This is a genomic window from Pseudomonas sp. CAU 1711 (assembly GCF_039888625.1).
Taxonomy (GTDB): Bacteria; Pseudomonadota; Gammaproteobacteria; order Pseudomonadales; family Pseudomonadaceae; genus Aquipseudomonas.
The window spans coordinates 1-53767 of sequence record NZ_JBDQQT010000008.1 but is presented as its reverse complement, the minus strand read 5'-3'; the positions used below and the strand labels follow the sequence as shown (position 1 = coordinate 53767).

Annotated in this window: 55 protein-coding genes and 1 pseudogene (1 of these 56 cut by a window edge); 22 read left to right on the top strand and 34 right to left on the bottom strand. The window is 66.6% G+C overall.

The features are described 5' to 3' along the window. The 4 genes from AAFN46_RS10685 to AAFN46_RS10670 form a co-directional block, all read left to right on the top strand. On the top strand, positions 1-110 hold the end of the coding sequence (locus tag AAFN46_RS10685) for a peptidoglycan DD-metalloendopeptidase family protein (protein ID WP_347808672.1). The gene continues 742 nt to the left of window position 1, outside the view; the window shows 110 of its 852 coding nt (coding positions 743-852); the start codon falls outside the window, past its left edge; it ends in the stop codon at positions 108-110. Between the two features lie 198 nt (positions 111-308). Beyond that, positions 309-1313, top strand: coding sequence for an RNA polymerase sigma factor RpoS (gene rpoS, locus AAFN46_RS10680; RefSeq protein ID WP_347808671.1), 1005 nt, complete (start codon positions 309-311; stop codon positions 1311-1313). Between the two features lie 238 nt (positions 1314-1551). Then, a complete protein-coding gene (locus AAFN46_RS10675) occupies positions 1552-2118 on the top strand; it encodes a DJ-1/PfpI family protein (protein WP_347808670.1) in 567 nt (188 codons plus the stop codon). A gap of 16 nt (positions 2119-2134) precedes the next feature. After that, complete coding sequence (locus AAFN46_RS10670) at positions 2135-2440, top strand: ribbon-helix-helix domain-containing protein (protein WP_347808669.1); 306 nt, start codon at positions 2135-2137, stop codon at positions 2438-2440. Between the two features lie 122 nt (positions 2441-2562). Here the strand turns inward: AAFN46_RS10670 and rhlB are convergent, their stop codons facing one another. From rhlB to AAFN46_RS10650, 4 genes are all read right to left on the bottom strand, one after another. Then, the gene (rhlB, locus tag AAFN46_RS10665) at positions 2563-3978 is read right to left on the bottom strand and encodes an ATP-dependent RNA helicase RhlB (RefSeq protein ID WP_347808668.1); all 1416 of its coding nucleotides are present in this window, start codon (positions 3976-3978) and stop codon (positions 2563-2565) included. Between the two features lie 86 nt (positions 3979-4064). Next, positions 4065-5228: a membrane dipeptidase gene (locus AAFN46_RS10660; RefSeq protein ID WP_347808667.1), complete on the bottom strand. Its 1164-nt coding sequence runs from the start codon at positions 5226-5228 to the stop codon at positions 4065-4067. An 82-nt stretch (positions 5229-5310) separates the two neighbouring features. Further along, complete coding sequence (locus AAFN46_RS10655; protein WP_347808666.1) at positions 5311-6249, bottom strand: GGDEF domain-containing protein; 939 nt, start codon at positions 6247-6249, stop codon at positions 5311-5313. A 230-nt stretch (positions 6250-6479) separates the two neighbouring features. Beyond that, entirely contained in the window at positions 6480-7139 is a 660-nt protein-coding gene (locus AAFN46_RS10650; RefSeq protein WP_347808665.1) for an alpha/beta hydrolase, read from the bottom strand. A gap of 391 nt (positions 7140-7530) precedes the next feature. On the opposite strand from AAFN46_RS10650, the gene AAFN46_RS10645 reads away from it, so the two are divergent. The 4 genes from AAFN46_RS10645 (at position 7531) to AAFN46_RS10630 (ending at position 11723) form a co-directional block, all read left to right on the top strand. After that, on the top strand, positions 7531-8559 hold the full coding sequence (locus AAFN46_RS10645) for an amino acid ABC transporter substrate-binding protein (protein WP_347808664.1): 1029 nt from the start codon (positions 7531-7533) through the stop codon (positions 8557-8559). A gap of 97 nt (positions 8560-8656) precedes the next feature. Then, on the top strand, positions 8657-9841 hold the full coding sequence (locus tag AAFN46_RS10640) for an amino acid ABC transporter permease (protein ID WP_347808663.1): 1185 nt from the start codon (positions 8657-8659) through the stop codon (positions 9839-9841). Between the two features lie 10 nt (positions 9842-9851). After that, complete coding sequence (locus AAFN46_RS10635) at positions 9852-10949, top strand: amino acid ABC transporter permease (RefSeq protein WP_347808662.1); 1098 nt, start codon at positions 9852-9854, stop codon at positions 10947-10949. 12 nt (positions 10950-10961) lie between these two features. Continuing rightward, a complete protein-coding gene (locus AAFN46_RS10630) occupies positions 10962-11723 on the top strand; it encodes an amino acid ABC transporter ATP-binding protein (RefSeq protein WP_347808661.1) in 762 nt (253 codons plus the stop codon). Positions 11724-11776: 53 nt separating this feature from the next. Here AAFN46_RS10630 and AAFN46_RS10625 read toward each other — a convergent pair whose 3' ends face one another. The 11 genes and pseudogenes from AAFN46_RS10625 to AAFN46_RS10575 form a co-directional block, all read right to left on the bottom strand. Continuing rightward, positions 11777-12289, bottom strand: coding sequence for a DUF2878 domain-containing protein (locus tag AAFN46_RS10625; RefSeq protein ID WP_347808660.1), 513 nt, complete (start codon positions 12287-12289; stop codon positions 11777-11779). 76 nt (positions 12290-12365) lie between these two features. Next, positions 12366-13640, bottom strand: coding sequence for a cyclopropane-fatty-acyl-phospholipid synthase family protein (locus AAFN46_RS10620; protein WP_347808659.1), 1275 nt, complete (start codon positions 13638-13640; stop codon positions 12366-12368). Then, positions 13627-14418: a DUF1365 domain-containing protein gene (locus AAFN46_RS10615; protein ID WP_347808658.1), complete on the bottom strand. Its 792-nt coding sequence runs from the start codon at positions 14416-14418 to the stop codon at positions 13627-13629. The genes AAFN46_RS10620 and AAFN46_RS10615 overlap by 14 nt, the downstream gene beginning before the upstream one ends. Further along, complete coding sequence (locus tag AAFN46_RS10610; protein ID WP_347808657.1) at positions 14415-15662, bottom strand: FAD-dependent oxidoreductase; 1248 nt, start codon at positions 15660-15662, stop codon at positions 14415-14417. The genes AAFN46_RS10615 and AAFN46_RS10610 overlap by 4 nt, the downstream gene beginning before the upstream one ends. After that, a complete protein-coding gene (locus tag AAFN46_RS10605; RefSeq protein ID WP_347808656.1) occupies positions 15659-16417 on the bottom strand; it encodes an SDR family NAD(P)-dependent oxidoreductase in 759 nt (252 codons plus the stop codon). The genes AAFN46_RS10610 and AAFN46_RS10605 overlap by 4 nt, the downstream gene beginning before the upstream one ends. Beyond that, the gene (locus AAFN46_RS10600) at positions 16414-16836 is read right to left on the bottom strand and encodes a nuclear transport factor 2 family protein (protein WP_347808655.1); all 423 of its coding nucleotides are present in this window, start codon (positions 16834-16836) and stop codon (positions 16414-16416) included. Before AAFN46_RS10600 ends, AAFN46_RS10605 begins: the two co-directional genes overlap by 4 nt. After that, positions 16829-18268: a deoxyribodipyrimidine photo-lyase gene (phrB, locus tag AAFN46_RS10595; RefSeq protein WP_347808654.1), complete on the bottom strand. Its 1440-nt coding sequence runs from the start codon at positions 18266-18268 to the stop codon at positions 16829-16831. Before phrB ends, AAFN46_RS10600 begins: the two co-directional genes overlap by 8 nt. Then, positions 18256-19191, bottom strand: a complete 936-nt coding sequence (locus tag AAFN46_RS10590; protein WP_347808653.1) for a MerR family transcriptional regulator — start codon at positions 19189-19191, stop codon at positions 18256-18258. The genes phrB and AAFN46_RS10590 overlap by 13 nt, the downstream gene beginning before the upstream one ends. Then, complete coding sequence (locus AAFN46_RS10585; protein ID WP_347808652.1) at positions 19188-20126, bottom strand: DUF523 and DUF1722 domain-containing protein; 939 nt, start codon at positions 20124-20126, stop codon at positions 19188-19190. The genes AAFN46_RS10590 and AAFN46_RS10585 overlap by 4 nt, the downstream gene beginning before the upstream one ends. A 104-nt stretch (positions 20127-20230) precedes the next feature. Next, positions 20231-20527: a winged helix-turn-helix domain-containing protein gene (locus AAFN46_RS10580; RefSeq protein WP_347808651.1), complete on the bottom strand. Its 297-nt coding sequence runs from the start codon at positions 20525-20527 to the stop codon at positions 20231-20233. Between the two features lie 108 nt (positions 20528-20635). Then, a pseudogene (locus AAFN46_RS10575) lies at positions 20636-20959 on the bottom strand (oxaloacetate decarboxylase); the annotation flags it as partial. Positions 20960-21253: 294 nt separating this feature from the next. Between AAFN46_RS10575 and AAFN46_RS10570 the strand changes: the two are divergent. The 4 genes from AAFN46_RS10570 (at position 21254) to AAFN46_RS10555 (ending at position 24598) form a co-directional block, all read left to right on the top strand. Further along, positions 21254-22594 carry a porin gene (locus AAFN46_RS10570; RefSeq protein WP_347808650.1) on the top strand — a complete coding sequence of 447 codons (1341 nt, stop codon included), beginning with the start codon at positions 21254-21256 and terminating at the stop codon, positions 22592-22594. Between the two features lie 83 nt (positions 22595-22677). Beyond that, a complete protein-coding gene (locus tag AAFN46_RS10565) occupies positions 22678-23811 on the top strand; it encodes a GNAT family N-acetyltransferase (protein ID WP_347808649.1) in 1134 nt (377 codons plus the stop codon). Then, a complete protein-coding gene (locus tag AAFN46_RS10560; RefSeq protein ID WP_347808648.1) occupies positions 23808-24131 on the top strand; it encodes a low molecular weight protein tyrosine phosphatase family protein in 324 nt (107 codons plus the stop codon). Before AAFN46_RS10565 ends, AAFN46_RS10560 begins: the two co-directional genes overlap by 4 nt. After that, the gene (locus tag AAFN46_RS10555) at positions 24128-24598 is read left to right on the top strand and encodes a hypothetical protein (RefSeq protein ID WP_347808647.1); all 471 of its coding nucleotides are present in this window, start codon (positions 24128-24130) and stop codon (positions 24596-24598) included. Before AAFN46_RS10560 ends, AAFN46_RS10555 begins: the two co-directional genes overlap by 4 nt. Here the strand turns inward: AAFN46_RS10555 and AAFN46_RS10550 are convergent. The 3 genes from AAFN46_RS10550 to AAFN46_RS10540 are packed head-to-tail and all read right to left on the bottom strand — an operon-like array spanning position 24579 to position 26890. Continuing rightward, entirely contained in the window at positions 24579-25133 is a 555-nt protein-coding gene (locus AAFN46_RS10550; RefSeq protein WP_347808646.1) for a peptidylprolyl isomerase, read from the bottom strand. The genes AAFN46_RS10555 and AAFN46_RS10550 overlap by 20 nt on opposite strands. A gap of 19 nt (positions 25134-25152) precedes the next feature. Next, positions 25153-25950, bottom strand: coding sequence for an alpha/beta hydrolase (locus AAFN46_RS10545; protein ID WP_347808645.1), 798 nt, complete (start codon positions 25948-25950; stop codon positions 25153-25155). 10 nt (positions 25951-25960) lie between these two features. Beyond that, a complete protein-coding gene (locus AAFN46_RS10540; protein WP_347808644.1) occupies positions 25961-26890 on the bottom strand; it encodes a LysR family transcriptional regulator in 930 nt (309 codons plus the stop codon). Between the two features lie 48 nt (positions 26891-26938). On the opposite strand from AAFN46_RS10540, the gene AAFN46_RS10535 reads away from it, so the two are divergent. Then, positions 26939-27253 (top strand): 3-phosphoglycerate kinase, encoded by a 315-nt coding sequence (locus AAFN46_RS10535; protein ID WP_347808643.1) that lies wholly within the window; start codon positions 26939-26941, stop codon positions 27251-27253. A gap of 106 nt (positions 27254-27359) precedes the next feature. After that, the gene (locus tag AAFN46_RS10530) at positions 27360-27959 is read left to right on the top strand and encodes an FMN-dependent NADH-azoreductase (protein WP_347808642.1); all 600 of its coding nucleotides are present in this window, start codon (positions 27360-27362) and stop codon (positions 27957-27959) included. A 207-nt stretch (positions 27960-28166) separates the two neighbouring features. Here AAFN46_RS10530 and AAFN46_RS10525 read toward each other — a convergent pair whose 3' ends face one another. Continuing rightward, complete coding sequence (locus AAFN46_RS10525; protein ID WP_347808641.1) at positions 28167-28460, bottom strand: hypothetical protein; 294 nt, start codon at positions 28458-28460, stop codon at positions 28167-28169. Positions 28461-28547: 87 nt separating this feature from the next. Then, entirely contained in the window at positions 28548-28850 is a 303-nt protein-coding gene (locus AAFN46_RS10520; RefSeq protein WP_347808640.1) for a hypothetical protein, read from the bottom strand. A 1275-nt stretch (positions 28851-30125) separates the two neighbouring features. On the opposite strand from AAFN46_RS10520, the gene pbpC reads away from it, so the two are divergent. Beyond that, on the top strand, positions 30126-32507 hold the full coding sequence (gene pbpC, locus AAFN46_RS10515; RefSeq protein ID WP_347808639.1) for a peptidoglycan glycosyltransferase PbpC: 2382 nt from the start codon (positions 30126-30128) through the stop codon (positions 32505-32507). A 6-nt stretch (positions 32508-32513) separates the two neighbouring features. Here the strand turns inward: pbpC and AAFN46_RS10510 are convergent, their stop codons facing one another. From AAFN46_RS10510 to AAFN46_RS10470, 9 genes are all read right to left on the bottom strand, one after another. Further along, complete coding sequence (locus AAFN46_RS10510) at positions 32514-33575, bottom strand: GGDEF domain-containing protein (RefSeq protein WP_347808638.1); 1062 nt, start codon at positions 33573-33575, stop codon at positions 32514-32516. A 158-nt stretch (positions 33576-33733) separates the two neighbouring features. After that, on the bottom strand, positions 33734-34177 hold the full coding sequence (locus AAFN46_RS10505) for a DMT family transporter (protein ID WP_347808637.1): 444 nt from the start codon (positions 34175-34177) through the stop codon (positions 33734-33736). A 56-nt stretch (positions 34178-34233) separates the two neighbouring features. After that, positions 34234-34722, bottom strand: a complete 489-nt coding sequence (locus AAFN46_RS10500; protein ID WP_347808636.1) for a GNAT family N-acetyltransferase — start codon at positions 34720-34722, stop codon at positions 34234-34236. A gap of 7 nt (positions 34723-34729) precedes the next feature. Beyond that, positions 34730-35290 (bottom strand): DUF4136 domain-containing protein, encoded by a 561-nt coding sequence (locus AAFN46_RS10495; protein ID WP_347808635.1) that lies wholly within the window; start codon positions 35288-35290, stop codon positions 34730-34732. Positions 35291-35355: 65 nt separating this feature from the next. After that, positions 35356-35949 (bottom strand): DUF4136 domain-containing protein, encoded by a 594-nt coding sequence (locus AAFN46_RS10490; protein ID WP_347808634.1) that lies wholly within the window; start codon positions 35947-35949, stop codon positions 35356-35358. A 252-nt stretch (positions 35950-36201) separates the two neighbouring features. Further along, positions 36202-37251: an alkene reductase gene (locus AAFN46_RS10485; protein ID WP_347808633.1), complete on the bottom strand. Its 1050-nt coding sequence runs from the start codon at positions 37249-37251 to the stop codon at positions 36202-36204. 144 nt (positions 37252-37395) lie between these two features. Then, on the bottom strand, positions 37396-37701 hold the full coding sequence (locus AAFN46_RS10480) for a helix-turn-helix transcriptional regulator (RefSeq protein WP_347808632.1): 306 nt from the start codon (positions 37699-37701) through the stop codon (positions 37396-37398). Positions 37702-37827: 126 nt separating this feature from the next. Then, positions 37828-37998 carry a rubredoxin gene (locus tag AAFN46_RS10475; RefSeq protein WP_347808631.1) on the bottom strand — a complete coding sequence of 57 codons (171 nt, stop codon included), beginning with the start codon at positions 37996-37998 and terminating at the stop codon, positions 37828-37830. After that, a complete protein-coding gene (locus tag AAFN46_RS10470) occupies positions 37995-39155 on the bottom strand; it encodes an alkane 1-monooxygenase (RefSeq protein ID WP_347808630.1) in 1161 nt (386 codons plus the stop codon). Before AAFN46_RS10470 ends, AAFN46_RS10475 begins: the two co-directional genes overlap by 4 nt. A 122-nt stretch (positions 39156-39277) precedes the next feature. On the opposite strand from AAFN46_RS10470, the gene AAFN46_RS10465 reads away from it, so the two are divergent. Together AAFN46_RS10465 and AAFN46_RS10460 are read left to right on the top strand one after the other, a co-directional pair. Further along, a complete protein-coding gene (locus tag AAFN46_RS10465) occupies positions 39278-40303 on the top strand; it encodes an AraC family transcriptional regulator (RefSeq protein WP_347808629.1) in 1026 nt (341 codons plus the stop codon). Further along, a complete protein-coding gene (locus AAFN46_RS10460; RefSeq protein WP_347808628.1) occupies positions 40300-40902 on the top strand; it encodes an ACP phosphodiesterase in 603 nt (200 codons plus the stop codon). The genes AAFN46_RS10465 and AAFN46_RS10460 overlap by 4 nt, the downstream gene beginning before the upstream one ends. On the opposite strand, the gene AAFN46_RS10455 is transcribed toward AAFN46_RS10460, so the two are convergent. Both AAFN46_RS10455 and AAFN46_RS10450 read right to left on the bottom strand, forming a co-directional pair. Then, complete coding sequence (locus AAFN46_RS10455) at positions 40861-41049, bottom strand: hypothetical protein (RefSeq protein WP_347808627.1); 189 nt, start codon at positions 41047-41049, stop codon at positions 40861-40863. The two genes, AAFN46_RS10460 and AAFN46_RS10455, sit on opposite strands and share 42 nt — an antisense overlap. A gap of 67 nt (positions 41050-41116) precedes the next feature. Continuing rightward, the gene (locus tag AAFN46_RS10450; protein WP_347808626.1) at positions 41117-45004 is read right to left on the bottom strand and encodes a PAS domain S-box protein; all 3888 of its coding nucleotides are present in this window, start codon (positions 45002-45004) and stop codon (positions 41117-41119) included. 229 nt (positions 45005-45233) lie between these two features. On the opposite strand from AAFN46_RS10450, the gene AAFN46_RS10445 reads away from it, so the two are divergent. Both AAFN46_RS10445 and AAFN46_RS10440 read left to right on the top strand, forming a co-directional pair. Next, a complete protein-coding gene (locus tag AAFN46_RS10445; RefSeq protein WP_347808625.1) occupies positions 45234-45500 on the top strand; it encodes a PepSY domain-containing protein in 267 nt (88 codons plus the stop codon). A 3-nt stretch (positions 45501-45503) separates the two neighbouring features. After that, the gene (locus AAFN46_RS10440; RefSeq protein ID WP_347808624.1) at positions 45504-46031 is read left to right on the top strand and encodes a cytochrome b/b6 domain-containing protein; all 528 of its coding nucleotides are present in this window, start codon (positions 45504-45506) and stop codon (positions 46029-46031) included. 18 nt (positions 46032-46049) lie between these two features. Here the strand turns inward: AAFN46_RS10440 and AAFN46_RS10435 are convergent, their stop codons facing one another. Then, positions 46050-46712 carry a TetR/AcrR family transcriptional regulator gene (locus AAFN46_RS10435; RefSeq protein ID WP_347808623.1) on the bottom strand — a complete coding sequence of 221 codons (663 nt, stop codon included), beginning with the start codon at positions 46710-46712 and terminating at the stop codon, positions 46050-46052. Between the two features lie 231 nt (positions 46713-46943). Continuing rightward, positions 46944-47864: a LysR family transcriptional regulator gene (locus AAFN46_RS10430; RefSeq protein ID WP_347808622.1), complete on the bottom strand. Its 921-nt coding sequence runs from the start codon at positions 47862-47864 to the stop codon at positions 46944-46946. A gap of 108 nt (positions 47865-47972) precedes the next feature. Between AAFN46_RS10430 and AAFN46_RS10425 the strand changes: the two genes are divergently transcribed. The 3 genes from AAFN46_RS10425 to AAFN46_RS10415 all read left to right on the top strand — a co-directional run bounded on the left by AAFN46_RS10425 (position 47973) and on the right by AAFN46_RS10415 (position 52044). Next, on the top strand, positions 47973-49319 hold the full coding sequence (locus AAFN46_RS10425) for an aspartate aminotransferase family protein (protein WP_347808621.1): 1347 nt from the start codon (positions 47973-47975) through the stop codon (positions 49317-49319). 112 nt (positions 49320-49431) lie between these two features. Then, positions 49432-50934 (top strand): CoA-acylating methylmalonate-semialdehyde dehydrogenase, encoded by a 1503-nt coding sequence (locus tag AAFN46_RS10420; RefSeq protein ID WP_347808620.1) that lies wholly within the window; start codon positions 49432-49434, stop codon positions 50932-50934. A 336-nt stretch (positions 50935-51270) separates the two neighbouring features. Beyond that, complete coding sequence (locus tag AAFN46_RS10415; RefSeq protein WP_347808619.1) at positions 51271-52044, top strand: gamma-glutamyl-gamma-aminobutyrate hydrolase family protein; 774 nt, start codon at positions 51271-51273, stop codon at positions 52042-52044. A 64-nt stretch (positions 52045-52108) separates the two neighbouring features. Here AAFN46_RS10415 and AAFN46_RS10410 read toward each other — a convergent pair whose 3' ends face one another. After that, positions 52109-53521: a hypothetical protein gene (locus AAFN46_RS10410; protein WP_347808618.1), complete on the bottom strand. Its 1413-nt coding sequence runs from the start codon at positions 53519-53521 to the stop codon at positions 52109-52111. Between the last annotated feature and the right edge of the window lie 246 nt (positions 53522-53767).

Here is a 53767-nt window from a genome sequence, read left to right as displayed (position 1 = left end):
AGCATATCGCCGAGATGGGTTCCACGGGAACCGACCGGGTGAAGCTCCATTTTGAGATTCGCCGCCAGGGCAAACCTGTAGACCCCCTGCAATATCTGCCACGTCGTTGACTCTGCCGCCAACCTGCTCCCAAACGTAGGAGGAGCGGGCTTTGGTGTTGCCAGGGAGTCATCCAGAGATTCGTCAGGTGCGCAATCGATCGGCGGCAGGTCACCGTGAGGCTGGCTTGGGGGGCCGGTTCTCCCTGATGCGGAACTGGATTGGGTGCCGCCGAGGCTTGTTGTCGAACTCAGCAAAGGACAACAACAATGGCACTCAGCAAAGAAGCGCCGGAGTTTGACGTCGACGATGAAGTGCTTCTGATGGAGCCCGGCATTGTCCTGGAAGAGCTGACAGAGGAAGCCGAGCTGTCGCGTTCCAGCGCCAAATCCAAAAACACGACCACTACTCTCAAGCAGCACAAATACATCGACTACACCCGGGCGCTCGATGCGACCCAGCTGTATCTCAACGAAATCGGTTTCTCCCCCTTGCTGACTCCGCAGGAGGAAGTGCACTTCGCGCGCCTGGCGCAGAAGGGCGACCCTGCCGGACGCAAGCGCATGATCGAGAGCAACCTGCGCCTGGTGGTGAAGATCGCCCGCCGCTACGTCAACCGTGGCCTGTCTCTGCTGGACCTGATCGAGGAGGGCAATCTCGGCCTGATTCGCGCGGTGGAGAAGTTCGACCCGGAGCGTGGCTTCCGCTTCTCCACCTATGCGACCTGGTGGATTCGTCAGACCATCGAGCGGGCGATCATGAATCAGACCCGCACCATTCGCCTGCCGATTCATGTGGTCAAGGAGCTCAACGTCTACCTGCGCGCGGCTCGCGAACTGACCCAGAAGCTCGACCACGAGCCCTCCGCCGAGGAAATCGCCAACCTGCTGGAGAAGCCGGTCGACGAGGTCAAGCGCATGCTCGGCCTGAACGAGCGGGTGACCTCGGTGGACGTCTCCCTCGGGCCGGACTCGGACAAGACGCTGCTCGACACCCTCACCGACGATCGTCCGAGCGATCCCTGCGATCTGCTGCAGGACGACGACCTCTCCGAAAGCATCGACCAGTGGCTGTCGGAACTGACCGACAAGCAGCGAGAGGTGGTGGTGCGCCGCTTCGGCCTGCGCGGTCACGAGAGCTGTACCCTGGAGGAAGTCGGCCAGGAAATCGGCCTGACCCGCGAGCGGGTGCGGCAGATCCAGGTCGAGGCACTCAAGCGCCTGCGCGAGATACTGGAGAAGAATGGCCTGTCCAGCGATGCGCTATTCCAGTAACGGGTAAACCCTGGCGAGTCAGGGCGTTGCCACAATGCTGTTCACTCAAGATAACGCCGCGCCTGCTGCACGCAGGTGCGGCGTTCTTCTTTCAAGGTGGTCCTTGGCAGAGCCGGGGCTGCCTTTGCCTTCCCGTGAGCCGCGTGCCGGCAATGACGGGCGTAGTAACCAGCTATTACCCTGACACTGGCGAGGCGGCGCAGACTGGCGCCACATCCACCCAGAGGAGGCCACAGCCATGACGGCGAAGAAGATCCTGATGTTGGTCGGCGACTACGCCGAAGACTACGAGACCATGGTGCCCTTCCAGGCGCTGCAGATGGTCGGCCACAGCGTGCATGCGGTGTGTCCCGGCAAGACTGCCGGGCAGACCGTGCGCACCGCCATCCACGATTTCGAGGGCGACCAGACCTACAGCGAGAAGCCGGGGCACAACTTCGCCCTCAATTTCGACTTCGCCAAGGTGCGCGCCGAGGACTACGACGGTCTGCTGATCCCCGGTGGTCGTGCCCCCGAGTACCTGCGCCTGAATGCCGAGGTGATCGCCCTGGTGCAGGCCTTCGCCAAGGCCGCCAAGCCGATCGCCGCGGTCTGCCACGGCGCCCAGCTGCTGGCCGCCGCCGCCGTGCTCGAGGGCCGTTCCTGCAGCGCCTATCCGGCCTGTGCCCCGGAAGTACGCCTGGCCGGTGGCGAATACGTGGAAGTGCCGATGGACGGTGTGCACGTCGACGGCAATCTGGTTACCGCCCCGGCCTGGCCGGCGCATCCAGCCTGGCTGGCGGCATTTTTGAAAGTTCTGGGCTGAGAGAGGAGAGCAGGGGATGTGCGAGCTCTACGTAAAGGCCGATCCGATTCTCTACGAATCGCGCTCGCGTTCCCTGCGCATTCGTGGGGTGGTCACCACTCTGCGCCTGGAGAACCAGTTCTGGGACATCCTGCGCGAGATCGCCGAGGTCGACGGCATGACCACCAACCAGCTGATCGCCAAGCTGTACGAGGAGGTCATGGACTACCGCGGCGAGGTGGTCAACTTCGCTTCCTTCCTGCGCGTCAGCTGCACCCGTTTCCTGGCACAGAAGGCCCAGCCCAGGGCCGCCGAGGTGTTGAGTCTGGTGCAGTCGCGCTAGCCTGGCTTGTAGGAGCGAGCTCTGCTCGCGAAGCTCTTGTGCCCAGTTGTTCGCGAGCAGAGCTCGCTCCTACAGGAGTCTGTCCAACGGCAGAAAAAAGCCCGCAGCTGCGGGCTTCTTCATCAGTGCTTGCGTGGCACCGGCTTGAGCAGTTCTTCCGGTGGCATCTCGCAGTTGATTTTGCGTCCGAGCAGTTCCTCGATCGGCGGCAGGGCGAAGGCGTCGTCCTCGCCGGCGAAGCTGATCGAGGTGCCGCTGGCACCGGCGCGGCCGGTGCGGCCGATGCGGTGCACGTAGTCGTCCGGCACTTCCGGCAGGGTGAAGTTGATCACGTGGCTGATGCCGTCGACGTGGATGCCGCGGCCGGCCACGTCGGTGGCCACCAGCACGCGGATCTTGCCTTCGCGGAAGCCTTCCAGGGTCTTGATCCGCTTGTGCTGCGGCACATCGCCGGACATCTGTGCGGCGCTGACGCCGTCCCTGACCAGCTTCTCCTCGATGCGGCGTACCTCGTCGCGGCGGTTGGCGAACACCATCACCCGCTGCCAGTCGTTCTGCGTCACCAGGTTGTACAGCAGCTTGTACTTGTCGCGGCTGGACACGGCGTAGACGTGCTGCTCGACGGTGTCGCTGGCGACGTGCTCCGGCTCGATCTCGACGATGGCCGGGTTGACCGTCCACTGGCGGGCCAGGTTCATCACGTCGTCGGTGAAGGTGGCGGAGAACAGCAGGGTCTGGCGCTCGCCCTTCATCGGGGTCTGGCGGATGATCTGGCGCACCTGCGGGATGAAGCCCATGTCGAGCATGCGGTCGGCCTCGTCCAGCACCATGACCTCGACCATGTCCAGGTGCACTTCGCCGCGCTGGTTGAAGTCCAGCAGGCGGCCCGGGGTGGCCACCAGGATGTCGCAGTAGCGCGATTCGAGCTGCTTGAGCTGCTTGTCGAAGTCCATGCCGCCGACGAAGCTCATCACGCTCAGGCCGGTGTACTTGGTCAGTGCCTGGGCGTCCTTGGCGATCTGCACCACCAGCTCGCGGGTCGGCGCGATGATCAGCGCGCGCGGCTCGCCCATGTAGCGTTCCTTGGGCGGCTCGGTCTGCAGCAGCTGGGTGATGGTGGAGACGAGGAAGGCGGCGGTCTTGCCGGTGCCGGTCTGGGCGCGGCCGATGGCGTCCTTGCCCTTGAGGGTATGGCCGAGGACCTGGGCCTGGATCGGCGTGCAGTAGGGGAAGCCAAGGTCGTGGATGGCGTGCATCAGCTCCGGGGCCAGGCGGAAGTCGTGGAAGCGGGTCTTGCCTTCGGCCGGCTCGACCACGAAGTCCTCCAGCTTCCAGGTGTCCACCGGCTTGGCCGGGCGCGCCTGGCGCGGCTTGTCGCTGCGCGCCTTCTTCTCGCGCGGGGCCTTGGCGGCGCTGGGCTGGCGTTCGGTACGCGAGTCTTCCTGGCGGGAGGGCGCACTGGGGAATGAGGCGGGGGTGGCGTTGACGGGCTGCTCGGCATCGCCCTTGTTGAAGATTTTCTTGAGTGCTTTGAGCACGGCCGGTCTCGTATTGGTCAAGGAATGAACGGCCGCCAGTGTAAAGCAAGAAGCCCGCGCGGCGAAGTGCCGCGCGGGGCGCAGCACTATTGCTGCGGCAGGCTGGCCAGCAGCAGACGGCGGACGTTGCCGCCCATGATGGCGGCGATCTCGGCGTCGGCGAAGCCGGCGCGCTGCAGGCCCTCGGTGATCTGCGCCAGGCCGGTGCTGTCGAAGGGCGTGTGCACCGTGCCGTTGAAGTCGGAGCCGAGGGCGACGTGTTCGACGCCGACCCTGTCCGCGGCATAGCGAATGGCGCGCACTATGGCGCCGACCGAGGTCTCGCAGACGGCGGCCTCCCAGTAGCCGATGCCGATCACCCCGCCGCTGGCGGCGATGCGTTCGAGGTGCTCGTCGCTGAGATTGCGCGGGCCTGGGCAGGTACCGGCCACGCCGGTGTGGGACACCAGCACGGGGCGCGTGGCCATGGCCAGTACATCGTCGATCAGCGGCTTGGAGGCGTGGGCCAGGTCGACCAGCATGCGTTTCTCCTCCAGGCGGGCGATCACCTGGCGGCCCAGCGCGGTCAGACCGCCCTTATCCAGGCCATGGGCGGAGCCGCCGACCTCGTTGTCGAAGAAGTGGGTCAGGCCGGCGATGCGAAAGCCTGCGTCGTACAGGCGGTCGATGTTTTCCAGCTTGCCCTCGATGGGCTGCAGGCCCTCGGTGGCGAGCAGGGCGGCGACCCGCTGCGGGTCGCGCTGCCAGGCTGCGAGGAAGGCCTGCAGTTCGCCGCGATTGCGCACCAGCACCAGGCGACCCTCGCTGGCGGCCGCGGCCCGTTCCAGCTTGCCGGCCTGGTACAGGGCGCGGGCGAGCAGGCTGTCCCAGGTCTCGCGCGGCCAGCGCTGGGCCATTGCCAGCAGGGTGATGTTGTCGCTGTCGCCGGGGTTGCTCTGGTAGTTGAGGCCGCGCGGGGTCTTGGTCACGGTGGAGAACACCTGCAGGCCGACGCGCCCCTCGAGCAGGCGCGGCAGGTCGGAGTGGCCATAGGCGTGGCGTTCGAGCAGGTCGCGCTGCCAGAGCAGGGCGTCGTCGTGCAGGTCGGCGACGAACAGGGTCTCATGCAGCTGCTCCGCGCTGTCGCTGGCACGATAGGGCGGCGCCCCGGCGACGCTGTTCATGAAGCGGTCGAGCAGGTTGGGAAGGGCGAAGAAGATGACCGCGCCGAGCGGCACCAGGATCAGCAGGGCGAGCGACAGCTTGCGCATGAGTGCTTCCATAGCGTTGTTGTTATGGCGGCGACTCTAGCAAGCCGGGTGGGGCGAGTGCGATGCGGCGGTGCTTCTGCGTTCAGCCGAACAGGCGATTGCGGCCCTGCTGCTTGGCCTTGTACAGGGCGGCGTCGGCGCGGGCGATCAGGCTCTCCAGGCCGTCCTTGGGCTGCAGCTGGGCCAGGCCTATGGAGGCGGTGACGCCCGGCAGAATGCCCATGGGCGAGTAGAAGGAGGATACCTGTTCCAGGCTCAGGCGCAGGCGTTCGCCGATGCTGCGGGCCTCGTCGACGCCGATCTCCGGCAGCAGGATGACGAACTCCTCGCCGCCATAGCGCACCATGCTGTCCTTCGGCCTGAGCTGGTTGCGCAGGGTGTGCGCGACCAGGCACAGGGCGTAGTCGCCGGCCAGGTGGCCGTGCTGGTCGTTGTAGGCCTTGAAGTGGTCGACGTCCAGCATGAGCATGCACAGCGGCTGGCCGTTGAAGGCGCAGCGGGTGCTCTCGCGCTGGTAGACGTGCTCCAGCCAGCGCCGGTTGAAGCAGCCGGTGAGGGTGTCGAGGTTGGCGCTCTGTTCGCTGTCGAGGATGATCCGGTTGCCCTGGCGCACCCGCTCGCAGAGCAGCTCCAGCAGGTTCTGCATCAGCTCCGGCGACTGCTCGAACAGCCTGACCAGCGAGGCGCGATGCAGGCGCAGGACCAACGAAGGCTGGGTGGCCACCACGTAGGCGGAGGGGTGGTCGTTGTCGATGAAGCTGATTTCGCCGGCGCAGTCGCCGCAGTGCAGGGTGCTCACCGGCTGGTTGTCCAGCGAGCCCAGGTAGACCTTCATCTCGCCTTCCAGCAGGACGTAGAGGTGCTGGTTGCGGTTGAAGGGGGAGAGCAGAATCTCGCCGGCCTCCAGCTCGAAGGCGCGGAACTCCTCCAGCAGCTGCTGCAGGCTGCCGGCCGTGACGTTGTGAAACAGCCGCGCGTGGCGCAGCTGTTGCAGATCCTGCTGCCAGTGGGCGTTTTTCATCGCGGCAACGCGTTGCATCGGGCTGCGGGCATCGCGTAACACTCCATGTTGTGGGGCGAACACCGACTTGACCATATTCCCAGGATTATTGCCTGGGCAATCCTCGGGCCCGCTCTGCCCGACCGGCGGTCGCAGGCGATGGACGGCGGGGCGATGGGCGCCATTCCCTTGACTGCGGTGGTTTCACTTAGCGCGCGCCCCGCCGCAGTCGACGTTGCCTTGACGCGCTCTCAGCGGGCCAGGCGGCGCTGCAACCAGGTCCCGATATCCTGGATTTCCTCCATCACCACTTCATGACCCATGGGGTATTCCCGCCAGTCGACCGGCACGCCCTGCTCGGCCAGCGCATCGTGGGCGGCGCGGCCCATGAAGCTCGGCACCACCTCGTCCTGGCTGCCGTGCAGGCAGAGCACCGGCAGGGAGCGGCGTGCGGCTTGCAGTTGCAGGTCCGCGGCGAAGGTCGGCGCATAGGTGGACAGTGCCAGCAGCCCGCCGAGCGGTCCCTGCCAGCGCAGGAAGGCGGTGTGGAAGACCACCGCGCCACCTTGGGAGAAGCCGGCCAGGACGATGCGCGCCGGGTCGATGCCGCTGTCGCGCTGTTGCTCGATCAGCTCGATCACCCTCTGCGCCGAGGCCTCCATTTGCTCCTGGTCGATGGCGCGCGCCGGGCTCATGGCCAGGATGTCGTACCAGCTGGGCATGGCCCAGCCGCCGTTGATGGTCACCGGCCGGGTCGGCGCCTGTGGCAGCAGGAAGCGGGTGCTCGGCAGCTGCTGCTGGAGCATTTTCGCCACCGGCTCGAAGTCGTAACGGTCGGCGCCCAGGCCGTGTAACCAGATGACGCAGGCGTCTGCCGCTTGGGTAGGTTCGAGTATCAGGCTTTCGTGCATGTCTGCTCCATTCTGGTGCGCGGGAGTTGCGCATGGCACACCGGTTTTATTCAAGTGGGATAAATACTTAAGAAGATGTCGCGCTGACGGAAGTTTGTCTCTTGACCTGCGGGCGAAACCGGTCAGTCAGAAAACTGGTACGGCCCTTGCTGTACTGGTCGGGTCCGGTGGGGGCCGTCTCGTTGCGGAAAGCCGGACAAATCTGCTGGGTCTCCTTTCCGTACGACCTACGGTGAGAAGTGTGACATTCGCCGGTCTGCGGAACGGCATCTAGACTCACTTCAGGTTCGCACCCCGGTCGGTCCTGCCATGGTGGCGGGATCGAACGTGCCCCACAAGGGTACGGCGGCTGGACCGAGACTCGACCAAACAAGAACACTTGGAGGTTTTGATGAAGATGGTGAAATCCACCCTGGCAGTACTGACCACTGCGGCGGCGCTCGGTGTGAGCGGCTTCGCTCAGGCCGGTGCGACTCTGGATGCGGTGCAGAAGAAGGGCTTCGTGCAGTGCGGTATCAGTGACGGTTTGCCGGGCTTCTCTTACGCCGATGCCAAGGGCAACTACATGGGCATCGACGTGGACGTCTGCCGCGCGGTGGCTGCCGCCGTGTTCGGCGATGCCTCCAAGGTGAAGTACAGCCCGCTGACCGCCAAGGAGCGCTTCACCGCGCTGCAGTCCGGCGAAGTCGACATGCTGTCGCGCAACACCACCTGGACCAGCTCGCGTGATGCGGCCATGGGTCTGAACTTCACCGGCGTGACCTACTACGACGGTCAGGGCTTCCTGGTGAACAAGAAGCTCGGCGTTTCCAGCGCCAAGGAACTGGACGGCGCCACCGTGTGCATCCAGGCCGGTACCACCACCGAGCTGAACCTGGCCGACTACTTCCGCGCCAATGGCCTGAAGTACACCCCCATCACTTACGACACCTCCGACGAGAGCGCCAAGTCGCTGGAGTCCGGCCGTTGCGACGTGCTGACCTCCGACCAGTCGCAGCTGTACGCTCAGCGCATCAAGCTGGCCGCGCCGAACGACTACGTGGTGCTGCCGGAAGTGATCTCCAAGGAGCCGCTCGGCCCGGCCGTGCGTCAGGGTGACGAGGAGTGGTTCGACATCGTGCGCTGGAGCCTGTACGCCCAGCTCAACGCCGAGGAACTGGGCGTGACTTCCGCCAACGTGGAAGAAATGGCCAAGTCCACCAAGAACCCGGACATCGCCCGCCTGCTGGGCGCCGAGGGTGATTACGGCAAGGACCTGAAGCTGCCGAAGGACTGGGCGGTCAAGGTCATCAAGCAAGTCGGCAACTACGGTGAAATCTTCGATCGCAACGTCGGTGCCGGCAGCGATCTGAAGATCGAGCGTGGTCTCAATGCCCTGTGGAACAAGGGTGGTCTGCAGTACGCACCGCCGGTGCGCTGACCGCCATGCCATCGCCCCCTTGGTGGGGCGATGGAGTTCCTGATTTCGTGAACTCCGCGCCGCCGATCCGGGGCGCGGAGCTTCCATGAGGGCCGCTATGCAAAATCCCCCCATTTCTCCGCGCCCGCGCGCATCGGTACTGACCGATCCGCAGGTGCGCGCCTGGGTTTTCCAGATCATCGCCGTGATCGCCGTGATAGGGCTCGGCTGGTATCTGTTCCACAACACCCAGAACAACCTGGCCCAGCGCGGCATCCTGTCCGGCTTCGGCTTTCTCGACAACAGTGCCGGCTTCGGCATCTCCCAGCACCTGATCGACTACACCGAGAGCGACACTTACGGCCGCGTCTTCGTCATCGGCCTGCTCAACACCCTGCTGGTGTCGGTCATCGGCATAGTGCTGGCGACCATTCTCGGTTTCATCCTCGGTGTGGCGCGGTTGTCGCACAACTGGCTGGTCAGCAAGCTGGCCACCGTCTATATCGAGACCTTCCGCAACATCCCGCCGTTGTTGCAGATATTCTTCTGGTACTTCGCCGTGTTCCTGCCGTTGCCCGGGCCGCGTGACAGCCTGAACATCGGCGATACCTTCTTCCTCAGCGTGCGCGGGCTGAACATGCCGGCGCCGAGCCTGGCCGAGGGCTTCTGGCCCTTCTTCATCGCCATCGTCCTGGCCCTGGCCATCATCGTCGCACTGGCGCGCTGGGCGCGTCTGCGTTTCGAGGCCACCGGACAGACCTTCCCGACCCTGATCAGCAGCCTGGTGCTGATCGTCGCCTTGCCGGGCCTGGCCCTGCTGGTGTTCGGCGATCCCTTCCACTGGACGGTGCCCGAACTCAGGGGCTTCAACTTCCGTGGTGGCTGGGTGCTGATTCCCGAGCTGATGGCGCTGACCCTGGCGCTGACCATCTACACCGCGGCCTTCATCGCCGAGAACGTGCGCTCGGGCATCCAGGCGGTCAGCCACGGGCAGACCGAGGCGGCGCGCTCGCTAGGCCTGCCGGCCGGCAAGATCCTGCGCCTGGTGATCATTCCCCAGGCCATGCGGGTGATCATCCCGCCGCTGACCAGCCAGTACCTGAACCTGGCGAAGAACTCCTCGCTGGCCGCCGGTATCGGCTATCCGGACATGGTCTCGCTGTTCGCCGGCACCACCCTGAACCAGACCGGCCAGGCCATCGAGGTGATCGCCATCACCATGAGCGTGTACCTGGCCATCAGCATCAGCATCTCGATCCTGATGAACTGGTACAACAAGCGCATCGCGCTGGTCGAGCGGTAAGGAGAAGCGCATGCAAGTCCATCAATTCCGTCCCGACCTGCCGCCGCCGCGCCTGAGCGTGGGCGTGCTCGGCTGGCTGCGGGCCAATCTGTTTTCCAACTGGTTCAATACCCTGCTGACCTTCCTGGCCATCTACCTGGTCTGGCTGATCGTGCCGCCGCTGCTGCAGTGGGCCTTCTTCCAGGCCGACTGGACCGGCAGCACCCGCGCCGACTGCACCGGCGACGGCGCCTGCTGGGTGTTCATCCGCGAACGCTTCGACCAGTTCATGTACGGCTTCTACCCGGAGCAGCTGCGCTGGCGCGTCGACCTGACCGTGTGGCTGGCGGTGATAGGCGCGGCGCCGCTGTTCGTGCCACCGATGCCGCGCAAGGCCCTGTATGGCCTGGCCTTCCTGGTGGTCTACCCGCTGCTGGCCTTCTGGCTGCTGCATGGCGGCTTCCTCGGCCTGAAGGAGGTGGAGACCAGCCTCTGGGGCGGCCTGATGCTGACCCTGGTGATCGCCGCCGTCGGTATCGCCGGCGCGCTGCCGCTGGGCATCATGCTGGCCCTCGGCAGGCGCTCGGAGATGCCGGCGATTCGGGTCATCTGCGTCACCTTCATCGAGTTCTGGCGCGGCGTGCCGCTGATCACCGTGCTGTTCATGTCCTCGGTGATGCTGCCGCTGTTCCTGCCCGAGGGGCTGTCCTTCGACAAGCTGCTGCGTGCGCTGATCGGGGTGATCCTGTTCCAGTCCGCCTACATCGCCGAGGTGGTGCGCGGCGGCCTGCAGGCCATTCCCAAGGGCCAGTACGAGGCGGCCGCGGCCATGGGCCTGGGCTACTGGCGGATGATGGGCCTGGTGATCCTGCCGCAGGCGCTCAAGCTGGTGATTCCGGGCATCGTCAACACCTTCATCGCCCTGTTCAAGGACACCAGTCTGGTGATCATCATCGGTCTGTTCGACCTGCTCAACAGCATCAAGCAGGCCACCACCGATCCGGCCTGGCTGGGCATGGCCACCGAGGGCTACGTGTTCGCCGCCCTGGTGTTCTGGATCTTCTGTTTCGGCATGTCCCGCTATTCCATGCGCCTGGAGCGCAAGCTGGACACCGGCCACAAGCGTTAGGAGTCGTAGACCATGACCGAAGTTAAGAAAGAAGTCGCCGCCGAGCCGATCATCCAGATGCAAGGCGTGAACAAGTGGTACGGCCAGTTCCACGTGCTCAAGGACATCAACCTCGACGTGCAGCCCGGCGAGCGCATCGTGCTGTGCGGGCCGTCCGGCTCGGGCAAGTCCACCACCATCCGCTGCATCAACCGCCTGGAGGAGCACCAGCAGGGGCGCATCGTGGTCGACGGCACCGAGCTGACCCACGACCTCAAGCATATCGAGGCGGTGCGCAGCGAAGTGGGCATGGTGTTCCAGCACTTCAACCTGTTCCCGCACCTGACCGTGCTGCAGAACTGCACCCTGGCGCCCATGTGGGTGCGCAAGATGCCCAAGCGCAAGGCCGAGGAAGTCGCCATGCACTTCCTCGAGCGCGTGCGCATTCCCGAGCAGGCCCACAAGTTTCCCGGCCAGCTTTCCGGCGGCCAGCAGCAGCGCGTGGCCATCGCTCGCGCGCTGTGCATGAAGCCGAAGATCATGCTGTTCGACGAGCCGACCTCGGCGCTCGACCCGGAGATGGTCAAGGAGGTGCTGGATACCATGATCGGCCTGGCCGAGGACGGCATGACCATGCTCTGCGTGACCCATGAGATGGGCTTCGCCCGCACCGTGGCGAACCGGGTGATCTTCATGGACCGCGGCGAGATCGTCGAACAGAACGAGCCCAACGCCTTCTTCGACAACCCGCAGAACGAGCGGACCAAGCTGTTCCTTGGGCAGATCCTGCACTGAGGTCGCAAGACGCGAAAAGGGGAGCCACTGGCTCCCCTTTTCGTTTGCGCCCTCTATGCCGTTCGTTGGCGGTACATCCCGGCAAATCCATGCACTACCGGCATCACGCCTGCCCAGATCAGCGCCAGCATCAGCATTGTCGGCCATAGCCCCAGCGGCAGGCCGACTCCGGCCAGTTTGGCGCCGCCCAGGTAGGACAGCGGCCCGGCGACGGCGCCGAGCAGGCTGCCCAGCCACCAGGGGCGGGCGGTCCAGGCCAGGCAGTGGTTGAGGGTGGTGGCGAACAGGGCCCACAGCAGGGCCAGCCAGGCTGGCAGCAGGCGGCCGCTGCCGCCGAAGTCGAAGACTCCGAGGTTGAGCAGGAAGCTGTCCAGTGCGCTGCCGAACAGCATGACGCTGGCGACCAGGCGGCCCTCGACACGCCAGGGCGCGACCCAGGCGAAGTGGCCGACCAGGCAGGCCAGCGCCAGGACCAGCAGCCAGGGATGGCGGGCGCCGAATACGCAGGCGAACCAGCCGATCTGGAACAGCAGGGCGTTGAGGATCAGCGGGCGGGGGGCGGTCATGGGCGGATGAACAGGCTGGAAGTTCGAGTGGCCAAGGGTACCCTCACCCCGGCCCTCTCCCAAGGGGAGAGGGGGGTTAGGCTGCGAAGTTGCCCAGCAGCGGCGCCGGGCGCGCGCCTTGCTTGGCCAGCAGCAGCTGGGCGGTGCCGATGCTGCGCTCGAGGAAGCCGCCCTCGCAGTAGCACAGGTAGAACTCCCACAGGCGGCAGAAATGGTCGTCGTAGCCCAGCTGCTCCAGGCGGTGACGGGCGCGGCGCAGGTTGTCGTGCCACAGGCGCAGGGTGCGCGCGTAGTGTAGGCCGAAGTCTTCCATGTGGTGCAGGTTGAGGTCGGTGTCGCGACTGACGATCTCCAGCATCTTGTGCACCGAGGGCAGGGCGCCGCCGGGAAAGATGTAGCGCTGGATGAAGTCCACCGACTTGCGCGCCTGCTCGTAGCGCTGGTCGCGGATGGTGATGGCCTGCAGCAACATCAGCCCGTCGTCCTTGAGCAGGCGCGCGCATTGCTGGAAGTAGGTGGGCAGGAAGCGGTGGCCGACCGCCTCGACCATCTCGATCGACACCAGCTTGTCGAACTGGCCGTCGAGGTCGCGGTAGTCCTCCAGCAGCAGGGTGATGCGCTGCTGCAGGCCCTGCTGCTCGATGCGCTGGCGGGTGTATTCGTACTGCTCGCGCGACAGGGTGGTGGTGGTCACTCGGCAGCCATAGTGGCTGGCCGCATAGAGGGCCATGCTGCCCCAGCCGGTACCGATCTCCAGCAGGTGGTCGTCGGGCTTGAGCTCCAGCTTCTGGCAGATGCGTTCGAGCTTGTTCAGCTGGGCCTGCTCGAGGCTGTCCTGCTCGCTCTGGAACATGGCCGCCGAGTACATCATGGTCGGGTCGAGGAACTGCTCGAACAGCGCGTTGCCCAGGTCGTAATGGGCGGCGATGTTGCGGCGCGAGCCCCGGCGGGTGTTGCGGTTGAGCCAGTGCAGGCCCTGCAGCAGTGGGCGGCCGAGCAGGGCCAGGCCGCGCTCCATGCCGTCCAGCACGTCGAGGTTGGCGACGAACACGCGCACCACCGCGGTCAGGTCCGGGCTGCTCCAGTAGCCGTGGATATAGGCCTCGCCGGCGCCGATCGAGCCGTTGCCGGCGACCATGGCCCAGACGGCGGCGTCTTGCACCTGGATTTCTGCGTGCAGCGGCGCGCCGGTCTGGCCGAAGGTCTGCCGTTCGCCATCCTCGATGATCGTCAGTTGGCCGTGGCGCAGCCGGCCGAGCTGACGCAGCACGGCACGCTTGAGCAGACCCGCGCCTATGCCGTTGCCGGTGCGCACGCTGGTTTTCGCGGAAGTCAGGTCAGGGCTCTTCATGGCGGGGCTCCAGATGGGCGGCGCGGAATTCGCCGTCCGCGGCTCGATGGGAATGGATCGGGATGCGTTTGAGCAGCAGGCGCAGGGCCTGCCAGTAGATGCCGAGCAGGGTCTTGGCGCTCATCCAGGGGAAGGCCAGCAGGTGCCGGTGCAGGCTGGCGCGGCTGAGCGGGGTGCGGCGCAGGCCGAGGCCGGCCTCGAACAGCTTGTCCGCGCCCTGCCAGTCTTCCATATGGATATGCAGGTGCTCGCCGGGCACCGAGTAGCGCATGCGGTACTCCAGCTCGCGCGGCAGGAAGGGTGAGACGTGAAAGCTCTTGGCCACGCGGTGGCGCGACTCGCCCTGCGCGTTGGCCGGCAGCACGTAGTGGTAGCGCTCGCGCCAAGGCGTGTTGCTGACTTCGCAGAGGATGGCCTGCAGGCGCTCCTGCTCGTCGAAGCAATAGAAGAAGCTCGCCGGGTTGAAGGCCAGGCCCCAGCTGCGCGGCTGGGCCAGCAGGCAGATGCGCCCGCGCGGCGCCACGCCCAGCGCCTCGCCCACGCGCTGGCGCACGGCGTCGGCCAGGCGCATGCCGTGGCGGGTGAACTGTGGCAGGAAGTCGCTCTCGCGAAAGGCCAAGGGTGCCCAGCGCGAGCGCCCGGCCAGCGGCGACAGGGCGAGCACGGCGTCCTGCTCGGCCAGGTCGAGGTAGAGCAGGCCCATGCGGTAGCGGAAGGCATGGCCGCGCGGCAGGTGTCGGCGGTGCCCGACCCAGCCCTGATACAGCGCGCTGTTCACAGCTGCTCTCCGAAGGCGCGCGCCACGCGCAGGGCGCTGACCACGCCGTCCTCGTGGAAACCGTTGGCCCAGTAGGCGCCGCAGTAGTAGCTGTGCTGCGCGCCGCAGAGTTCATCCCAGCGGGCCTGGGCTTCGATGCCGTCCAGGCTGTACTGCGGGTGGGCGTAGCTGAAGCGGCCGAGTATCCGCGCCGGGTCGATGGCCGCCGTCTGGTTGAGGCTGACGCAGAAGGTGGTCCGGCTGCGGATGCCCTGCAGGATATTCATGTTGTAGGTGACCGCCGCCGGCTGCGCGCGCGGCCCGCCCAGGCGATAGTTCCAGCTGGCCCAGGCCAGCCGGCGCCTGGGCAGCAGGCGGGTGTCGCTGTGCAGCACCACCTCGTTGTCGGCATAGCGCAGGGCGCCGAGGATCGCCCGTTCGGCCGCGCTCGGCGCGGCCAGCATGGCCAGGGCCTGGTCGCTGTGGCAGGCGAACACCACCTTGTCGAAGCGCTCCGCGCCGGCCGGGCTGTGCACTCGCACGCCCTGGTTGCTGCGCTCGACACGTTGTACCGGGCAGTTCAGACGGATGCGCTCGGCGAAGCCGGCGCTCAGCGGCCCCAGGTAGCTGCGCGAGCCGCCGGCGATCACCCGCCACTGCGGGCGGTCGTTGACCGACAGCAGGCCGTGGTTCTTGAAGAAGCGCACGAAGAAGCGCAGCGGAAAGTCGAGCATGTCGGACGGCGACATGGACCAGATGGCCGCGCCCATCGGCACTATGTAGTGCTCGACGAAGCGCCGGCCGTAGCCGCCCCGCTCCAGGTAGGCGCCGAGGGTCAGGTCGGCGGCGATGCGCTGCTCGGCCAGGTCGCTCAGCGCCTCGCGGTTGAAGCGCAGGATGTCGCGCAGCATGCCCCAGAAGGCCGGGCGCAGCAGGTTGCCGCGCTGGGCGAACAGACTGTTGAGGTTGTTGCCGTTGTATTCCACGCCGCTGCGCGGATCGCTCACCGAGAAGCTCATCTCGGTGGGCTTCGAGGCGACGCCCAGCCTGTCCATGAGGCGGATGAAGTTGGGGTAGGTCCAGTCGTTGAACACGATGAAACCGGTGTCGATCGCATAGGACCTGCCCTGCACCTCGACGTCCACCGTGTGGGTGTGGCCGCCGATGCGGGGGCCGGCCTCGAACAGCTGGATCTCGTGCCTGCGGGCGAGCAGGTAGGCGGAGGTCAGGCCGGCGATGCCGCCGCCGACTATGGCGATCTTCATGGGCGTGGCTCCGTGCGCGCAAGGCGCTTGCCGAGGGCCAGCTGCAGGCCCTTGGGCAGGTGGGCGAGCAGCAGCAGGGTGGCGATAAAGGGTGTCGGGAAGGCGATCTCGTAGGGGCGCCGTTCCAGGCACCTGGCGATATGGCGGGCGGCCTTGTCCACCGGCCAGCGCATCGGCATGGGGAAATCGTTGTTGCGCGTCAGCGGGGTGTCGACGAAGCCGGGGCTGACCAGGCTGACGTCGATGCCCTCGGTAGCCAGGTCGATGCGCAGCGCCTCGAACAGGTAGCGCAGCGCCGCCTTGGACGCGCCATAGGCCTCGGCGCGCGGCAGCGGCAGGAAGGTCACCGAGCTGGAAACCGCCACCAGGTGCGGCCTGTCGCCGGCGCGCAGCAGCGGCAGGGCCGCCTCCACGCAGTGGGCGGCGGCGATCAGGTTGCTGTGCATGACCCGCTCGATGATGGCCGCCTGGAAGTCGGCGACCTCGACGTACTCGCAGGTGCCGGCGTTGAGGATCACCTGGTCCAGCGCGCCCCAGCGCTCGGCGATGCGCTCGCCGATGGCGCGCACCTGCTCGGCGTCGCTCAGGTCGCCGGGGGCCACCAGTACCTGGCCGGGGAAGCGATCGGCCAGCTCGCGCAGGGCGCCGGCGCTGCGCGCGCTCACGGCGAGCAGGTGGCCCTGGAGCAGCAGGACTTCCGCCAGGGCGGCGCCGATGCCGCTGCTGGCACCGGTGAGCCAGATGCGCCTGCTCATGCCAGCCTCCGCTTCAGCCAGGCGATGACGCCCCCCATCAGCGGCAGGTGTTCGTAGAGCAGGGCGCCGGCATCGAAGTAGTCGCGGTGCTGGTAGACCCTGTCGCGCCACAGCAGGTGCGAGCAGCCGTCGACGCCGAGCGGCGCGCCGCCACGCAGATGTGGGTGGCGATAGGTCATGGTCCAGCGCAGGTAGCCTTGGCCCTCGCCGATCTGGTCGTGGCCGTGGAACGCGAAATCGAGCTGGTCCAGGTTGGCGTACAGCTCGGCGAAGTAGCGCTGCAGCGCCGGCAGGCCCCGGATCTCGTGCAGCGGGTCGCGGAACAGCACGTCGTCGCTGTACAGCTCGCCGAGCCGTCGCAGGTTGCCGGCGTCGAGCGCGGCGAACTGGTCGGCGAACTGGCGCAGGAACTCAGACATCGGCCACCTCCGCCTTGGGCAGGTTCTTGAACGCCTGCAGGGCACGCTCGCGCGAGCGGCCCAGGTCGACTATTGGCCGTGGGTAAGCGGCCACGCCAAACAGACCGCCCAGGGCCGAAGGGTCGTGGATATCGCGCTTGCTCAGCCCGGCCAGTTCCGGCACCCAGGTGCGGATGAAGTCGCCCTCGGGGTCGAATTTGCGCGACTGGCTGATCGGGTTGAAGATGCGGAAGTACGGCGCCGCGTCGGTGCCGGTGGAGGCGCTCCACTGCCAGCCGCCGTTGTTGGCGGCCAGGTCGCCGTCGATCAGCTGGCGCATGAAGAAGCGTTCGCCTTCGCGCCAATCGATCAGCAGGTTCTTGCTCAGGAACATCGCCACCAGCATGCGCAGGCGGTTGTGCATCCAGCCGGTGGTCAGCAGCTGGCGCATGGCGGCGTCGACTATGGGGATGCCGGTGCGCCCCTGCTGCCAGGCGGCCAGCTCGTCCGGTGCGCGGCGCCAGGGCAGCGCCTCGGTTTCGGCGCGAAAGGCGCGGTGCCGCGAGACGCGCGGGTAGCCGACCAGGATGTGCTTGTAGAACTCGCGCCAGAGCAGCTCGTTGATCCAGGTCAGCGCGCCGACGTTGCCGCTGTCGAACTCGCCTCGGTTGATGCGCAGCGCCGCATGCAGGCACTGGCGCGGCGACAGCACGCCGGCGGCGAGGTAGGCGGACAGCTGGCTGGTGCCGTCCAGGCCGGGGAAGTCGCGGCGCTCCTGGTACTCGCTCATGCGCTGTTCGGCGAACTCGCCGAGGCGCTGCAGGGCGGCGGCCTCGCCGGCCGGCCAGCGGGCGCGCAGGGACTGTGCGGGGGTGGCGAAACCCTCCACAGCTCGCGGGATGGGATCGCCGGCGATTTCCAGCGGTGCCTGTGCGGACGGGCGTGGCAGCACGGCCGGCAGGGCGGCATGCAGGCGCTGGTAGCAGAGCTTGCGGAACTGGCTGTAGACCTGGAAGTAGCCACCCGCCTTGGTCAGCACGCTGCCGGGCTGCAGCAGCAGCTGGTCGAGGCGCCGCTGCAGGGTCACGCCCTGTTTCGCCAGGGCCTCGGCCACGGCCTGGTCGCGACGGCTCTCGTGGATGCCGTACTCGTCGTTGATCCACAGCGTGGCGATGCGCTGTTCGCGGCACAGTTGCGCCAGCACCTGCGGCGCATCGCTCCAGCGCGGCGCCTGGCGGACCAGCAGCGGCACGTTGAGCTCGGCCAGCGCCGTCTTCAGTTCGGCGAGGTTGCGCAGCCAGAAGTCGACCTTGCAGGGCGCATCGTCGTGTTCGTGCCACTGCTGCGGGCTGATCAGGTACAGGGCCAGGGTCGGCCCGGCCGCCATGGCGGCGCTCAGGGCGCTGTTGTCGCGGGTCCGCAGGTCGCTGCGCAGCCAGATCAACTGGTGCATTGGGGTTCCTCCAGCAGTCTCAGTTCGCGCAGCCGGCGCTCGGCGAGCAGCGGGTCGGCGGCCAGGTCCAGCCCCGGGATGGCGCCCAGTTCCTCGGCGTGGATGCTCGCCGCCGGGCCGACCAGCAGCAGCGGTACGGCGCAGGCCTCGACCAGGCGCGGTAGCTGGTGCCGCTGCGCGGTGGCCAGGGCCTGGCTGGAATAGAGGAGCAGGGCGCGCGGGGCGATATGGTCCACCGCCTGCACCAGCTCGCTGCTCGGCACCGACCAGTCCAGCACCTGCGCCGGGCAGCCGGCGCTGCCGACCAGCCAGGCGCACAGCCACAGGCCGGGTTCGAACGGGAGCTCGGACTGATTGACCAGCAGCAGCGGCGCGCCAGCGCGCTGGCGGTTGTCGTGGTGCAGGCGCGTGCCGAGCTTGCTGCGCAGCCAGGAGTGGAAGAACACCCGCTCCAGCTGGGCGCCGAACGCCAGGTCGCGCCAGCGCTGCTGCAGATCGTCGAGCAGCGGCAGCAGCAGGCGCGCGCACAGCAGGCCTGGCGGGTACAGCGCCTGGGCGCGGTTGAAGGCCTCGTCCAGCGGACGCTGGGCCTGGCGCACGATGTGTTGCAGCAGTTCTTCGCGCAGGCGCTGCCAGGGATCGTCGCCCGTGGGCTGTGGCGGACGCTCCAGGGCGATCAGTTCCCTGACCTGGCCGACCGCGACGCCGCGGTTGAGCCAGGTCAGCACTGCCTGGATGCGCGCGATCTGCTCAGGCGAATAGAGGCGATGACCCTTGCAGGTGCGCTGCGGCACCACCAGGCCGTAGCGGCGCTCCCAGGCGCGCAGGGTCACCGGGTTGACCCCGGTACGTTGCGCCACCTCGCGGATGGGCAACCAGCCTTGGGCGATGGCGGCCTGGTAGTCGAGGGGCGTCTCGCTCATAGCTGGTTTCTCAGGCTCAGCTCGTCGGGGTAGGGCTGCAGGTAGTCCTGGCGCGCCACGTACTGATCGGGATGGCGACGGAAGTGGTGGCGCAACAGGGTCAGCGGCGCCACCAGCGGCACCACGCCGCCGCGGTACTGGTCGATCAGTCGCTGCAGCTCGTGCTTCTCCTCGCGGCTGAGCGCGCGCTTGAGGTAGCCGCTCAGGTGCTGCAGCACGTTGCTGTGGGTGCCGCGGCTGGCGCGCAGGCCGAGCGCCGCCATCAGCTGGCGGAAGTAGCGCGGGCCGAGCTCGGCCGGGTCCTGGCGCCCGGCATCGGCCAGCAGGCGGCCGAGGGCGTGTTGCTGCTGCGGGCTGGTGGCCATCAGCAGGTACTTGTGGCGGGCGTGGAAGTCGAGCAGGGCGCGTCGGCTCAGGCCGTCGGCCAACAGGCGCTGCCAGCGGGCGTAGACGAACACGCGATTGAGGAAGTTTTCGCGCAGCACCGGGTCGTGCAGGCGGCCTTCCTCCTCCAGCGGCAGTTCCGGGCGGCGCGCCTGCAGGGCGGCGGCAAAGATGCCGGTAGAGCCGCCGTCCACCGGCCGGCCGTCGTCGCGGTACAGCTTGACCCGCTGCAGGCCGCAGGACGGCGACTTCTGCATGAGGACGAAGCCGCACAGATCGTGCAGTTCATCGGCGACCTTTTCGCCATAGGCACGCAGCGGCTCGCTGAAGTCGCGGCTGGCGTCCCGGCTGGCCACCGCGCGCGGCGCGGCGGGGTCGCCGACCAGGCGGATGGCCTCGCGCGGCGTGCCCAGGCCGATGGCCATCTCCGGGCAGAGGGGGACCAGCTCGAAGTGTCGGGCGAGGGTTTCCAGGCACAGGCGCGAGGCCTTGTGGCCTCCGTTGAAGCGGACCCGTTCGCCGAGAAGGCAAGCACTGATGCCGATACGCATGGCTGACTCCGGAAAAGTTGTACATCAATATCTGCGTGTACAACTTATCCTGAGCAAATTCTTGTACAAGTCAAGAATTTTTGTACAACAATGCTCCGCGGGGGTCAGGGATAGCCGAGCAGCGCGCGGATCTGCGCCAGGTTATTCGCGACCCAGTCGCGGTCGATTGGGCCCCAGTCGCGGATCAGGTAGTGGCCGGCGTTGTTGCGCTCGCCCGGGTGCTGGACGAAGTCGCACTGGATATCCAGCTCGGCGAGCGCGGCCAGGGTGTCCTGGGCGGTGCGCCGCGGCATGCCGGTGGCCTCCACTAGCGCCGGCACGCTGGTGGCGGCGCCACTGTCGATCAGCCAGGCCACGTAGAGGCGGCGGTAGAAGCTGGTGCGGGTCTTGCTGACTTCCATGTGGTTCTCCAGAAAAGCGAAGCCCCTGTCACCGGGGGCCGTTCGGCATCAGCCGACGAAGTTGAGGGGGCTCCACCGCCGCGGCATTGCTTCGCCGGCTTTGCCATGGCCGCCACTCACCCGTACGACGAAGCTGTGGCCACTGACTTCGACCGTGCAGGACTCGGGAGGTCTCGTGCACCACTGGCTCCAGGATGTTCGGTGCCGGCTCGAAGGTAGCCGGGTTACCGTGGTTCTCCAGGAGCTTGAGGCCGATCTGCGGGAACAGGGCGTAGGCCAGCACATCGTCGATGGCCTGCTCGGCCAGGGCGAAGCCCTTCTGCGCCGCTAGCTCGGGTTCGAGCAGGTCGGCGCGTCGCCGTACTCGCCCTTGAGCGCGCCGGCGGTCTCCTTGGTGATGGATGTGTAGCACACCCTCTTCCTCGGCAGCAGGCAGGCGCTCCTGAGTGTGGTACAGCCCGACATAGGGCTTCTGGCCATTGGTCTTGCCGGCGGCGATCAGGCTGTAGAGCTGAGCGCTGACCGTGGCAGCTTGGGCAATCTGTCCACAGCGGTGCGGCTGGGGCTTCTCCATTTATTCTTATTAGAATTTAAAAGTTCCTGTGTCATGTAACTTTCATCTAAATACAACTGCGCTGAAATAACCCCCCGCCAAGATTCCCCCCCAACACCAAGGGCCCAGCCCAAGTGTTTTCCAACGCTTAAGACCAATAGGGGAATCCTTCGATGATCCGCAAGCAATTCGCCGGTTTTGCAGCCAGCGCCCTGGCTCTGGCCGTCTCCGCCCAGGCTCTCGCCGGCACCGTCACCACCGACGGCGCCGATCTCGTCATCAAGACCAAGAGCGGCCTGGAAGTCGCCACCACCGACAAGCAGTACAGCTTCAAGCTGGGTGGCCGCATCCAAGCGGACTTCGACTCCTTCGACGGTTTCTACACTACCAACAACGAGGGGGCCAACGAGGCCTACTTCCGCCGCGCCCAGATCGAGATCGGCGGTAACTACAAGGACTGGCGCTACCAGATCAACTACGACTTCGGCGACAACCGTAGCAACGAGAACAAGTTCGACGAAGCCACCATCACCTACACCGGCTTCGCCCCGATCAATATCCGTGTAGGTCGCTTCGACCCGGACTACAGCCTGGAGAAGGCCACCAGCTCCAAGTGGGTGACCGCCATCGAGCGCTCCGCGGTTCTGGATCTGGCCTCCTGGACCACCGACCACGAAAACGGCATGGGCATCCAGGTCAATGGCACCTACGGCGGCATGTTCTACGGCTCCGCCAGCCTCCAGCAGCAGGACTCCGGTGTCTACCTGGAAGACGAGGACGGCAAGGACGTCAACAGCTACTTCATGCGTGGCGTGTTCGCCCCGATCGTCAGCGAGACCCAGGTCCTGCACTTCGGTCTGGACTATGCCACCCGCAGCTACGGCAACGAGCGCGACGGCACCAAGTTCGATGGTCGCATCCGCTCCCGTCTGGGCGTACGCGGTGTTTCCGAGAACCAGACTAACTCGGACCAGCTGATCCTGGCCCCGGCCGACGCCGGCGCAACAGGTGGCTTCGAGGATGACGAGGTCATGGGTCTGGAGTTCGCCTATATGTATGGTCCGTTCTCCGTGCAGAGCGAATACCTCAAGCGCGACCTGAGCGGCTACAAGACCAACGGCGACCGCGAGGCCACCGGCTACAACGTGCAGCTGGCCTACACCCTGACCGGCGAATCGCGCATCTACAAGCTGGACGGTGCCAAGTTCGACGCCATCAAGCCGGTGGACAAGGTCGGCGGCGCCTGGGAAGTCTTCTACCGCTACGACAACCTGAGCGTGGAAGACGACGCGACCATGGCTACCGTTGGTGGCGTCGCCATCGACGAGTCCGAGGCCAAGGTGCACACCATCGGCGTCAACTGGTACGTCAACGAGGCGGTCAAACTGTCGGCCAACTATCTGATGACCAAGTCCGACAACGATACCGTCAGACTGCAGAACGGCCGTTTTGCCGCAGGCAACGACGACGACGATGGCAAAGCTATCTCCCTGCGCGCCCAGTACGTGTTCTAACTAAAAACGCATCACCTGCTCCTCCTAAGAGCCCCGCCTGCGCGGGGCTTTTTTTCGTTTCGACGAAACGCCAGACTGGCGGCATGCCATTGCTTACCCTGAACAGTCTTGCCGAGATCGGCTCCGCCAACTGGGACGCCCTGTTGCCTGAGGCCCAGCCCTTCCTGTGTCACGCCTTTCTCTCTGCGCTGGAGGACAGCGGCAGTGTCGGCGCCCATTGCGGCTGGCTGCCGGCCCATCGGGTGATGCGCGACGAGCGCGGCGTGACCGTTGCCGCCTTGCCGGCCTATATCAAGGCGCATTCCTACGGCGAGTATGTGTTCGACATGGCCTGGGCCGATGCCTGCCGGCGTGCCGGTATCGCCTACTACCCCAAGCTGCTCGGCGCCGTGCCCTTCAGCCCGGTGAGTGGCCCGCGCCTGCTGGGCGATGCGCAGCAGGCCGGCGCGCTGCTCGACGCGCTTACCGCGGGCCTGGAGGGCGAGGGCCTGTCCGGCCTGCATATCAACTTCCTGCGCCCCGAGGACGATGCCCTGTTCGAGGGGCGTGAGGGTTGGCTGCAGCGTCTCGACTGCCAGTACCACTGGCGCAATCGCGGCTACCGCGACTTTCGGGACTTCCTCGACGCCCTCAGCTCGCGCAAGCGCAAGCAGCTGCGCAAGGAGCGCGAGCAGGTGGCAGGGCAGGGCATCGATTTCCGCTGGCAGCGTGGCGACGAGCTGAGCGAGGCGGACTGGGACTTCGTCCATGCCTGCTACGCCAGTACCTATCGGGTGCGCCGCCGCGCGCCCTATCTGACCCGGACGTTCTTCAGCCTGCTGGCCGAGCGCATGCCGCAGGCGATTCGCGTGGTCACGGCCCGGCGCTCTGGGCGCGCGGTGGCGATGGCGTTTTCGCTGCAGGACGCCAGCAGGCTGTATGGCCGCTACTGGGGTTGCCTGGGCGACTTCGATCGCCTGCACTTCGAGACCTGCTTCTACCAGGGCATCGAGCTGGCCATCGCCGAGGGGCTGCAGTGCTTTGACGCCGGCGCCCAGGGCGAACACAAGCTGATCCGTGGCTTCGAGCCGGTCGTCACCCGCTCCTGGCACTACCTGCTGCACCCCGGGCTGCGCGCCGCGGTGGCCGACTTCCTCGCCGAGGAAAGGCCGGCGCTGCTGGCCTATGCCGAGCAGGCGCGGGAGCTGTTGCCCTATCGCATTGAGGCGGGGCAGTGATGCGTGCTTTGTTCATTTGCAGTCGCAATCGCTTGCGCAGCCCTACGGCGGAGCAGCTGTTCGCCGCCTGGCCGGGGGTGGAGAGCGATTCGGCCGGTCTCGCCGCGGATGCCGAGGTGCCGCTGTCGGCCGAGCAGGTGCAGTGGGCCGAGCTGATCTTCGTCATGGAGCGGGTGCACCAGCGCCGCCTGCAGCAGCGTTTCGGCCCCTGGCTCAAGGGCAAGCGGGTGATCTGCCTGGACATCGCCGACGACTACCAGTACATGCAGCCGGAACTGGTCGAACTGCTGCAGCGCAAGGTCGGAGCCTATCTGCGATGAGCCGGCTGCTGCGCCCGTCGCCCTGGAAGTGGCTGGGCATACTGCTGCTGTGCCTGGTGTTCTGTGCCATCGCCGTGCTGATGCTGCGCGACGGTCGCGGCGTTGGCTGGTTCTGCCTGGGCGTTTTCGCGCTGGGCGCTCTGGTGGCCGCCGTGGCCCTGCTGCCGGGGGCCAACTACCTGCGCCTGGAGGAGGAGGGCTTCAGCTTCAGCGCGCTGTTTCGCGCGCACCGGGTGGACTGGGCCGATGTACAGGGTTTCGCGGTGGTGCGGGTGGCGTCGAACGCCATGGTCGGCTGGCGCTACCACGAGGGGCGGCAGCCGCAGGGCAGGGGCGTGCGTCTGTCGCTGGCGCTGGCCGGCTGCCATGCGGCCTTGCCGGAAACCTACGGCCTGGCGGCCGAGGAGCTGGCGCAGCTGCTCGAGCGGCTGCGCCTGGATCACCAGCTCAGAGCTTCTTCGCCTTGAGGATCAGCACCGGCTCGACCGGCACGTTCTGGTGCATGCCGCGATTGCCGGTGCGCACCTTGGCGATGCGGTCGACCACGTCCATGCCGCGCACCACCTTGCCGAACACTGCGTAGCCGAAGTCGCGCCCGCCATGGTTGAGGAAGTCGTTGTCCTTGTGGTTGATGAAGAACTGGCTGGTGGCCGAGTCGACCACCTGGGTGCGGGCCATGGCGATGGTGCCGCGGTCGTTGCGCAGGCCGTTGTCGGCCTCGTTCTTGATCGGCTTGAAGGTGTCCTTCTCGCCCATGTCGGCATCGAAGCCGCCGCCCTGGATCATGAAGTTGGGGATGACGCGGTGGAACTGGGTGCCGTTGTAGAAGCCGGCGTCGACGTAGCCGAGGAAGTTCTGCGTGCTGATCGGCGCTTTCTCGGCGTTCAGCTCCAGCTCGATATCGCCGTAGCTGGTGGTCAGCAGCACATGGGGATTCTCCGCGGCGAGCACAGCGCTGCTCAGCAGCAGGCCACAGGCGGAGAGAAGGAGACGTTTGAGCATGGTTGCGGGTCCTTGTCGTCTATTGCGGTAGGTGTTCGACCTGGCTGAGAAACTCCTCCAGGACGGCGTTGAAACGTTGCGGCTGGTCCATCGGCGTGGCGTGGCGCGATTGTTCTATCACCACCAGGCGGGCATTCGGCAGTTCGCGCACATAGGCCTCCTTGAGCGCCACCGGCGTGTAGTCGCGGTCGGCGGCGACCACCAGGGTAGGACAGTCGATGGTGCCCAGGCGTTCGCGCACGCCCCAGCCGATGATGGCGTCGAGGCTGGCCAGGTAGGCGCGCTTGTCGTTCTGCGGCCAGCGCTGCTCGATCTTGGCGCGCAGCTCGGCCTGTTGCGGATGGGGGAAGAGGATGCGGCCGAGGCCCTTGCCGATCGCCTGCATGCTCAATAGGCGCGACAGGCTCCAGCGTTTGGCCAGTTGCCAGAGGTCGGCGGCGCTTCTGACCTTCACCTCCGGGGCGCTGTTGACGATGCACAGGCTGCGCAGCAGCTCGGGGCGTTCGACGCCCAGCTGGAAGCCGACCATGCCGCCCATGGAGATGCCCAGCAGATGCACTCTCGGCAGCTGCAGATATTCGATCAGCGCCGCCACGTCGGCGGCGAAGCCGGCCATGCTGTAGCGCTCGCGCGGTTTGTCCGACTGGCCGTGGCCGCGCAGGTCGAGGCTCAGCACCCGGCGGCTGCGGGCCAGGTGAGGAATCTGGTATTCCCAGTCCTGGGTGCTGGAGCCCAGGCCGTGCACCAGCAGCAGGGGTTCGCCCTGGCCGTGGTCCTCGTAGTACAGGCGGCAGCCGTTGTGCTGGAAGTGGGGCATGCAGTCGTCCTCAGTCTTCGTTGGCCTGGGGCGCGGCGAAGGGCGCATCCAGCAGGGCGCCGTCGAAGTTGCGGATCAGTTCGATGAGGATCTGCGTGGCCGGGCCAAGCACCTTGTCCTTGTTGCTGTACAGGTGGAAGCGCGGCGTACGCCTGCCGCCCTGTTCCAGCGGCAGCGGCTTGAGCAGGCCCTCGGCCAGCTCGCGGTCGATCAGGTGGCGCGGCAACCAGGCGAAACCCAGGCCGCTGCTGACGAAGGTGCGTGCGGTGGGCAGGCTGCCGACCGTCCAGCGCTGTTCGGCGCCGAGCCAGCCGGTGTCGCGTGGTTGCACCCGGCCGCTGTCGCGGATCACCACCTGCATCTGGCTTTCCAGATCCTGGAAGGTCAGCTCGCGCTGCAGCCGGTGCAGCGCGTGTTCCGGATGGGCCACGGCGATGAATTCCACCTCGCCTAGCTCCAGCGGCAGGTAGCCGGTGATGTTGAGGGCACTGATGGCCAGGTCGGCGGAGCCCTCGTGCAGCACTTCCTCGACCCCGGACAGCACCTCCTCGCGCAGGCGCACGCGGCAGCCGCGGCTCTGCGGCATGAAGGCGGACAGCGCGCGGACGATGTTGGCGGTGGGGTAGGCGGCGTCCACCACCAGGCGCACCTCGGCCTCCCAGCCCTGCTCCATGTGGTGGGCCAGTTCCTCCAGCTGGCTTGCCTGCTTGACCAGTTGGCGCGAGCGGCGCAGCAGCACCTCGCCGGCCTCGGTCAGCACCGCCTTGCGCCCGTCGATGCGCAGCAGCGGCGCGCCCAGCTGCTCCTGCATGCGCGCCACCGTGTAGCTCACCGAGGATTGCGAGCGGTGCAGGGCCTCGGCGGCCTGGGCGAAGCCGCCGTGGTCGACCACCGCCTGCAGGGTGCGCCATTGCTCCAGCGTGACACGGGGCGCTTTCATCGCCGCCTCCTCTTCTCTAACCTGTGCATCCCCATAAGGAGAATGCCGATGAAAAAGCTCTGCCTGGCCCTGGCCGCCCTGCTGCCGCTGACCGCCGCCGCCTACCCGATCGAGATCGAGAAGCAGCTCAACGGCGCCGAGCTGTCCGCCACCGGCCAGCAGGTCGACCGCAACATCGGCGCCGTGCTGCTCTACAACTATGGAACGACTCTCGCCCAGTGCAGCGCGGTGTTCCGCAACGGCCCGGAGGCGCCGCGCACGCGCAAGGTGGAGGTCAAGGCCGGGGAAACCACCAACCTCACGGTGAAATTCGCCCGCGACATCATCAAGCTGCGCATCGATCTGACTTGCGGATTAAAATAAATCAAATCAATCGATAATTAGAAGCGGATATTTGCGCTTTTTTATCTTGATACCTGACCATAACCTGATCTCCATCGAAACCAATCACCCGATGGAGATCAGCCAAATGTCCCGTGTCCTCGTTATCGAAAGCAGCGCCCGTCAGCAGGGCTCCGTCTCCCGCCAACTGACCGCCGACTTCGTCGCCCAGTGGCAGGCCGCCCATCCGCAGGATCAGGTGCAGGTCCGCGATCTGGCCAAGCAGCCGGTGCCGCACCTCGACGAGACCCTGCTGGCCGGCTGGATGAAACCCGCCGAGCAGCAGAGCGCAGCCGAGCAGGCCGCCGCCGCCCGCTCCAACGAGCTGACCGAGGAACTGCTGGCCGCCGACGTGCTGGTGCTGGCCGCGCCCATGTACAACTTCGCCATCCCCAGCACCCTCAAGGCCTGGCTGGATCACGTGCTGCGCGCCGGCGTCACCTTCAAGTACACCGAGACCGGCCCGCAGGGCCTGCTCACCGGCAAGCGCGCCTACGTGCTGACCGCCCGTGGCGGCATCTACGCCGGCAGCGGCATGGACCATCAGGAGCCCTACCTGCGCCAGGCGCTGGCCTTTATCGGCATCCACGAGGTGCAGTTCATCCACGCCGAGGGCCTGAACATGGGCGCCGAGTTCCAGGAGCAGGGCCTGGCCAAGGCCCGCGAGCAACTGGCCCAGGTGGCCTGAAGCTTTCTTTCTCTGGGGCCGCAGTGCGCGGCCCGTTCGGATGGACGGGCCGTTTTTTAGTTCTCAGGTGAAGACTTGGCGCGTTTTGTGATACCAGACGGAGAAGTTCTCAATGCAGCCCCTGTTGCACCTGGACTCCTGCTCTCTATCTGAAGGAGCGGTATAGGGCAAGTCACCTCTCGGCCATTTGTGGGGAGGGCAAGGACCTCAACTCACAATCAAACTCAGCAGCCACAACCCCAGCAAGCCATAGATCAGCATGCGCACGAAGGCCTTGCGCATTCCCGCGCGCACGGCGGCGTAGAGCAGGAGCAGGCCGCAGACCATGGCCGCTATGCTGAGCAGGCCGACGTCGGTGCCCAGCGCCGAGGCGAGGCCTTGCAGGAAGGAACGGCCGATATCGCCGAACAGGCCGAAGAAGCCGCTCAGGGCCTCGACGATGAAACGTATCAGGGTGCCGACCGCGTGGCCGAGCCATTGGAAGAATTCGCTAACCGACATGAAGGAGCCTGTGCACTGCTGGGACAACGCAGCATGCCACAGCAGTGCACTCGGCGGGATCCCGCGTCGTGTCGGGAGATAACGGACTTACTCGCTGCTGAGCAGGTTCTTGACGTCGATCAGCATCGACTGGCCGACCGAGACATAGTCCGGTGCCAGCATCGGCGAATCGAGGCTGGCATAGGTCATCTGCGTCTCCTCCTGTTGGCAGGCCTTGGAAGCCTCCTCCAGCAGGGCGCCGGCGGCCGTCAGGCGGTTGCTGTCGAGCGACTCGGCGAAGCTCAAAGCAGTCTGCACGTTGGCCAGGTGATAGGCGCAGTGGTTCGCTTGCGCAGGCGTGACACAGAGCAGAGTCAGGCTGGCGCACAAAGCCATCGTATAGCGGTGCATGGCGGTTCTCCTCTCTAGTTGGTCTGCGCGCAGAGCGCGTACACGGTGACGGTCGTCGTGGTCGAAGTGCTTGAGCGCGCCAGTGTTGCGGTCCAGCTCGCATTGCTTGCGGGATAGCTCTGGATCACCTGCCAGTTGCTGTTGGTGTTGCTGACGCCTCCACCGAGTACCTGCTTGTCCACGCTGCAGGTGGTGGTGCAGCTCACCGTACTGCCGCTGCTGCTGCAGGAGGTGGAGACGCGCTCCCAACTGGCCAGGCCCGTGGCTCCGGTTTCACCTTGCGGCCCCTGAGGTCCGGTGCCTCCCTGGGGACCCTGAGGCCCGGTGTTGCCCTGCGGTCCTTGTGGTCCGACTCCGCCCTGGGGCCCGGTGTCGCCTTGGGGGCCCTGAGGCCCGGTGTCACCCTGCGGTCCTTGTGGTCCGACTTCGCCCTGGGGCCCGACTTCGCCTTGAGGTCCGGTGTCGCCTTGGGGGCCCTGAGGCCCGGTGTCACCCTGCGGTCCTTGTGGTCCGACTTCGCCCTGGGGCCCGACTTCGCCTTGAGGTCCGGTGTCGCCTTGGGGGCCCTGAGGCCCGGTGTCACCCTGCGGTCCTTGTGGTCCGACTTCGCCCTGAGGCCCGACCGCGCCTTGAGGTCCGGTGTCGCCTTGGGGGCCCTGAGGCCCGGTGTCGCCCTTCGGCCCTTGTGGTCCGACTTCGCCCTGAGGCCCGGTCGCGCCGGTTTCGCCTTGCGGTCCCTGGGCGCCGGTATCACCCTTGTCGCCTTTGGTGCCAGGGCAGGCGCCTTTGATACCGCGTTCGCAATCCCAGACGCGCTGCTCGAGTGCGCCGAGGCCGCCTTTGAGATTGACCACCGTATGGTCGACATTGTGATCGGCCAGCGTGGAGGTGGCCGTGCCCATCAGGGCAAGGCATACCAGATGGATTGCCGCATGGCGCAGGGGAAATGGGCTTGGCGCGTTTGGCAGTCCTTGCCGGCGGACGTTGAGCAGTGAATCATCACCGACATCATGGTTGTTCATGACCGATATCCTGTCTCGAATAGAGGGGATGGCATCGGTATTCGGTGATTCGGTCCTGGTCGAACCGATCTCTCCACCGGCGGTCGTGAGCTCGACGCCACATCGAAATTCGATGCCGAGTACACAGTGCTGAGGGGACGCCAGAGAACTGTTCAATGATGGTGTAGTGGCCCTTTGCTTCTATGTAAAGGGGATGAAACTCAACTCGAGCGGCGGCAGCGGGATGCAAGACAGGCGGTCGAAAAGCGTCAAGATGGCGGCGAAATCGATAGTTGGAAAAACGTCATCTTGCGCTGCCTGGCTGGTCAGGCAGAGGCTGCGCTGGCCTGGTGTTTTGCTCGGCATTCTGCTGGCCCTCGCCCTGCTAGGGGTGGCCGATCGACTGTTTCCTCTGCCGCTGCCGGACGATGGCTTGGCCCGCGTGGTGCTGGCCGAGGACGGCACGCCGCTGTGGCGCTTCGCCGATGCCGAGGGCGTGTGGCGCTATCCGGTGACCCCCGCCGAGGTCTCGCCCTACTACCTGCAGGCGCTGCTGACCTACGAGGACCGCTGGTTCTACCGCCACCCCGGGGTCAACCCGCTGGCCCTGGGGCGTGCCACCTGGCAGAACCTGGCCGGCGGACGCGTGCTGTCCGGCGGCAGCACCCTGTCGATGCAGGTGGCGCGGCTGCTCGACCCGCACTCGCGCAGTGCCGGCGGCAAGCTCAAGCAGCTGTGGCGCACCCTGCAGCTGGAGTGGCACCTGTCCAAGGACGAGATTCTCACCCTGTACCTGAACCGCGCACCCTTCGGCGGTACCCTGCAGGGCGTGGCGGCGGCCAGCTGGGCCTACCTGGGCAAGCCGCCGAGCCAGCTGACCCGCGCCGAGGCGGCGCTGCTCGCGGTGCTGCCGCAGGCGCCCAGCCGGCTGCGCCCGGACCGTCATCCCGAGCGTGCTCAGGCCGCACGGGACAAGGTGCTGCGCCGCCTGCATGCCTTCGCCGTGTGGCCGCAGACGGTGATCGACGAGGCGCTGCAGGAGCCGGTGCTGCTGGCGCCGCGTCAGGAGCCGCGCCTGGCGCCCCTGCTGGCGCGCCGGCTGAATGTGGCGGGCAGCCCGCCGCTGATCCGCACCACGCTCGACGCCCACCTGCAGCGGCGCCTGGAGGACCTGCTGCAGGGCTGGCGCGCGCGCCTGCCGGAGCGCACCTCGGCCGCCATCCTGGTGGTCGACAGTCAGAGCATGGCGGTGCGTGCCTACCTCGGCTCGCTGGACCTGGCCGACAGCAAGCGCTATGGCCATGTCGACATGATCCGTGCCCAGCGTTCACCCGGCTCCACCCTGAAACCCTTCCTCTACGGCCTGGCCCTGGATGCCGGGCTGATCCATTCCGAGTCGCTGCTTCAGGACGTGCCGCGGCGTTACGGTGACTACCGGCCCGGCAACTTCGCCGCCGGCTTCGTCGGCCCGGTGTCGGCCAGCGAGGCGCTGGCCAGCTCGCTCAACCTGCCCGCCGTGCAGCTGCTGGAGGCTTACGGGCCGAAGCGCTTCGCCGGCGAGCTGCGCGGTGCCGGAGTACCGCTGGCGCTGCCGGCCGGCGCCGAGCCGAACCTGGCGCTGATCCTCGGCGGCGCCGGCAGTCGCCTGGAGGAGCTGGTGGCCGGCTACAGCGCCCTGGCCCGTGGCGGCATGGCCACGCGGCCGCGCCTGCAGCCGCAGGATGCCCTGCGCGAGCGGCGTCTGCTGTCGCCGGGGGCGGCCTGGATAGTGCGGCGCATCCTCGCCGGGCAAGCAAGGCCTGACCGCGACCCGCGCGCCGAGCTGGTGCAGCGCCCGCGGCTGGCCTGGAAGACCGGCACCAGCTACGGCTTCCGCGATGCCTGGGCCATAGGCGTCGGCCCGCGCCATCTGATCGGGGTGTGGATAGGTCGGCCGGATGGCACCCCGGTGCCCGGTCAGTTCGGCCTGGCCTCGGCGGCGCCGTTGCTGCTGCAGGTGCACGATCTGCTGGTCAATCGCGACCGCCAGCACGGCGTGGCGGCGCCGGTGCAGGAAGTGCCGGCGAGCGTCGGGGTGGCCGCCATCTGCTGGCCGCTGGGCCAGGAGCTGGCGCGCGACGATGACAACTGCCGGCGCCAGCGCTTCGCCTGGATCCTGGAGAACACGGTGCCACCGACCCTGCAGGCGACCGACCAGCCGCTGGGCCTCGGCCTGAGCCAGCGCCTCTGGCTGGACGAGGAAGGCAGGCAGGTGGCGGCCGGCTGCGTCGGCGCCCGGGAGGCGCAGGTGGCGCTCTGGCCGGCGCCGCTGGAGCCCTGGCTGCCGCGCCGCGAACGGCGTGCCGCGCGCCTGCCGGCGCTATCGAGCGAGTGTCCCCCGGCATTGCCGCCGCCGGCGGCGCCGCTGTCCATAGTCGGGGTGCGCGAGGGCGATCGCCTGCGCCGCCCGGCCGGCAGTGCCGGGCCCTTGCCACTGAAGCTCTCGGCCCTGGGCGGCAGCGGCACGCGCTGGTGGTTTGTCAATGGCGCGCCGGTGGCCGAGAGCCAGCCGGGTGAGAGCATCGAGCAGAAACTGGCTTCGGCCGGCGTCTACCAGCTCAGCCTGCTGGACCAGAGCGGGGCCACCGCGCGGGTGCAGTTCCAGATCGCCGAGTGAAGGGGGTCAGGTCGCCAGGGCCAGGCGGTCGCGGCCCTCGGCCTTGGCCCGGTAGAGGGCATCGTCGACGCGCTTGAAGAAGGCCTCGGCGGTCTGGTCCAGGCGCGGGTCGAAGCAGCCGGCGCCCAGACTGGTGGTCAGCGGCAGGCGCTGGCCGTGCAGTTCCAGGCCACTGGTGGCCAGTTCGCGGCGAAATTGCTCGGCCAGGGCGCAGGCTTCCTCCAGTGGGGTGTTCGGCATTAGCACGCCGAACTCCTCGCCGCCCAGGCGCAGCAGGGCGTCGCTGTCGCGGCGGAAGACCTGACGCATGCGCTCGGCGAAGGCGCTGAGGCAGGCGTCGCCGCTGCTGTGGCCGTGCTGGTCGTTGATCCGCTTGAAGAAGTCGATGTCCAGCAGCACCAGGCTCAACGGCGTGCCCTGGCGCCGGGCGTTGGCCACCATGGCCGGAAACAGGCTGTTGAACTGCAGGCGGTTGCCCAGTTGGGTCAGGCTGTCGGTGCGGCTGAGGCGGTCGTAGCGCTCGCGTTGCTCCAGCAGTTGCTGCTCCATCTCCAGGGTAGCGTGGTACTCGCGATGGCTGCGGTTGAGTGCCAGCAACAGGTAGCCCAGGTAGAAGACCAGGGTCACGGCCAGTGCCTCCTGAACCGGCCACTGCCAGGCCAGTACGGCGAGGCTGGGCAGGTACAGCAGGAGAATGGCCAGCACACAGCGCCCTTTGCGCATCGGAAAGTTGAAGGCCATGGCGGTGCTGAAGGCCACGGTGCCGAGGGTGGCGATCATGCGCGAGGGTTCGAATGCCGCGGACCACAGCGCCCAGGCGTGGGCCAGGCCCCAGCCCAGGCAGGTGGCATGGATCAGCCGCCAGTGGCGGTCGATCCACTGCTCCAGGCAGCCTCGGCTCTCCTGGGCGGGCAGTCGGTGCAGCCAGCGTGCGGCCAGCATCAGGGCGAAGAACAGGGTTCCGCTCAGGCCCAGACTGGTGGCACCGCCCGGTGCCGCGCTGAAACCCCAGGTCAGCAACCAGGCCAGCAAGTAGAAGATGCCACCCAGTCGGGTGCGTACGCGCATGTCCTGGCTCTCGCGCCAGAGCACGAAACCTTCGGATTGGTGGAGCCGAGCGTCCAGGGCCATGATTGTGATCACAAGTGCTGCTGGATCTCAGCATAGTCGTGGTCGTGGGTGATGGGAAGCAAAGTGCCACTAATCTGGCGTGGATCCGTTGGCTCTCAACCGCGGCGGATCAGCCAGATGCCGCCGACTATCAGCGCCAGCCCGAGGGCCTTGCCCAGGCTGATGGGCGCCTCGCGGTAGCCGGCCCAGCCGTTGTGGTCCAGCAGCAGGGCCATGCCCAGTTGTCCGGCCAGCACCAGCACCATGAACAGCAGGGCGCCGATGCGCGGCCCGGCGAAGGCGGCGGTGGCGATGAAGAAGGCGCCGAGCAGGCCGCCGCTCCAGTGCCACCAGGACAGCCCCCTGAAGGCGGCCAGGCCGGACACCTCGCGCTGGGCGAGGACGATGACCAGCAGCGCCAGGGAACCGACCAGGAAGGACACCAGGGCGGCGGCCATGACGCTGGACAGATGCTTGGCCAGTTGGCCGTTGATGCCGGCCTGCAGTGGCAGCATGGCGCCGGCGAGAAGGGGCAGGGCGAGCAGCCACCAGTTGGGCATGGTGAAGTCCGAGTGCGGCGAAAGGGGCGCCATTATGCGCCCATCTGACCTGTCGATCAGCTTTGCAGCGTCTTGGCGAACTGCACCAGCGCCACCCGCCGTTCGCCGCGCCGGCGCTCGACCAGGCCGCTCGGGCGGTAGCCCAGGCGGGCGTAGAGCAGCAGGCCGGCGGTGTTGTCGTTGAAGCAGGAGGCGCGCAGTTCGCGGGCGGCGAAGTCGCGCTCGGCTAGGCGCTCCATCACCCCGATCAGATACCCGGCCACGCCCTGGCCACGGGCCCAGGGTGCGATCATCAGGTTGCCCAGTGCGCAATAGTCGCCGGGCTCGCTCTGGTAGAAGTTGGCGAAGCCGGCGGCGCGCCCGTCGAGCAGGGCCAGGGTGCTGCCCTGGCGCTCGGCATGGGCGGCGGCCAGCTGCTCATGGGTCAGCGGCCAGTGGGCGCGGGGAAAGGCGTAGAAGAGTTCGTCGGCGTTGCGCACGAAGTGCAGCACCTGGTCGAGGTCGTCGACGGTGGCGGGGCGATGGGCCAGCAGGCTGTCGGTCATGGGCGGCTCAGTGCGGTGGGTATTGGCGGAGGATCTGCGCGACCGTACGGCGGATGGCCTCCTCGCGTTCGGCAGGGCTGGGCGGCGACTGGCGCATGATCTGTTCGGCGCTGCCGCGCCAGACCAGTTTGCCATCCTTGCCGTCGAACAGGTCGATCTGCAGGGTGGCGACCTGGTAGTCGAGGGTACGCGTCTCGGTATAGGCCGGGCCGCCCCAGTAACCGTTCCAGTGACCGCCCCAGAAGCCGCCGTAGCTGGTGCTGACCTGGTCCTGACGCTGATCGACTATCAGCCAGGCCTGCACCCTGAGATCGGCCGAGGCAGCGGCCGCGGCCTGGCGCAGGCCGCGCTGGTCGAGCTGCAGGCCGACGGCGTCGCGGATGCGCTGCTCGGTGAGGTCGCTGCGCACGCGCGGATCGTCCGGGCGGTACTGCAGGGCCGGCTCCTGCCAGCTCCAGCTGCGGTAGGCGGCGAAGTCGCGGTTGGCGTCGTAGTCACGCTCGACGCGGACGTTCTGGCAGGCGGCCAGCAACAGCAGGGCCGGAACCAGCAGCAGGCGGGGCAGCATGATGGGAAACCTCCGTGGCAGAGCCTCTATCGAACTGCAGATGGAGGCGCTGGGCAAGCGCCGCATCACTGCGGCGGATAGGCGCTCAGGGCGTCTTCCACGGCGCGGCGCAAGGCGGCGACGCGCTCGCCCTGGCTGCCGTCGCCGCGCGCCTCGGCGCTGCCGCTCCACAGCGGCTCGCCGCTGGCGCCGTCATACAGCTCGATGCGCACCACCGCCACCTCCACTTCGTAGGTGCGCACCAGCGGCACGCTGCCGTACAGCCCGTAGTGGTCGCCATAGGGGCCATGGCCGTAGTAGCTGGCGTAATCGTCGCGCACCTGGTACTGGCGGCGCTCCAGACGCACGCTGGCACTCACTCGCAGGTCGGCGACCTTGCCGCCGCGCACCGGGCGCAGGCCGCGCTGGTCCAGGCCATTGCCCACCGTTTCGGCGACCAGGGCGCCATCGGCCCAGGCGCTGCCGGCCGGCGCCTGGCGCCAGGCCCAGTCGCGATAGCGGCCGTAGTCCCGCGGCGCGGCCGGGTAGGCGCTGCGGTCGAAGTGGCTGGCCGCCTCGGGCGGTGCCGGCGGCAGCGGTTTGCCCGAGGCCGTGTAGGGATTGGGGCTCTGGCAGGCGGCGAGCAGGAGCAGGGCGGGCAGCAGGGAGAGGGCTTTCATGGCGGCTCCGGAGGTTGGGGCAGCCCGGATGCAAGAGGGGGCTCCTATCCCGGATGGATCCGGACTGGCGTGTTTCTTTGCACTATAGAGTGGGAGTGGCAAGCCAAGAAGAGTGCCGAGGCGGAGTGTCGTGATCTAGGCGGCCCCGGTAGCCTCAGAAGCCTCGCGAGCGGGAACCGGCCAGAAAAGAGAAACGCCGCGCCCGTATGAAGCTGGCGCGGCGTAAACGGTTTCAACGTTCGCCGGGGCGCTTCACAGGCGTGGGTAGTCGATATAGCCCACCGGACCCGGAGCATAGAACAGCTCGGGGCGCGCTTCGTTGAGCGGGGCGTCCTGAGCCAGGCGCTCCGGCAGGTCGGGGTTGGCGATGAAGGGCACGCCGAAGGCCACGGCATCGGCCTTGCCTTCTGCCAGCCAGGCGTTGGCCTGTGCCTTGGTGAAGCGCTCGTTGGCGATCACCAGGCCGCCGAACTGCTCCTTGATGTAAGGCGTCAGGCTGTCCTCGCCTTCCTTCTCGCGGGTGCAGATGAAGGCGATGCCACGCTTGCCCAGCTCGCGGGCGACATGGCCGAAGGTCTCGCGCGGGTCGGCATCGCCCATATCGTGCAGGTCGCGACGCGGCGACAGGTGCACGCCGACGCGGTCGGCGCCCCAGACACCGATCGCCGCATCGGTGACTTCCAGCAGCAGGCGCGCGCGGTTTTCCACCGAGCCACCGTACTGGTCGCTGCGTTGGTTGGTGCTGCTCTGCAGGAACTGGTCGAGCAGGTAGCCGTTGGCGCCGTGGATTTCCACGCCGTCGAAGCCGGCGGCCTTGGCGTTCTCCGCACCGTGGCGATAGGCCTCGACGATGTCGGCGATCTCCTCGGTTTCCAGCGCACGCGGTGTCTCGAAGTCCTTCATCGGACGCACCAGGCTGACATGCCCGGCCGGCTTGATGGCGCTGGGGGCCACCGGCAGTTCGCCGTTCAGGTACAGCGGGTCGGAGATGCGCCCGACGTGCCACAGCTGCAGAAAGATGCGCCCGCCGTTGGCGTGCACGGCGCGGGTCACGTTGTGCCAGCCGCGCACCTGCTCCTCGGACCAGATGCCTGGGGTGTCCGGGTAGCCCACGCCCATCGGCGTGACCGAGGTGGCCTCGCTGAGGATCAGCCCGGCCGAGGCGCGTTGCACGTAGTACTCGGCCATCAGGGCGTTGGGCACGCGGCCCGCGTCGGCCCGGCAGCGGGTCAGCGGGGCCATGATGATGCGGTTGGGCAGCTCCAGGCTGCCGATCTTGATGGGGTCGAACAGGGTGGTCATGGTGCGGTCTCCGTGGTTCAGTCGAGGGCAGCTTCGGCGGTGCGACGGCTGCCGATGGGGTTGGGGCGCGGCCGGGCCGCGGGCAAAGCGAGGGCGAGAAGCGTCTGCGGCATGGGCCGGCTCCTGAAGCGATGGCGGATGGGTTCAGAGTTGCTGGTCGAGGTCGTTGAGGAAGGCCCGGATGACTTCCTCGTTGCGTTTGAAGAAGCTCCACTGGCCGACCTTGCGACTGCTCACCAGGCCGGCGCGCTGCAGGGTCGCCAGATGTACCGAGACGCTCGACTGGGACAGGCCGCAGCGCGCGAACTTGCCGGCGCACACGCCTAACTCCAGCGGGTGCTGCTGGTCGGCGAAGTGCTTCTCCGGCTCCTTCAGCCACTGCAGGATCTCGCGCCGCACCGGGTGGGCGAGGGCCTTGATGATCTCGTCGAGGTCGATGGGGTCGTGCATGGCGGCGTCTTGCGTATCGGATTGAGGCGAACTCTATATCGGGTCGTCCCGATATACAGATCGTTTGTGCCGATAGTTTTCATCGACGGCTCTGATGCGAGGCGCCGCCCCGTCTGGGGCGGGCGACTAGTCCTGCGCGAGGGGCTCGAAATCCTCCTTCACCCGCACCGCGCAGTCCGGGCAGGCGAAGTCGTCCGGCAGGTTGTCCCAGGGTGTGCCCGGCGCATAACCCTGGTGCGGCTCGCCCAGGGCTTCGTCGTAGCAGTAGCCACACTCGGGGCAGCGGTAGCGGCTCATGCGCCATGCTCGCGCAGGCCGTAACGCCGCATCAGCGCTGCGCGCCGCCCGGGCATGAAGTTGATCCGTGTGGCATCGCCCTGCACGGCCTCGATCAGGCGCGGGTTCATCAGGCGGAACCACAGTGGCGGCACATAGGCCAGCAGGTACATGCCGAAGTAGCCGCTGGGCAGGCGCGGCAGGTCGGGGAAGTTGCGCAGCGACTGGTAGCGCCGGGTCGGGTGGGCATGGTGGTCGGAATGGCGCTGCAGGTGGAACAGCGCCCAGTTGGAGAACAGGTGGTTGCTGTTCCACGAGTGGTGCGGCTGGCACACTTCGTAGCGGCCGTTGTCCAGCTTGCGCCGTAACAGCCCGTAGTGCTCCAGGTAATTGGCCGAGGTCAGCTGGAAGGCTCCCCAGAAGGCGCTCAGCGCCAGGAATGGCAGGAGCTGCCAGCCCAGCGTCGCGATCAGCGCGGCATACAGCGCCAGGCTGATCAGCGCCGTGTGCAGCACTTCGTTGGCGGGGCTCCAGGGGCCCTTGCCGCAGCGTGCCAGGCGTTCCTTCTCCAGCCGCCAGGCGCGGGCGAAACCGCCCGGCATCTCGCGCAGCAGGAAGCGGTAGATCGACTCGCCCATGCGCGAGGAGGCCGGGTCCGCCGGGGTGGCCACGTCGCGGTGGTGGCCGCGATTGTGCTCGATATAGAAGTGCCCGTAGCAGGCCAGGCTCAGCGCCAGCTTGGCCAGCCAACGCTCCAGCGCGCTCTTCTTGTGGCCCATCTCGTGGCCCAGATTGATGGCGAAACCGAGGCCTCCGCCGGTGTTGATGACCATCGCCAGCAGGCCTAGCCAGCTCAGCGGCTGGCTGGCGACGAAGGCGCAGATGGCGATGAACGAGGCCCACAGCACCGGCACCAGCAAGTAGGTGATCCAGCGGTAGTAGGGATCGGCCTCCAGCGCCGGCACCTCGGACTCGGGCGGATTGCTCGGGTCCTCGCCGAGCAGCGCATCCAGCAGCGGGATGCCGAAGTAGAAGAACAGCGGTGACAGCCACAGCCAGAGTTCGTCCGGCGAGACCAGCAGGTACAGGGCCGGGCCGAACAGGGCGAGGCTGGGGGCGAACAGCGACAGCAGCCACAGCGGGCGCTTGCGGTCGCGATAGGGCAGGGCGATATCCATGTCGTGCTCTCCGAGGTTCTTCGACCTGGAGCCAGCATGCGCCCCGCCGGTGGCGGGAGTAACCGTTGAGCCGGGCAGAAAATCGTCATATGGTGACAATATCGCCGAGCAGGAAGCCCGTCATGGAACCGAGCAGCCTCTCCCTGCAGCCCTGCCTGCATCCCATCTATGCCCGTCTGCTGTGTGCGGCGCTGCGCCAGCGCGGCTTCGCCGAGGCCGAGATACTGCTCGGTACCGGGCTCGATTGGCAGCAGCTGCACCGCGACAACCGTGCCCTCAACTTCGCCCAGGTGCAGCGCCTGGTGCGTCGCGCCATCGGCTTGACCGACTGTCCCTGGCTGGGCCTGGAGGTCGGCTGCGCCACGCCGGTGTCGGCCCACGGGCCGGTGGGCTACGCCGCGACCCTGTGCCCGGACCTGCGCGGCGTGCTGCAGGTGCTGGAGCGCTTCAGCGTGCTGCGGCTGTCTGCCTTGCACCTGAGCAGCCGTGCCGAAGGCGAGCGTTACCGGATTCGTGTCGACGAGCTGTTCGACCTGGGCGACGTGCGCGAGCACATCCTCGGCAGCCTGGCCGGCGTCTGCCTGCGCCTGCTGGAGGCCGTGTGCGGAGCCCTGCCGCCGGGGCGCCTGGAATTCGCCTTCCCCTTCGCCGAGCCGCCTTGGGGCGCCCGCTACCGCGAGCTGCTGGGGCCGGCCGTGAGCTTTGGCGCCGAGGCCTTCGGCGTCTGCCTGCCGCTGGAGTGGCTCGACCGCCCCAGCCTGAGCGCCGACCCGCAGGCCGCGCGTACCGCCCTGCGCGACTGCGAGCACCAGTTGCTGGGCACGCGGCACGGCGGCGACTGGACCGCCAAGGTGCAGCTGCGCCTGCTGGCCTGCAGCGGCGGCTACCCGACCCTGGAACAGCTGGCCGAGGAGTTCCACCTGTCCGAGCGTACCCTGATCCGCCGCCTGCGCGAGGAGGGCGTGCACTACCAGCAACTGCTCGACGAGGTGCGCCAGGAGCTGGCCTGCTGGCTGTTGCAGAACACCCGCCTGAGCGTGGAGGCGGTGGCCGAGCGCCTGGGCTACCGCGACACCAGCAACTTCAGCCGCACCTTCCGCCGCTGGCTGGGCATGACGCCCAATGCCTGGCGCAAGGAGGCCGCATGAACTATCTGGCCCATCTTCACCTCGGCGGCGACAGCCCGGCCCAGTTGCTCGGCAGCCTCTATGGCGACTTCGTCAAGGGGCCGCTGGCGGGCCGCTTCGCGCCCGACATCGAGGCGGCCATTCGCCTGCACCGGCGCATCGACGCCTTCACCGACCGCCATCCGCTGGTCGAGCGGGCGCGGGCGCGCTTCCCCGCCGAGCGGCGGCGCACCTCGGGCATTCTCCTCGACCTGTTCTTCGACCATTGCCTGGCGCGCGACTGGGCGCAGTTCGCCGACGAGCCGCTGGCGGGCTTTACCGCGCGGGTCTACCGGCTGCTGGCCGCGCAGCCCGAACTGCCGGAGCGGCTGGCCAGCATCGCGCCGCGCATGGCGGCGCAGGACTGGCTGGGCAGCTACCGTGACTTCGCCGTGCTGGAGCAGGTGCTGGGCGGCATGAGCCGGCGCCTGTCGCGGCCGCAGCTGCTGGCCGGCGCCATGGGCGAGCTGGAGCGCTTGTACCGGCCGCTCAGCGCGGACTTTCGGGCCTTCTATCCCGAGCTGCAGGCGTTCGTCGCCTCAGCCGGGGCTGCGGATCGCTGGCGCTGCGCGCCGGGGTAGGGCGTGCGGGGCCCCGATACGGCTTCGCAGGATAGCGACGAACTCCCGAGCCTCGCGCTCGCTGCGGAAACTCACGCCGTGCCGATCCAGGCAGACCTGCCAGCGCACTCCTGCACCGGTCGTCAATTCGCGGATATGGATATCCATGGCAGACCTCCTGCGGAAATCGGAGTCTGCAGTGTAGAGCGGCACGGTGGCGCCGCCATGATCTGGATCAACCGACCGACTGATGGTCGCTGCGCAGCCAGTGCACCAGCTGCACGGCGCTCAGCGGGCGGCTGAACAGGTAGCCCTGGCACTGCTCGCAACCCAGCTGGCGCAGGGCGTGCAGCTGCTCGGCGGTCTCCACGCCCTCGGCCAGCACGCGCAGTTTAAGGTTGCGCGCCAGGCCGATGATGGTGGCGACTATCTCCAGGTTGGCCTGGTCCTCGGGCACGCCGCGCAGGAAGCTCTGGTCGATCTTCAGCTTGTCCAGCGGGAAGCGGCGCAGGTAGGCCAGCGAGGAGTAGCCGGTGCCGAAGTCGTCGATCGCCAGCTTCAGGCCCAGGTCCTTGAGCGCGGCCAGGCTGGCCTGGGCCTGCTCGACGTTGTCGATCAGCGCGCCCTCGGTGATTTCCAGTTCCAGGTACTCGGCCGGCAGGCCGCTGTCGGCCAGGGCCTCGCGCACCTGTGACTGCAGGTCGGCCTGGCGGAACTGGCGCGGCGACAGGTTGACCGCCAGGGTCTGCAACGGCAGGCCCTGCTGGCGCCAGAACTGCATCTGCCGGCAGGCCTCGCGCAGCACCCAGGTGCCGATCGGCACGATCAGTCCGGTGTCCTCGGCCAGCGGGATGAACTGCGCCGGCGACACCATGCCCTCGCTGCTGTTCCAGCGCAGCAGGGCCTCGACGCCGACGGGGGTGCCGCGCACGGCATCCATCAGCGGCTGATAGTGCAGGACGAATTCGCCGCGCTTGAGCGCCTGGCGCAGGCGCCCCTCCAGGCTCAGACGGGTGTGCGCCTGGTGGGTCAGGCCCTGGGTATAGAAGCGGTAGGTGCTGCGGCCCTCCTGCTTGGCCTGGTGCAGCGCGCTGTCGGCGTTGCGCAGCAGGTCGTCGCTGGACAGGCCGTCGTCCGGATACAGGCTGATGCCGATGCTGGCGCTCAGGTAGGCCTCGCGCCCGCCGCCCTCCAGCGGCAGCGGCCGCTCCAGCAGCTCGATCAGGCTGCGCGCGATGTTGGCCGCCTCCTCGGGGCGCTGCAGGTTCTCCAGCACCACCAGGAACTCGTCGCTGCCCAGCCGGGCCAGGGTGTCCTCGTTGCGCAGGCGCTTCTGCAGGCGCCGCGCCACGGTCACCAGCAGGTTGTCGCCGACCTTGTGGCCGAGGCTCTCGTTGATGGTCTTGAAGTTGTCCAGGTCGAAGAACAACACCGCCACCCGCTCGTTGTGCCGTTGCGCGTGTTCCAGGGCGTGGCCCAGGCGCTCCATGGCGAACAGCCGGTTGGGCAGGTCGGTGAGGGTGTCGAAGTGTGCCAGGTGGGCCAGGCGCTCCTGGCTGTCACGGTACTGGCTGAGGTCGCTGAAGATCAGCACGTACTGGTCGCAGCCGCGCACTTTGCTGATGCTGAGCCAGAAGGGGAAGCGCGAGCCGTCCGCGCGCCGGCTGCTCAGCTCGCCCTGCCAGTGGCCGTTGTCCTGCACCTTGCGCCACAGGGTGCGGTAGCGCGCGCGGTCCAGCTCGTTGCTCGGCAGCAGGTTGTGCAGGCGCCGGCCCAGCACCTGTTGCCCATCGATCCCGGTGAGGCTGGCGAAGGCCGGGTTGCAGGTGAGGATGCGCCGCCGGCCGTCGACCACCAGTACGCCCTCCTGGGTGCTCTCGAACACCGTGGCGGCCTGGCGCAGGGCCTGCTCCTGCTGCTTGCGCAGGCCGATGTCCTCCAGCACCGAGATGAAGTAGTGCGGCTCGCCGTTGGTGTGGCGCACCAGGGTGGCGCTGAGGTTGGCCCAGAGGATGCTGCCGTCGCGGCGCAGATAGCGCTTCTCCAGGTTCAGGCGGTTGATCTCGCCGGCCAGCAGTTGGTGGGTCAGCTGCAGGTCGAGGTCCAGGTCGTCCGGGTGGGTGATGTCCTGGAAGGTCAGCTTGATCAGTTCCTCGCGCGGGTAGCCGAGCATCTGGCACAGGCGCTGGTTGACCCGTAGCCAGTGGCCGTCCGGGGCCAGGTGGGCGATGCCCACGGCGGCCTGCTCGAAGGTGGCGCGAAAGCGCAGCTCGCTCTGCAGGCGTTCGGCGTCGCGCTGCTGCTGGCGCACGGCGAGGCCGGCCAGACGGGTGAATTCGACCACCAGGGCGATGTCCTGCGGGGTCGGGCGCATGGCCCGACGGTGATAGATGCCGAACACCCCGAGCACTTCGTTCTGGTCGTTCTTGAACGGCAGCGACCAGCAGGCGCGCAGCCCGGCCTGCTCGGCGGCCTCGCGGTAGTCGGCCCAGGAGGGGTGCGCGCGGATGTCCTCGACCACGGCCAGCTCGCCGCTGGCGGCGGCCTGGCCGCAGCTGCCGACGCCGAGTCGGGCGGGGCAGCCGTCGATCTGTTCGAGATAGTGCTTGGTCAGGCTGGGCGCGGCCAGCACGCGCAGGCGGCCCTGCTCCAGCAGCATGATCGAGACCAGTATCTCCGGGCTGATCTGCTCCAGGCGGCGGGCCATGTCGCCCAGGCTCTCCTGCAGCGGGCGCTGCGCCAGCATGCGGTCCAGCACGGCGTTGCGCGCCTCCTGCAGGGCCTGGCTGCGGCGCCGCTCCTGGATGTCGGCGAGGCTGCCGCGCAGGCCCTGGTCGTGCTGTTCGGCGGCGGCCAGGCGCAGCGCCACCCAGTGCTGGCGGCCATGGGCGTCGCGCAGGCGCAGCTCGCCGACCCAGCCGCGCACCTGGTGCGCCAGGATGGCGGCGATCTGCTGGGCCACCTGTTCGCGGTAATCGTCCTCGATGAAGTCCAGCAGCTGCTGGCCCAGGCTCTCCTGGATGCTGTAGCCGGTGATGGTCTGCCAGGCCGGGTTGACGAAGCTCAGCCGGCCGCCGCCGTCGACCAGGAAGATCGCCTCGTGCAGCTGCTCGACCAGGTCGCGGTAGCGCGCCTCGCTGCTTTCCAGCTGGCGGTGGGTCTGGTGTTGCTGGCCCAGGTCGATGTCGACGCAGTACATCTCCAGCTGGCCGCGGGTGTTGTGCAGCAGCAGGTGGCTGGAGTAGACGTGCACTTCGCTGCCGTCGCGGTGCTGCAGGGTCAGCTCGGCGGCGGGGATGGCCGGGCCGCCGATCATCCACGAGCCGATGTCGCTCACCACTTGGGCGCGCAGCGGCGGCGGGATGATCAGCTCCTCCAGGCGCCGGCCCATGGCCTCGGCCACGCTGTAGCCGTACAGCTGGGTGCTGGCCTGGTTCCAGAAGATCACCCGGCGCTCGCGGTCGTAGCCCTGCACGGCGATGCGCGGGGTCTGCTCGAACAGCTGGCGGAAGCGTTGTTCGCTCTCGCGCAGGGCCTGTTCGTCGCGCTTCTGCCCGCTGATGTTCTGCACGCTGCCGTGCGCCTGGCCGGTGCCCCCGAGGCTGCCGCGCAGCATCAGCCACACCGGCGGCTGGTCGCCGGGGCGATTGAGGCGGGCATTGACCAGCAGTGGCGCGCCGCTGTCGAGCATGGCCTGCACGGCGCGTTGCACGGCGTTGCGGTCGGCCGGGTGGAGCCAGGTGTAGAGGTCGTCCAGGCTGCCGGTATTGTCGCAGTCGGGGCGCTCGAGCAGGCGCAGGGCCTCGCCCGACCAGTGCAGCTGGCCGTCATAGCTCCAGGTGCCGAGTCCTGCATCGTGCTGCGCCTGGTGCATCCGCAGCAGGCGCTGGCGCAGCTCCTGCTCGAGCTGTTGCAGTTGACGCTGCTCGTGACGGCACAGGAAGAGGATCAGCAGGGCGCTGAGCAGCACGAAGAACAGGCCCTTGAAGGTCTGCAGCCGGGCGATCAGCCCGGCGTCCTGCACCAGCGCCTGCAGCAGGTTGTCGCTCGACAGTATCCAGACGACGCTGAAGGCGAGGTAGATGCCGGCCACGCGCAGTGGCCGAGTGAGGCTGGGCTTCATCCTGAATCCCTCGGCTGTCCGATGGATAGGCCCGGACCACGGCCGCCGTGCCCGGGTCACCTGCAGTCTAGTCGGCCGGCCGCGGGCAGCCCTGCCAGCCGACGAACGTCTGCCCAGGTGGCTCTGGCATTCTCCAGCGCTGCAGCATGCAGGCAGCGGGCGGAGGCTCTGCTAAGCTGCGCGCGCCGGTCCGCGCCGGTCCACCCACTTGCAATCGAGGAGTCTCACCATGCGCAAACTGCTGCTTCTCTCCCTGGTCCTGGCCAGCCCCCTGGCCGTCGCCGGCCCCCAGTGCACCACCGCCGACAAGGCGCAGTGGCAGGACCAGGACCAGTTCCAGGAGGCGCTCAAGGCCCAGGGCTACGAAATCAAGAAGTTCAAGATCACCAGCGGCAACTGCTACGAGATCTACGGCTGGGACAAGGACAAGCGCAAGGTGGAAATCTACTTCGATCCGGTGTCCGGCCAGGCGGTGAAGACCGAGATCGAGGGCTGATTCGTGAGCCGCGAGACCCTGCAACTCTGGGACCCGCTGGTGCGCCTGTGCCACTGGTCCCTGGCCGGCACCTTCGTCGCCAACTACTGGTTCACCGAGGCGGGAGACGACTGGCACCGCTGGCTCGGCTACTACGCGGTGGCCTGTCTGGTGCTGCGCCTGTTCTGGGGCTTCGTCGGCCCGACCCCGGCGCGCTGGGCGGACTTCTGGCCGACCCCGGCGCGCCTGCGCGAACACCTGGCGGCGCTGCTCCGGCGGCGCCCCTATCACCGCCTCGGTCACTCGCCGATCGGGGCCCTGGTCATGCTGCTGATGCTGCTGGCGATGCTCGGCCTGGGAGTGACCGGCTTCCTGATGGAGGAGGTGGATTACTTCTGGGGCGAGGACCTGCCGCTGCAGATCCATGAGCTGTTCGCCGACGGCCTGCTGGCGCTGGTCTGCGTGCATGTCACGGCGGCGCTGGTGGAAAGCCTGCGCCTGGGCGAGAACCTGCCGCTGTCGATGATCACCGGGCGCCGCCGGCGGCTCTGAGGGCCCGGTGCGCGGGTTTCAGCCGCGCGCCGGCGGGGTCAGGCCGAGGCCGCCGAGGATCACGCGTTCGAGGTTGCTGGCGGCCTCCTCGAAGTCGGCCTTCTTCAGGCTGCTCTTGCCGGTGAACAGGCAGATCTGGCTGGTGAAGTCGGCATAGTGCTGGGTGCTGCTCCACAGCAGGAACAGCAGGTGCGCCGGGTCCACGTGGGCCATCTTGCCGGCGTCGATCCAGGCCTGGAACACCGCGGTGCGGCCCTGGAACCATTCGTGGTGGTTGTGGCGGTAATGCTCGCTGAGCGCCTGGCCGCCGCCGATCACCTCCATGGCGAAAATGCGCGAGGCCAGCGGCTGGGTGCGCGAGAATTCGACCTTGGCGCGGATGTAGCGCGACAGCGCCTCGGCCGGGTCGTCCTCGGCCGTCATGGCGTCGAGGGCGCTTTCCCACTGGCTGAGGATGTTGTCCAGCACGGCGCTGTACAGGCCCTGCTTGCTGCTGAAGTAGTAGTGCAGGTTGGCCTTGGGCAGCCCCACCGCCTGGGCGATGCTGTTCATGCTGGTGCCCTTGTAGCCGTGGCGGGCGAACTCCACCTCGGCGGCGGCGATGATGGCTTTCTCGTTCTTCTGGCGAATGCGTCCGGCGGGTTTGGCGGTGCTGTTGGCAGGGGCGGAGACTGCAGGCATCGAGGGGGTCCGTACTGATGATCGGGTTTTATAGGCGAACAGATACCCCAGCATGGGTCACGAAACAACCCTCAAGCGTCAAAAACGTGTGCTGATTGAGCCACCCTCAGTCGGGGCCATGGAAAACGGGGCATTTTCGCCAGAAAACCGTCGATGACGCGCCGGTCGTGGCTGCTGGGAAAATGGCGCAAGCCCTTGTGGTACGGGCGTTCCAGCTGTTCGCCGGGGTGCTCAGCCGGTCTTGGCCAGCGCCTCGAGAAAGGTTTCCAGCACCAGCTGCGGGCGCCGCCCCTTGCGCGTCACCGAGGCCAGGGTCAGGTCGTAGAAGCGCGTGGTCGGTTTCAGCGCGCGCAGGCGGCCCTGGTTGACCCAGGCCTCGGCGTAGTGGTCCGGCAGGTAGCCGATATAGCGCCCGGTGAGCAGGAGGAAGGCCATGCCCTCGCGATCCGAGGCACTGGCCGTGCAGTTGAGCACCTGATAGCGCGCCTGGATCTCCGGCGGCAGGCGGAAGGTCGGGGCGATGGCGTCCTGGGCGTTGAGACGCTGGTCGGTGAGCTGGTCGTCGTCCACATAGAACAGGGGATGGCCCACCGCGCAGTACAGCTGCGAGCGTTCGCCGTACAGCGGCTGGTACTCCAGGCCGGAGAGGGCATGGCTCTGCGGCACCACGCCGACGTGCAGGCTGCCGTCCAACACGCCCTGTTCTACCTCCGAGGGCGGCGTCATGCGGATCTGGATGCGCACGTCCGGGCCCTGTTCCTTGAGGCGCGCCAGGGCATAGGTGATGCGCATATGCGGCACGGTGACCAGGTTGTCGGTCAGGCCGATATGCAGCTCGCCGCGCAGCTCGCGGTGCAGGCCGTTGACGTTGTTGCGGAAGCTCTCCAGCGCGCCGAACAGCTGCAGCGACGACTGGTACACCTCGCGGCCCTCGTCGGTCAGGGCGAAGCCGGCGCGGCCGCGCTGGCACAGGCGCAGGCCCAGGCGCTGCTCCAGATCGCTCATCTGCTGGCTGATCGCCGAGCGGCCGATGCCCAGCACGCTCTCCGCGGCGGAGAAACCGCCGCACTCGACCACGCTGCGGAACAGGCGCAGCAGGCGGATATCGAAATCGCTGACCTGGGCCAGCGGGTCGGAACGGCGCGTGCTCATTGTTTAGTAGTGCCTGAACTTAAAGTACGAAGATTTGAATTTTCGTGACTTTATTCCCGTGGCACCTTGGGCCGCAACAACAAACAGGTCCCGCTCACGGAGAGCACCATGAACATGCCGCAGACCGCCACCCCGTCCCTGGCCAGCCAGCTCAAGCTGGACGCCCACTGGATGCCCTTCTCCGCCAACCGCAACTTCAAGCGCGACCCGCGCCTCATCGTCGGCGCCGAAGGCAACATCCTCATCGACGAACATGGCCGCCGCGTGTTCGACAGCCTCTCCGGCCTGTGGACCTGTGGCGCCGGCCACTCGCGCCGCGAAATCCAGGAGGCCGTGGCCAAGCAGCTCGGCACCCTCGACTACTCCCCGGGCTTCCAGTACGGCCACCCGCTGTCGTTCCAGCTGGCCGAGAAGATCGCCGACCTGATGCCGGGCGACCTCAACCACGTGTTCTTCACCGGCTCCGGCTCCGAGTGCGCCGACACCGCGGTGAAAATGGCCAAGGCCTACTGGCGCCTCAAGGGCCAGTCGAGCAAGACCCGCTTCATCGGCCGCGCCCGTGGCTACCACGGCGTCAACATCGCCGGCACCGCGCTGGGCGGCATCGGCGGCAACCGCAAGATGTACGGCCAGCTGATGGACGCCGACCACCTGCCGCACACCCTGCAGCCGGGCATGGCCTTCACCAAGGGCATGGCCGAGACCGGCGGCGTGGAGCTGGCCAACGAGCTGCTCAAGCTGATCGAACTGCACGACGCCTCCAACATCGCCGCCGTCATCGTCGAGCCGGTGTCCGGCTCCGCCGGTGCCATCATCCCGCCCAAGGGCTACCTGCAGCGCCTGCGCGAGATCTGCACCCAGCACAACATCCTGCTGATCTTCGACGAAGTGATCACCGGCTTCGGCCGCATGGGCACCTGGAGCGGCGCGCAGTACTTCGGCGTCACCCCGGACATCATGAACACCGCCAAGCAGATCACCAACGGCGCCATCCCGCTCGGCGCGGTGATCGCCTCGAAGGAGATCTACGACACCTTCATGAACCAGCCGGCGGCCGAACACATGATCGAGTTCACCCACGGCTACACCTACTCCGCGCACCCGGTGGCCTGCGCCGCCGGCCTGGCCACCCTCGACCTGCTGCAGAAGGACGGCCTGATCCAGCAGGCCGCCGAGCTGGCGCCGCAGTTCGAGGAGCTGCTGCACGGCCTCAAGGGCAGCAAGCACGTGGTCGACATCCGCAACTGCGGCCTGGTTGGCGCCGTGCAGATCGCCCCCCGCGACGGCGACGCCGTGGTCCGCCCCTTCGAGGCCGGCATGGCCCTGTGGAAGGCCGGCTTCTACGTGCGCTTCGGCGGCGACTGCCTGCAGTTCGGGCCGACCTTCAACACCAAGCCGGAAGAGCTGCAGCGCCTGTTCAACGCCGTCGGCGAGACCTTGAACAAGCTGGATTGATGCACCGCTTTCACCCCTCTCCCTCCGGGAGAGGGGACCTGATCGAGCACGGTGACAGTCCGCACAGCGACTGCCACCGCCACAGACAAGTTAAGACACGAGAGACAAGTCCATGAGCACTATCGGCCACCTGATCAACGGCGAAATCGTCCACAGCAACGCTCGCACCCAGCCGGTCTACAACCCGTCCATCGGCGAGGCCGTGCGTCAGCTGGAACTGGCCGACCAGGCCACCCTGCGCGCCGCCATCGACAGCGCCCAGGCCGCCTTCCCGGCCTGGCGCAACACCCCGCCGGCCAAGCGCGCGCAGGTGATGTTCCGCTTCAAGCAACTGCTGGAAGCCAACAAGGACGCCATCGTCCAACTGATCAGCGAAGAGCACGGCAAGACCCTCGAAGACGCCGCCGGCGAACTGCAGCGCGGCATCGAGAACGTCGAGTTCGCCTGTGGCGTGCCCGAGCTGCTCAAGGGCGAATACAGCCGCAACGTCGGCCCGAACATCGACAGCTGGAGCGACTTCCAGCCGCTGGGCGTGGTCGCCGGCATCACCCCGTTCAACTTCCCGGCCATGGTGCCGCTGTGGATGTATCCGCTGGCCATCGCCTGCGGCAACTGCTTCATCCTCAAGCCGTCCGAGCGCGACCCCAGCTCGACCCTGATGATCGCCCAGCTGCTGCACGAAGCCGGCCTGCCCAAGGGCGTGCTCAACGTGGTCAACGGCGACAAGGAAGCGGTGGACGCGCTGATCGAGGCCCCCGAGGTCAAGGCCATCAGCTTCGTCGGCTCCACCCCGATCGCCGAATACATCTACACCGAGGCCAACCGTCGCGGTAAGCGCGTGCAGGCCCTGGGTGGCGCCAAGAACCACGCCGTGGTGCTGCCGGACGCCGACCTGGACAACACCGTCAACGCCCTGATGGGCGCCGCCTACGGCTCCTGCGGCGAGCGCTGCATGGCCATCTCGGTGGTCGTTGCGGTGGGCGATCAGGTCGCCGACAAGCTGGTCGAGAAGCTGGTGCCGAAAATCACCGGGCTGAAGATCGGCGCCGGCACCTCCTGCGGCCTGGACATGGGCCCGCTGGTCACCGGCGCCGCGCGCGACAAGGTCAAGGGCTACATCGACAGCGGCGTGGCGCAGGGCGCCAAGCTGGTGGTCGACGGTCGCGGCCTGAGCGTAGCGGGCAACGAGGCCGGCTTCTTCGTCGGCGGCACCCTGTTCGATCACGTCACCAGTGAGATGACCATCTACCAGGAAGAAATCTTCGGCCCGGTACTGTGCATCGTCCGCGTCGGTAGCCTGGAACAGGCGATGAAGCTGATCAACGACCACGAATACGGCAACGGCACCTGCTTGTTCACCCGCGACGGTGAAGCGGCGCGCCTGTTCTGCGACGAGATCGAAGTGGGCATGGTCGGCGTCAACGTGCCGCTGCCGGTGCCGGTGGCCTACCACAGCTTCGGCGGCTGGAAGCGCTCGCTGTTCGGCGACCTGGCAGCCTACGGCCCGGACGGTGTGCGCTTCTACACCAAGCGCAAGACCATCACCCAGCGCTGGCCGCAGCGCGCCACGCACGAGGCGGCGCAATTCGCCTTCCCGAGCAACAGCAACAGCTAAGCGCCAACCAGGGCTGGTCTGCGGACCGGCCCTTTTTTGTGCTGCCTGGCTGGCACAGTGGCCGGGCCGCGCGCTTTGCTCCCTCTCCCGTTCACGGGAGAGGGTTGGGGAGAGGGTGCCTCTACCAGGCCCTCTCCCCCGGCCCCTCTCCCACCAGTGGGAGAGGGGCCTAACCCTGCCGCGCGGGCGCGGCATTGGTGCAGTGAGCCGACAGAGATCGGAACGCGGCACCCCTTGGGTGAGCGGACTCACGATCCCTGTGAACCGCAAGCCCGCTCTCCCAAGGGCAGCCCACTTCAATGACTAGAAGAGGACTCCCTTGAAATGAACAAACCCATGATCGGCCTTCCCCTGTGTCGCTGGCAGCTGACCGACCGCGACATCGGCTGGTTTCATTTGGTGGGCGAGAAATACATCCAGTCCGTCACCGGCTTCGGCGCCTTCCCGCTGATGATCCCGGCCTTTGGCGACGACCTGGACATCGACACCGTGCTCGATAGCGTCTCCGGCATCATGTTCGGCGGCTCGCTGTCCAACGTGCACCCGAGCTTCTACGGCGACGATCACCCGGGCCTGGGCCTGGCCGACAAACCCCGCGACGCCACCGTGCTGCGCCTGATGCGCGCCTGCATCGAGCGTGGCATTCCCTTTCTCGGCATCTGCCGTGGCGTGCAGGAACTCAATGTGCTGTACGGCGGCACCTTGCACCGTGAGGTGCATGAAGTGCCGGGGCGTCTCGACCACCGCGAGCGCAAGGGCGTGCCGGATGACGTGGCCTATGGGCCGATGCACAGCGTGCGCCTGACCGAGGGCGGGGTGTTGCATCGGTTGATTGGCGAGACCGAGATGCAGGTCAACTCGTTGCACGGGCAGGGCATCGACCGGCTCGGTGAGGGGCTACAGGTCGAGGCGGTTTGCGAAGATGGGCAGATCGAGGCGGTTAGCGTGATTGGCGCCAAGGCGTTTGCCGTGGGGGTGCAGTGGCATCCGGAGTATCGGTATTGGGAGAACCCGCAGTACAACGCGCTGATTGGGGCGTTTCATGAGGCGGCGAGGGAGTATCAGGCGAAGAAGATCGAACAGAAAAAAGAGGCCATTGCGGTGGCCTAGTGCGCTAATTCTAATAATGATGGTGCCCACCATTTTACGGGCACCATCATAGTTAAGAATTCAATTAAGCCTTTTTCTTCGATACTCGCTTTCTGGGGGGCTTTGCTCCCTGATTCAGCTCTTTAGTTGGCTCTTCTGTCATAAGCGCAATATCCACATTTTTCATATCGGCTGAGGCCTCTGCCAGATATGAAACTCCATAAATTTCCTCATAGGTTGCATAGAACTGGGGGAGCTCTCTGAATTTATGGAACAAAGGCCATGTATGGTATGAGTGTTGCTGTATTAACTCGCCACTCTTGCCAATGCTGGTCATTAGCTCTGAGGCTTCTTCGAATTTGTCTTGTAATATGCATAAGGCAAGCTTGAAGTCTCTATAGCTTGCTGACCAGTCCAAGGTTCCCAAGAGCTTATATGCGGCGTCTTCTTTGTCGGAAAATTTCAACGCTATTGCGCAGTTTATTACTCGTATTCTGAAATCTACTTCTTTGATGTTTTTTCTCATTGGCTCTGAAAGGGCAAACTCACCGAGTTCAGCCGCAACTTTCCATCTCTTCCCTTCAAGGCAATGATATAAGTTTGAATTGAGAGAATTGTGTAGTTCTTGATGCTCTTTGGGGAAGACTTTGCTCCATAGTGTATGGCAAAGCATATATCCCACTTTTGACATGATTCTTAGTGCTCTGCCGAAATACTCTAAGTCTACTCTTAGTGTGTCACCTATTTTGGGTAGATCTTTGAGAGGCAAGCCTTCGCGCTGACATACAGCAAGATACTGTTCGCTTACAACTCCGTCGTTGTGAGTGAATAGATTTCTTCGTTGGCTTAATTCAATGAACTCGCCCCATTCTGGAAATTTTCGAAGTGTGAGGTTAAATTTTCGTTCTAATTGTGCAAATTGCTCGACATAGCTATCTCTCCTGAAAGTTTCGATTTCCTTCTCTAACATTACCTTTTTGACGCACTCCAGGTCTTCAAAGTCAAGTAATTCGGCTAGCGATATTTCTCGCGAAATCCCCTTGAAAAGATCGCTGTTTCTCAAATAAATAGCTTTTATCAGTGCTCCGGTAAATGCATCAAATTCGCAGAACATTTGCATAAAGAGACTTCTTGCGAGTGTTGGTAGTGCCTTGTTGCTTCGAAGTTCTTCAATTTTCTTTACGGTGGATGTGAATTCGGCGTAGCCATGAGCGGAATCAATAACTACCTCGTATTCGTTGTTGTCGTTTTTTTTCTTTGGTGCAAATCGCTGAAGTTCTTTGTTTAATTTTTTTGCTTCATTGGATATCCATTTTGCGAGGTGGGGCATCACTATGTTAATAGTTTGTCCGATATTTCTAAGTGACGACAAATATTCGGCTACGACTTCTTCCAGTGGATGCCTAGGCTGCTCTAATTTGTTGTTGGTTTCTGTTGATGGTTCCTTGGGTTTTGTGGGGCTGGGTTTTTCGTCAGGGAGATTTGCTATTTCATTCATTCAGATGGCCTTCGTTTCTGGCATGGTTTTGCCTGGGAGAAATGGTTCAGGATTATTTTTATAGCCTATGAATTAGTACGTAATTCGTATATTCGTAGGGTGGCGGCGCTATTTGTCCAGCATCTAGGGAAATTCTGAAGAAGACTTCCCGAATCTGGTGAAATACGCCGATCCCGTTGCCCGAGTTTCCCGATGAAGCAGATGACCTTCGCCGATGCCGAGTACGCCGGCAAGCGCAAGCAGACC

Bases quoted from the DNA above. Each gene is read 5' to 3' on its own strand.
- rpoS (WP_347808671.1), top strand. From the start codon at position 309: ATGGCACTCAGCAAAGAAGCGCCGGAGTTTGACGTCGACGATGAAGTG.
- AAFN46_RS10675 (WP_347808670.1), top strand. From the start codon at position 1,552: ATGACGGCGAAGAAGATCCTGATGTTGGTCGGCGACTACGCCGAAGAC.
- AAFN46_RS10670 (WP_347808669.1), top strand. From the start codon at position 2,135: ATGTGCGAGCTCTACGTAAAGGCCGATCCGATTCTCTACGAATCGCGC.
- AAFN46_RS10660 (WP_347808667.1), bottom strand. From the start codon at position 5,228: ATGCGCAAGCTGTCGCTCGCCCTGCTGATCCTGGTGCCGCTCGGCGCG.
- AAFN46_RS10655 (WP_347808666.1), bottom strand. From the start codon at position 6,249: ATGAAAAACGCCCACTGGCAGCAGGATCTGCAACAGCTGCGCCACGCG.
- AAFN46_RS10650 (WP_347808665.1), bottom strand. From the start codon at position 7,139: ATGCACGAAAGCCTGATACTCGAACCTACCCAAGCGGCAGACGCCTGC.
- AAFN46_RS10645 (WP_347808664.1), top strand. From the start codon at position 7,531: ATGAAGATGGTGAAATCCACCCTGGCAGTACTGACCACTGCGGCGGCG.
- AAFN46_RS10640 (WP_347808663.1), top strand. From the start codon at position 8,657: ATGCAAAATCCCCCCATTTCTCCGCGCCCGCGCGCATCGGTACTGACC.
- AAFN46_RS10635 (WP_347808662.1), top strand. From the start codon at position 9,852: ATGCAAGTCCATCAATTCCGTCCCGACCTGCCGCCGCCGCGCCTGAGC.
- AAFN46_RS10630 (WP_347808661.1), top strand. From the start codon at position 10,962: ATGACCGAAGTTAAGAAAGAAGTCGCCGCCGAGCCGATCATCCAGATG.
- AAFN46_RS10625 (WP_347808660.1), bottom strand. From the start codon at position 12,289: ATGACCGCCCCCCGCCCGCTGATCCTCAACGCCCTGCTGTTCCAGATC.
- AAFN46_RS10620 (WP_347808659.1), bottom strand. From the start codon at position 13,640: ATGAAGAGCCCTGACCTGACTTCCGCGAAAACCAGCGTGCGCACCGGC.
- AAFN46_RS10610 (WP_347808657.1), bottom strand. From the start codon at position 15,662: ATGAAGATCGCCATAGTCGGCGGCGGCATCGCCGGCCTGACCTCCGCC.
- AAFN46_RS10605 (WP_347808656.1), bottom strand. From the start codon at position 16,417: ATGAGCAGGCGCATCTGGCTCACCGGTGCCAGCAGCGGCATCGGCGCC.
- AAFN46_RS10600 (WP_347808655.1), bottom strand. From the start codon at position 16,836: ATGTCTGAGTTCCTGCGCCAGTTCGCCGACCAGTTCGCCGCGCTCGAC.
- phrB (WP_347808654.1), bottom strand. From the start codon at position 18,268: ATGCACCAGTTGATCTGGCTGCGCAGCGACCTGCGGACCCGCGACAAC.
- AAFN46_RS10590 (WP_347808653.1), bottom strand. From the start codon at position 19,191: ATGAGCGAGACGCCCCTCGACTACCAGGCCGCCATCGCCCAAGGCTGG.
- AAFN46_RS10585 (WP_347808652.1), bottom strand. From the start codon at position 20,126: ATGCGTATCGGCATCAGTGCTTGCCTTCTCGGCGAACGGGTCCGCTTC.
- AAFN46_RS10580 (WP_347808651.1), bottom strand. From the start codon at position 20,527: ATGGAAGTCAGCAAGACCCGCACCAGCTTCTACCGCCGCCTCTACGTG.
- AAFN46_RS10570 (WP_347808650.1), top strand. From the start codon at position 21,254: ATGATCCGCAAGCAATTCGCCGGTTTTGCAGCCAGCGCCCTGGCTCTG.
- AAFN46_RS10565 (WP_347808649.1), top strand. From the start codon at position 22,678: ATGCCATTGCTTACCCTGAACAGTCTTGCCGAGATCGGCTCCGCCAAC.
- AAFN46_RS10555 (WP_347808647.1), top strand. From the start codon at position 24,128: ATGAGCCGGCTGCTGCGCCCGTCGCCCTGGAAGTGGCTGGGCATACTG.
- AAFN46_RS10550 (WP_347808646.1), bottom strand. From the start codon at position 25,133: ATGCTCAAACGTCTCCTTCTCTCCGCCTGTGGCCTGCTGCTGAGCAGC.
- AAFN46_RS10545 (WP_347808645.1), bottom strand. From the start codon at position 25,950: ATGCCCCACTTCCAGCACAACGGCTGCCGCCTGTACTACGAGGACCAC.
- AAFN46_RS10540 (WP_347808644.1), bottom strand. From the start codon at position 26,890: ATGAAAGCGCCCCGTGTCACGCTGGAGCAATGGCGCACCCTGCAGGCG.
- AAFN46_RS10535 (WP_347808643.1), top strand. From the start codon at position 26,939: ATGAAAAAGCTCTGCCTGGCCCTGGCCGCCCTGCTGCCGCTGACCGCC.
- AAFN46_RS10530 (WP_347808642.1), top strand. From the start codon at position 27,360: ATGTCCCGTGTCCTCGTTATCGAAAGCAGCGCCCGTCAGCAGGGCTCC.
- AAFN46_RS10525 (WP_347808641.1), bottom strand. From the start codon at position 28,460: ATGTCGGTTAGCGAATTCTTCCAATGGCTCGGCCACGCGGTCGGCACC.
- AAFN46_RS10520 (WP_347808640.1), bottom strand. From the start codon at position 28,850: ATGCACCGCTATACGATGGCTTTGTGCGCCAGCCTGACTCTGCTCTGT.
- pbpC (WP_347808639.1), top strand. From the start codon at position 30,126: ATGGCGGCGAAATCGATAGTTGGAAAAACGTCATCTTGCGCTGCCTGG.
- AAFN46_RS10510 (WP_347808638.1), bottom strand. From the start codon at position 33,575: ATGCGCGTACGCACCCGACTGGGTGGCATCTTCTACTTGCTGGCCTGG.
- AAFN46_RS10505 (WP_347808637.1), bottom strand. From the start codon at position 34,177: ATGCCCAACTGGTGGCTGCTCGCCCTGCCCCTTCTCGCCGGCGCCATG.
- AAFN46_RS10500 (WP_347808636.1), bottom strand. From the start codon at position 34,722: ATGACCGACAGCCTGCTGGCCCATCGCCCCGCCACCGTCGACGACCTC.
- AAFN46_RS10495 (WP_347808635.1), bottom strand. From the start codon at position 35,290: ATGCTGCCCCGCCTGCTGCTGGTTCCGGCCCTGCTGTTGCTGGCCGCC.
- AAFN46_RS10490 (WP_347808634.1), bottom strand. From the start codon at position 35,949: ATGAAAGCCCTCTCCCTGCTGCCCGCCCTGCTCCTGCTCGCCGCCTGC.
- AAFN46_RS10485 (WP_347808633.1), bottom strand. From the start codon at position 37,251: ATGACCACCCTGTTCGACCCCATCAAGATCGGCAGCCTGGAGCTGCCC.
- AAFN46_RS10480 (WP_347808632.1), bottom strand. From the start codon at position 37,701: ATGCACGACCCCATCGACCTCGACGAGATCATCAAGGCCCTCGCCCAC.
- AAFN46_RS10475 (WP_347808631.1), bottom strand. From the start codon at position 37,998: ATGAGCCGCTACCGCTGCCCCGAGTGTGGCTACTGCTACGACGAAGCC.
- AAFN46_RS10470 (WP_347808630.1), bottom strand. From the start codon at position 39,155: ATGGATATCGCCCTGCCCTATCGCGACCGCAAGCGCCCGCTGTGGCTG.
- AAFN46_RS10465 (WP_347808629.1), top strand. From the start codon at position 39,278: ATGGAACCGAGCAGCCTCTCCCTGCAGCCCTGCCTGCATCCCATCTAT.
- AAFN46_RS10460 (WP_347808628.1), top strand. From the start codon at position 40,300: ATGAACTATCTGGCCCATCTTCACCTCGGCGGCGACAGCCCGGCCCAG.
- AAFN46_RS10455 (WP_347808627.1), bottom strand. From the start codon at position 41,049: ATGGATATCCATATCCGCGAATTGACGACCGGTGCAGGAGTGCGCTGG.
- AAFN46_RS10450 (WP_347808626.1), bottom strand. From the start codon at position 45,004: ATGAAGCCCAGCCTCACTCGGCCACTGCGCGTGGCCGGCATCTACCTC.
- AAFN46_RS10445 (WP_347808625.1), top strand. From the start codon at position 45,234: ATGCGCAAACTGCTGCTTCTCTCCCTGGTCCTGGCCAGCCCCCTGGCC.
- AAFN46_RS10435 (WP_347808623.1), bottom strand. From the start codon at position 46,712: ATGCCTGCAGTCTCCGCCCCTGCCAACAGCACCGCCAAACCCGCCGGA.
- AAFN46_RS10430 (WP_347808622.1), bottom strand. From the start codon at position 47,864: ATGAGCACGCGCCGTTCCGACCCGCTGGCCCAGGTCAGCGATTTCGAT.
- AAFN46_RS10425 (WP_347808621.1), top strand. From the start codon at position 47,973: ATGAACATGCCGCAGACCGCCACCCCGTCCCTGGCCAGCCAGCTCAAG.
- AAFN46_RS10420 (WP_347808620.1), top strand. From the start codon at position 49,432: ATGAGCACTATCGGCCACCTGATCAACGGCGAAATCGTCCACAGCAAC.
- AAFN46_RS10415 (WP_347808619.1), top strand. From the start codon at position 51,271: ATGATCGGCCTTCCCCTGTGTCGCTGGCAGCTGACCGACCGCGACATC.
- AAFN46_RS10410 (WP_347808618.1), bottom strand. From the start codon at position 53,521: ATGAATGAAATAGCAAATCTCCCTGACGAAAAACCCAGCCCCACAAAA.